Below are 57,671 nucleotides of genomic sequence, written 5' to 3' on the forward strand. Positions count from 1 at the left end.
CGGTTCTATCCACGACTTCGGCTCTTCTATCCACGATTCTGCCGGTACTATCCACGACTTCGAGGGCTCTATCCACGATTTTGGCGGTTCTATCCGTCGATTGGCCTGTTCTTTCCGTCACTCTGACTCTTCTATCCGTCGGTTGACCAGTTCTTTCCGTCGCTTTGGCCTTTTTATCCGTCGCTCTCATTTCTTTCCGTCACTTTACCGGGTCTTTCCGTCGCTCTGCCCCTGTTTTCCGCCACTTTACTACTTTCCGTCGCTTGGCCGGTTCTATCCACGACTTCGGCTCTTCTATCCACGATTCTGCCGGTACTATCCACGACTTCGAGGGCTCTATCCACGATTTTGGCGGTTCTATCCGTCGATTGGCCTGTTCTTTCCGTCGCTCTGAGTTCCTCCCGTCGAATTGCCACTGCTTGCCCTTCGCTCTGACTACTATCCCTCGATTTTCCAGTTATTTCCGGCGCCCCAGCTCTTTTTCCGGCGCTTCGCAGTTTGTTCGCTTTAAAAAAACAGCAACCAAAACGGCTGCTGCATCAGTTTAAACGGCAATTGGTGCTTTAATTGTTGGGTGTGGATCATAGCCCTCAATAGAAAGATCTTCGAGCTCTATGTCAAAAATTGACGTTTTATTTGGATTGATTTTTAAGGCTGGTAGGTCCTTAGGCTCGCGTGAAAGCTGTTCTTTTACTTGCTCCACGTGATTTGAATATATATGAGCATCCCCTATGCTATGAATAAATTCGCCAACTTCTAAACCACATTCATGTGCAATTAAATGCGTTAGTAATGCATATGAGGCAATGTTAAATGGACAGCCTAATAATGTATCAAGGCTTCTTTGCATTAGCTGACAGCTTAATTTACCATTTGCGACATAAAATTGGAACATCACGTGACATGGAGGTAATGCGGCTTTACTGCCCTTTGCTCCAGCATTGATAACATCCTCTGGATTCCATGCATTGACAATAATGCGTCGAGAATCCGGATTGTGTTTGATTTGATCGATTACATCTTGCAATTGATCGATGCTTTCCCCTGTTGATGTTGTCCAATTACGCCACTGTTTGCCATAAACATTCCCAAGCTCTCCGTATTTACGTGCAAATTCATCGTCTGATAAAACACGCTCACAAAATGAAGCTAACTCTTTTTTGTAGTCAGCATTGAATGTCTCGTCCTCTAAGCAACGACGACCAAAGTCTGTCATATCAGGACCTGAATATTCATCAGACTCAACCCATTTTTTAAAAGCCCATTCATCCCAAATATGATTGTTGTTTTGCAGTAGATAACGAATATTTGTATCCCCTTTAATGAACCAAAGTAGCTCACTTGCTACAAGTTTGAATGGTACACGTTTAGTTGTTAAAAGAGGGAAGCCTTTGCTTAAATCAAATCGCATTTGATAGCCAAATACACTATATGTACCTGTTCCTGTACGATCTTCCTTTTTAACGCCATTCTCTAATATATGTTGTAGTAAATTTAAGTACGCGATTTCTGGATGCGCCATGTCAATCAACAGCTCCTTCAAGTATGCTGTTGACCATTATAACATCTAACAACTACATTTGGACTCCCCAAAAATAAAAACAATATTTACATATCTGAACTAAAGGAATTGTTTTCTAGCTCTTTTGAAACTTCACTTTCAATTGTGACAAAATACGTTGGTAACAAAATAATATTAAATAAAATAGGAACAATTATAAGTAGAAGATCCATCCCTGGTGAAAAATAGAGACTAAAAGCAGTCAGTAACCCTGACATGACTAAAAATACAATTTGAACACCGATAATCATTAATGGAATGATTTGGTACATATAGTTAAGCTTTCGGAACTGATGTATGTTTTCTGGATTTTCTATAATTCTCTTTTTTAAGCGTCTTGATAAAATTATACAGGCGATAAGTTGTGCAATAATAAAGATAAAATAAATAACACTATGTAGAACCAATTGCCCTTTCATAACCGTGCCATTAAAATGTCCTACCCTTTGCTGTAGTAGCTCGTTAACCTCTCCCTCATAAACATATTCCTGTTTACTAAAATAAGTGGGCGGTTCCACAAAGCCGAGCGTTGCCCAATCCTTTGAGTTGGCTTCCCAGTCGATTAATTTGCTTGCCAAAATGCGTAATTGAATGGCATCATTTTCACCAAACATTCCTACTAAAAAAGTATATGGTATCGATACCTTCATTTGCCCATTTTGTTTTTCATTAATTAAATCTTTAATGGAAAAAGTATATGCAACATCTGTCTGGTGAGCTTCATAACGAGCATCCCCGACCTTCCAATGACTTTCTAAGGAAGATTCAATATTATTCTTCATCTCAACAAACGGCGTATTATTATGTAAATGCTTTGGAATCTTATAGACAAAACGATTGTCACCCCCAATAATGCAAATATCTACTTTCACCGTATCATTCTCAAAGTCCTTAGCGATTGTTGTCTTCGGGTACGACATTATGACAACTAGAAAAAAAAGGATTAGTAGCAACCCTTTCTTTTTCATGCAACGCTCCCCCTTTTCGTCACATATGCTAGATTTACACTATCATAGGCCACACCGAAAAAACTACTTCGTTATTCCGAAAAAACAATAGTGGTTTTCCGAAACACTTTATTTCGGTATTCCAAAACTACCAAAAATTATGGATAATATAATGGTACTTAAGATTGAAATGGGGCAATATTATCATGAAATATTTGAGAGAAAACGATGAGTAAGTGGATTTATAGTATTTTCATAACCTACCTACTCCTCGGTATTTATGTCCTTGTAGTGGCAACGCAAATACCTTATATTGGTATTTCGCTAGATACAAATAGGGAACAACCAGTCATGACTGAGTTTTATTATCCACATTGGGCACAGCAAAATAACATCGAAAAAGGTGATCTTCTACTGACAATCGATGGCAAGCCGACAGAAGATGTTCGTTCTATCCAACTCAATTCTTTCGTTAGAAGCGCTAAGGAACTAACGTTTATGAAGGCTGATGGGGATGTTCATTCTGTTTCAGTTAAGCATAAAGATATTCCGGAAGAATTTTATTTACAAATTATTTTTCCACTTTTTTATTTTGTTTTATCTTTTGGCGTTGCTATCTATTTATGGCGAAGAAACAAAGATAATCTACTAACTAGTCTACTATTATTATTTTTATTAACCTGTTCAATGACTTATATAAGTACAGGAGCCTCGATTAGAGGAAATCTAATTGGAGGATTTGTAATAAGTATTGGTATAGTTTTATGCATGGTGCTTTTTATTCACTTTTTACAATTTTATTTCCGCTACCTATGTATTGAGTGGCTGTACCTGAATACGAAATGGCTTTATTTAACACTACTATTTATTCCATGCTGTGACTTCATAGAAAAAATTAATTCTGATTTCTGGACGATCACATCATTAATTAAATTAGGAATGTTTGCCGTACTCGTGCTCTTTGCTATCTTTATATTACTATCGAGTTATTTACGAACTAAACTGGCAAAAATCCGTCTGATCACCATTGCGTTTATTACACCTTTCTTGCCGTTTTTACTGCTTTTCGTCATGCCTGAAATATTTGGTCTGAACACTATTTTACATGCTGAAGTAGCTGCATTATTTTTATTGTTTATTCCTTTTTCTTTTATTTTCATTCAAGTGAATGAACGATTATTCGATATTGAATATCAATTATCACGTTTACGTTATTATTCAACACTTGCCTTTTTTTGTGCATTAATATTAACTACAGGCATTACCCTGCTGTTTATAGACAAATTATCGATTGTTGAAATTACAAGTATCTTTATAATTGTATTCCTAGTCATCATTGCTAGCTTCTATATAAAAGAGCAGCTAGATTTTAAATATCGAAAAATTATTTTTTCATCTACTGGTAATTATGTACATAATTTATATGCTGCCGTTAATCGTATGGGTAAAGTAAAAAATCAGCAAGAATTACTGGATCAATTCAAGTATGAGATAACAGAAAAGCTTGGTACTACTGCTTTTACAATTATATCAATAGCGGAAGATGTACCATTCACTCATAGCGAGGTCAGTATAGGGAATGAAATGACTCATCTGTTATTACATGACACAGGTGAAGAAAAAATCATATTAAAGATTAGACATGTATTACAAAATGAAGAGCTTCTTTGGTTAGAGTTACTTGCCCTCTATGTTTCAATGTTTATAGATAATTTAAAGCTCATTGAAGATTTAATATGTGAAATAAGGCATATGCAGGATAACAATGAAACACAGCTTCCTTGGCTCGACAAATTATTATGGAATATCATTGAAAAGGAAAAAAGTATTTTAGCACAGGAATTACATGACACCATTTTGCAGGAGCAACTTCATTTAGCGAGAGAGTTAGATGTTATTTCTAGCTCGCCTATTATTAAAAAAGAAAAGGTATTAGATATTCGAGAGCAATTGCTAAATGCATCGAAGGATTTACGTGAGTATTGTGAGAATCTAAGCCCTCCATTGCTTGACACATTTGGGCTTCAAATCGCCTTAAAAAAACTGATTCAAAAGGTGAAAATACGTGCCGACTTTTTGTTAATAACCCAAATAGAACGTGTCCATTTTCAGGATGCGACCTTACATTTAGTCGTCTATCGCCTTGTGCAGGAGCTATTAAATAATGCAATTAAGCATGCTGAAGCAACTGAGGTTTTACTAAAACTACAAGTGATAAATGGCGGTTTTATCCTCCAATACGATGATAATGGTATTGGCTGCGATATTGAAGATTTAATGCAATCTTCAACTTCTATGGGCATTAACGGTATTCGAGAACGTGTCCGTGCTTTTAATGGAGACATAACTATAACCTCCAGTCACAATGAAGGAATGCAAATATTTATTCAAATACTAGAGGACGTGGAATCATATGATTGATATTCTTATTGTAGATGACCATCCTGTCGTTTTAGATGGTACAAAGACGCTATTACAGGATTTACCAAATGTCCAGATAGACACAGAGCAGGATAGTGCCGCTGTTCTATCTAGAATGGATGCTCAAGCATTTCGATTATTTTTAATCGATATAAATATGAAGCCAATCAATGGCATACAGCTTTCAGAAATGATAAAGAAAAAGCAACCAGAGGCACTGATTTTACTATATACAGGCTATGAGCTTTCCGATTACTACGAACTTCTGATCGAAAAAAAAGTCGATGGACTATTATCAAAGCTTGCCACAAAACAGCAAGTTATTCAAACCATTGAAGCCGCATTAAGAGGCGATATCCTACTAGCAGCTGATTTTTTAGATTTTGTACAGCAGCGCACCAATCTACAAAATGTACAGCAAGAGATTTTACTAAGCGCCAAGGAGCAAGAGATATTACAGCTTGTCGCACAAGGCTGTACAAATAAAGCCATTGCTTCAGCCATAGGGGTCACACAGCGCACCGTTGAAAACTATTTATCCAAACTTTTTGTCAAACTAAACGTAGAATCACGTGCAGAGGCAGTAATTGTCGCTAAAGAGAAGGCATGGATTAACTAATTATATTGTAAATAGATTTATTGTAAAATTTTTCTTACTAAAAGCGGAATATACTGGATAAATGTCTGGAACTGTTATATAATAAAGACACAATAATTACATTACTTCATCTTAGTCGTTAAAATCACGTATTCAAAAGTAATACGCGCTTTTGAATATGTGATTTTTTTGCAAGCATCGAAGCAATATGATTGTTTAATTTTTTTGGGAGGTTGTTCACATGACACAAGGTACAGTAAAATGGTTTAACGCAGAAAAAGGTTTTGGTTTTATCGAAGTAGAAGGTGGAAATGATGTATTCGTACACTTCTCTGCTATTCAAACAGATGGCTTTAAAACTTTAGATGAAGGCCAAAAAGTAGAATTTGGCGTTGAAGAAGGTAACCGCGGACCACAAGCAACTAATGTTGTAAAGCTTTAATTTTTAGCTTTAGAATAAACAGTGCAAAATTCAAGAGACATCCAAATTTATGGATGTCTCTTTTTCACGGTTTGTACAACTTCTGATTTTGAAAGATAGCATATCATATTCAAAGTTCCAATATAAAAAGGATAAAACAAGAGCATTGCAAAAAGAATCAACCCTTGTACGGGCGCTGGCATATCTCCCTGATAAGTGATCGGATACACATTTGCAAATATAAAAATGAATAGCGCTGTATAGGGCAGCCAAAAAATCGTTGTCCAATAGACTAATAAACGATGCGCTATCCATTTTGTCAGCTTATATAGTACAATAGTTGCTACAACAAAACCAACTCCATGCACAAGTAATACTATAATATCGAAATATTGACCTTCCCACCTCGTGAGTCTCACAAGGCGATAATAATTTACTTGTATTTCAAGAGAAATAAAGAACATTAACCCATATAACATGCTCACTACATTCAACTTAAAAAAATAATTCATTCAAAACATCCTTATGCGTAAGAATGTAATCCAGCAATCACTAGATTTACAAAAACCTGATTAAACACGATAATGCCAAAACCAATAATCGCTAACCAAGCTGTCCTTTCCCCTTCCCAGCCTTTGGAAAGTCGGAAATGAAGGAAAGCAGCATAAAATAAAAATGTTATAAGTGCCCACACTTCTTTAGGGTCCCAGCCCCAATATCTACTCCAAGCAATCTGTGCCCAAATCATGGCAAACAAAAGTCCACCTAAAGCAAACAACGGAAAACCTATAACAACAGCTCGATATGTAATTTCATCCATTAATGCTGGTTGTACACGGTTTGTTAATGGCTTTAATGAAACAATTAACGGTCTTCTCGTAATGAGGAAAATCACCGCATATAAAATCGTTCCAACGAAAAATGCCCATACGATTGAATTCAATTTCTTCGCATCAATCTTATTTGTAATCTGCAAAACGCCAACCTGATCCCCACTAGATGTTACTGCATCTTTATTGACAATCAGCGGTGTCATCGTATAAATTGCTGTTTCTACCTTATCTTGCTTATTTTCAAATTGAACCTCGACTTTATCTGTTGCTAAGTTAAAATATGTTGCCACGCCGATAAAGCCAATCACGACAACTAAACAATACATAACAAATTCCAAGGCAAATGTACTAATCGAAAATTTAGAAACATCTAATGTTCTTAACAAATAAATAATACCAGTTGCGAACGAAATCGATAAAATAGCACTAGAAAATGCAACTGTCATAACATGAATCGTTAACCAATTGCTTTGCAAAGAAGGAACAAGTGGTGAAACCGTTTTTGTAAAAACGCTTCCATAACCGAGAATAATTAATGACACAGGGATAGTAAACAAGCCTACAACAATTTGCTTATATAAAAAATGAATGATCAAATAGCTACCAGTAAGCATGATGCCAAAGAACGTCATAAACTCATACATATTACTTACAGGTGCATGATCAACAGCAATCCACCTTAAAATGAAATAAACTAGCTGTAAAGTAAAAGCAATATATGTAAGTAGAAGCCCGACTTTTCCAAACATTTTTCCTTTTGATTTCACGGCAAGCCCAATCGGTATTATGGCGATTAGTAATAAAATAAATGCAAAAAACAATGAATTACTAGCTGTACTTAATAATGTTTCTTTACTCAATGCAAAATCCTCCAAAGTATTATTTAGGAAACTGTATAAATGTTTCCAATAAAAATAACGATATTTACCAAAACAAGTGCCGTCATACCACTTTAAATAATTTTTTTCTGAATTGTTACAATTCTATAGCTAAACGAGGTTAGGCAAATAGCGTAGTAACTAGACTTTCTCATTTCAAAAAAATAAACCATCTAAAATGGATGGTGAATTACAAAAGTTGGCATGACTATACCTACATCTTACTAAAATTTGAAATAAAAGTCTATTTCTTTCTAGGTGTCTATGTGACAATAAATATGCGCAAATGTTACATAACGTTATGTATGACAAATGGAGGTTAACGATGAAACAAAATATTTATGACCATCCGGAGTTTTTCCATCAATATCAAAGGTTACGTCAAGCACCAAATAACTATAATAACTTGCTTGAACAACCAGCGTTAAAATCCTTGCTTCCTAATTTAAGTAATTTAAGGATGCTTGATATCGGTTGTGGAATGGGAGAATTCGCGTACTTTTGTATAGAAAATAACGCTCAGCATGTAACGGCTATTGATGTTTCAAAAAATATGCTGGAAATTGCTCAACGTGAACATGCCCATCCGCATATAGACTACTACTTGCAAGCAATAGAGGATTACGATGCAGCTCCTGACAGCTTTGACTGTATAACAAGCTCTCTTTCATTGCATTATATAAAGGATTTTAATGCTGTGATTGGTAAAATTGCTAGAATGCTTCGCCCTGGTAGCATTTTTGTTTTTTCTGTAGAGCATCCGATTGTTACAGCTCGTGAAACAATGGAGGATAATTGGATTTATGACGACAGCGGGATTATGAGCAATTACGCAATTGACAATTACCATGATGAGGGCTTGCGTGAGCGAACTTGGTTTGTTGATGGTGTTGTTAAATATCACCGTAGCATCTCTACAATCATCAATACATTAATCGCACACGACTTAACGATAGAAAAAATGCTAGAACCGCTCCCTAATTCACAGGCCATTGAAAAACTGCCCTCTTTAGAAAAAGAGCATCGTCGCCCTTCATTTTTATTAATACGAGCTAGAAAATAACGTTTCAAAGTTCCAAGTCTCGCAGGCTGTAATTCTACTGCGAGACTTAGCTATTATCTACTTAAATTTCACATATATAATTTCTGGGTCACCTTCATCTAAGTTTTCAATAAACCCACTTTTTATAAATCCCGCCGTTTCAAATACTTTATGCATACTAGTATTTGATTGATTAGTAGAAGAAAAGATTTTTGGAGTGGTAGCCATTTCTATAAAAAAAGCTAATAATTCTGAGGCAACTCCCCTTCTCCTTTCAGTTGGCTTAACAACAACTAATGAGATAAAGCTATTTTCAAAAAAGTCATTCGTAAAAATAAGAAAACCAGCAATCCCTTTTTCACTTTGCTGAATGATACAACGCTTTTCGTTAATTGCAGTACGCAAATATTCCCGTCTCGAAAAATCCCCAATTACTTCTTGATCAATCCCACATATTTCATCTAAATGCTCCATATGTGCTTCCAGCAATTGTGTCATTCTGTTCACCTCATTCTTTCATGGTTGTACGACGAAATGTTATTTCTGAAGTACAGCATTTCTAATCAAGTTTTTCTTTATCAATTTTACTAATGTAATAATTCATCACCCTAATCTCACCCCTGAATCCATTTGCCAACCTTCCTTCATCGACAAATCCACATTTTATATAAAGTGACTGTGCGGCAGTATTCGGTATATTACCCGCTAACACAAGCTCATTAATATTCGGAAAATGCTCCAAAACAAAGTCCAGCAAAAGGCGGAATGCCGCTTTTGCATAGCCTTTTCCTTGTTCATAAAAGTCTGTCGAAAAGGCACGGAATCAATTATGCCTCGGCATAATTGCGTCTGGAATCGGCTTTGTGCTTAGGCCTGCAAGATGCAGGTCAGTTAGCCGTTATCGCATGGATGTGATAACGGCTAACATCCTTTATGAACTCCTTTCCGATTCCATGACATCCGCCGGAGGCATTGGGCCAACAGATGTTTTTTGCGCGAAAGCGTAGCGTCAGCAGCACGATGTTGGTTACTCAGTCGTTGCCACAGGACGTGGCGTTCTTAGACTGAGTTCCTTTATTTCAGCGGATGTTTGGACACCCGCTGAAATAAGTTAAAATCGACTGTTCATTAGAGGAATATGGCTTAACGCCCTCATTTTCATGCAATACAAAAAAGTTACGAGCTTATCTTCGTCTAATACAAGAACGGCATGACGATCTTTGTCCTGGTTTACTAGTTCAATGCTCGCTTTCGGAGACATCGTATAACGAAGCTGCTCCTCTGTTATAGTATATCGGTCAATTAAGTAATCATCATTTTCTTCATAAAATTTTAATCTCATCGAAGCACTCCCTCTCATCTTTAGTACTCTTAATCTTCCTATTCAATCTCTACTTGATAAAATATGGATTGAAGGTACGCATTTAATCTCCCTTCTTTCTGCTTTAGTTTGATCTTGGACATATTTCATCTTCTTGAAAATTTATTGAATAAATTACAAATATAATGTATTCTAACATGATTTAGAAATTTAATTTAGGATAGGTGGTAATTTTGGAACTATTAGAGAGAGCTTCAAAACGAAAAGTAACTGTCATGCGTATTCTAGAAGAATTAGAACTGATAGAAAAATGAAATACAATTGGACAAGCTTATGTTGTCGGGGCAACAGCGTATGATTTATTAGTGGATCAAGATATCGATATCGAAACATTTTGTGTTCGCCCTAATGCAGCGGAAGCTATGTCGATATTATCGGATTTAACTAGCAATCCGAAGGTTTTAGAATTAAAGTATCGAAATTATTTGGAAACACCATTTAATGGTTATTATTTTAAAATACAATATGAGCAAATGCCATCAGAAATTTGGAATATTGATATGTGGCTGTTTTCTGAAACACGGAATGGCCCTCTATCAAGAGATTTAGTATCGATAATGAACGATTCTTTAACAATTGAGAGTCGAAAGTATATTTTAAATATTAAAGAAGAGCTTAAGAAATCCCTAGTACTTCCTTCGATTTATGTATATAGAGCAGTGTTAGACCACGCGATTCAATGCATAGAGGATTTTCTAAATTGGATGGAGCAACAAGATGTAGACAACCAGACAAATTGGCGTCCTTCAAAAAACAATAAATAAAATTCGGGCTTTTCTTTTAATGCCTTTCATAAAGGTCATCACCATAACGTATAGTTGATTTTCGTTCCGACTGGACGCTTTCCTGGAGGCGTCCGATGATCGTCATTCAAACAATAACTTATATTTTCCTATTCGATACCTGGTTAAAAAAAATAGTTTCTACTAATTACCAAAAATGCTATTATAAAGTTATCTAATTTAAAGGAGTTGTGCATATGAGTGCGGAAAGTGCAGTAGATGTTTTGTTTATACAACAAATAATCCAAGGGGTGTAGACTCTAACTGCAGCCCTTGAACAAGGGAGAAAAAAATGGAAAATTATTTCGAAGAATTTCTTACAGGTCAAGCTATTACTTTACAACAAATGACTTCCTCCGACTTAGAGGCATTTGTAAAAATCGAAAGTGAAAAAAAATCGTTGCTCCTTGCCAATGACGAAATCCCCTTTCCAAATACCTTTGAGGATCATTCTTCATTCTTTCAAAGTATTAGTGGCAAAAAAGAGGAGTATATCTTCGGTATATTTGAAAAGTCGACTAATGAGCTTATCGGCTCCTGTGGTGTCTATGGAATCAACTGGCAAAATAGTACTTGCTTTGTAGGCATATCGATTGGTGAACAATGGCATGGTAACGGATTGGGTTCGGATGCAATGAAAACCCTCATACATTTTATTTTTAATTATATTGCTATTAATAAAGTAAAGCTTCAGGTTTTTAGCTTTAACAAAGGAGCTATTCGTTCCTATGAAAAATGTGGATTTACAAAAGAAGGTATTCTACGAAATGAGATTTTCCGCTTCGGCCAATTTCATGATGTAGTTTTATTTGGTCTATTACGAGAAGAATGGACTCAAATAGGATAAGTAATTTTCCACAGGTGGAAATACGTTGGATTTCTCGACAAATTGACCTAAGGGGCTGCCAGTAGACAGCCCTTTTTTCTATTCTTATGAAGCGATGATTTTAGGAATAAATACAAAAAGACCAGGATCTCAGCAATGAAGTGAGTCCTGGTCTTTTGCGAAAGTGAATCTTACTAATTTTTGCTTAGTTTTAGATTCTATTAATATGTACGATTTAGTCCAAAAAAAGTTACAGAAATTATTAAAAAAAATTAAATAATTTTTAAAAGGACTTAAAAGTAATTCCTAAACTTATGTTTTATGGGCATTTTTTAAGTGCCTCAGATGAAGTTACAAATCAATTACTCCTCAGCATACTTGCGTCTGGAATCAGCTTTGTACTTGCTTTGCAGGCATTTCATTTGGCGAATAATTGCCGGGCAAAGACCTTGGAACGAAGCAATGAAAACTCTTACTCACTTTAATTTTATTTATGTTTTTATTAATGGCTGTTTTCTCAAAGATTGTTGCTTATGGATTGTCATCTTATTCAACTAAAGCACCCCGTTCGTTTAAGTACATTATTTCACAATCTCCATAGTCGTTTTAACGGAAATATCGTACCGCCTAAATTATATGACTTTAGAGTCAATATGAAATTTAATTTGAATTTTTTCAATATATAGATATAGAGAGAATGTTTTGTTTAAAAATATCTTATTTATATAAACTGTTTTAATGTACTTAGTAGTCTTACACAAATAAATAATAAATTAAATATTAAGAATTGGCTGGAATTGTGACTCCATATATATTAATGCTCCTTAATCCACTGCACATTCTAAAATGAATTCAACTAATTAACTCACGCTGTTCGTTTTCTGGAACACCTTTTGAATTTTCGGATAATGTAACAACCCAATCAGCACAATCTTTTACATTTCAATGCACTTCACTTAAACGCTCATTCATACGAGAAAGCGTGTCCCCATCTTTTTCGCATAAATCATAATTCAAATGTGACTTGTCAGTATCAATTTCTTTATTGGAATGATTTAATGTTTTTCGGTCTAGATGGTTCGATAATCCTTTACATCTAATTTCACAAAATCAGGAAAATATTTATAATGAATTTTATGTTAAAATATTAATTAAGGGAGGAATATATATTATGTCGATTATACTATTTGATGGAGAATGTAACTTATGTAATCAAAGTGTTGTATTTGTTATAAAAAAAGATACAGAAAATCATTTTAAATTTGCATCACGTCAAAGTAAAATAGGAAATCAATTGTTAGATCAATATAAAATAGATAAAAATATAGATAGTATAATAGTCATTGATAATGACACTGTTTATTTAGAATCTGATGCAATATTACATATTTGTAAATATATAAAAAGATGGCGAATTCTGTGTATTTTTTCGATATTCCCAAAACTAATTAGGGATGTTTTTTACAAAAGATTTGCAAAAAACAGATATAAATGGTTTGGAAAAAAAGAACAATGTATGATTCCTACTCCAGAGATTAAAAAGAGGTTCTTAGAATAATTAAAAGGGATTTTAACATTCTTATTTCGTTTAGGCGAAAAAGAAAGACAAACAGTAAGTGTCAATGGTAAGCGGACTGGAATGGATCAGCGGTTTGTGCTGATCCATGAAAGGAGCATTAAGTAATTGACACGTACAGCTGAATGGGTTTGGCGTTGCATATTCACTAATATTTATCGATATCTATCTTGAACTATTCTACTTGGTTAGTAAATAACATCTTCACTTGTTGGAGAAATGCCCCTGTTCTAATTTCTTTCCAAAGAAGACTGTGGAAACCCATCTTAAAGTAAAGCACCCCGTTTGTTAAATAAGGAAAAGGAAAAGACAGCTAATTACCCTAAGTACCGAATAAATATAAGTAATTCTTTTATTGGCAAACCCCTAATGGATTACCATCTGGGTCATAGAAAGTAAAATATTTAGTGTCTCCTTCTCCATCTATGGGATTTACCTTAACATTCTGTTCAAGTAAAAATCTATGAGTTTCTTCAATATTCTGAGGAATAAAATTATAATATTTCCCCACACCAAAATTATTTTTTGGAAATTTCATTGGTTGATGATTCAAGGTTTTTACAAGGCATACTACTGTTTGGGACTGTTCTGCAATCTTCATTACAGCTTCTTCTTCTTCAATGTAAATTAATTTAAACCCAAGTATATCTTCATACCAATTTGCTGACAATTCAGGGTCTTTTACTGGAATAAAAACTCCTTCCATCCCCCTCAAAAGTGGTTTGGTCATTTCCTTTAACTCCTTTTAAAAAATTTTTTTACAATATTAATTCGATTTAATCCTACGAAACCCTTTAATTAATCCTAATTTAACCAAACCACCTTGTTGGTTGAATAAGAAAAAGAGGGGATTCTGTGGAATCCTATCTTGAAGTAAGGCACCTCGTTAGTTTAATAAATCAAAATGAGATGTATCATTAAATTTATTTACAACATTTTGCTGAAAACTATTTTGACTTAGAATTGTAACCCCACCTACTGATGAAGAAAAATAAGCGTTAACAATCATTTCTGGCTCAAATTTCATCCACCAAGCAAGTATATAACCTAAAGTTCCTCCGTGAGTGACAATCATTAGATTTTTGGTCTTTTCAGATTCATATATCCTATCCATACAACTACAAACTCGACTATAAAATTCTCGCCAACTTTCACCATCTTGAAATTCCTGATAATCTAAATCAAATCCATTTCTTGTTCTTGGATTTCTATTTTCTCTTGCCCAATCCTTTGTCTTTCCTGCCGCAACACCAGTATTTATTTCACGCAGACTTTTATCTTTAATAACATCTAAACCTAATTCTCTACCTACTATTTCTGCTGTTTGTAACGCTCTGAGTAAGTCAGAAGAATACAGAACATAATCATCTTTACTATCTACCAATTCTTTTAATTTTCTGCCTAATGTTTTTGCTTGTTTTCTACCAAATTCAGTTAAAGGAGTATCAGTCCATCCACCTGACATATTATTAATATGATGCTCCGACTGACAATGCTGTATCAAGATAATTTTGCCCATTCAATTGACCACCTTTGTGAAATTTTTACTGCCTTCAATGTTATTTTACTTCAACTAAACTCCCCCGTTAGCTCAACAAGAAAAAAGATGCTGCCGCCGCAACACCTTGTTTAACTCTTGCACCCGTTTGTGGAACAAGAAATGTAAGTTGTCTCACTATCTCATTTAATATTAGTTTTCCAGCCTTTTTGTAGTTGTTTTCGGATGTAAACAATTTGTCCAATATGGTAAGCGTTATGCGTAGACATATTTCCCAGTACCCCCCACCACTTTGCAGTCTCTGGGAAACCATTCACTTCACTTTCAACCTTTTCTTCAGTTATTAGATCTTGCCACTGAAGCAGAACCTTTAGGAGGCACTCTTTTAAGTCAGCAAATCTTTTATTTTCCGGAACAATAAAGCTTTTATTATTATCACCTATTGGCGCAACAGCATTCACATGAGATTTTTGGTACCTCTTTTGCCATGTCTCATTCCAGTAAAGTAGATGTTGCACAATTTCAGCGATACTGTTACTTTCATCGTTTGGTTTCCAAAACGCTTCTTCCTCTGACAAGTTTGCTACTGATTCCGAAAACGGAACGTAAAAGCTAGGGTCGTTCGCATTTGCTAACAACTGATCGACTAAAACATCTTTAGCATGGGACATTTCAATCACACTCCCTTTTAATTATATCTTTTCTATTTCAATGCTTTTTTGAATTCTCCTTCTTTATTCCGATAAATGGCCCTTTTCATGAAGAAAAGCACAATTCTTGCTGTAGAATTGCGCCCGATTGTTGAACAAGTCTAAATACGATTATTAAACTGAGCTGCGTCGTTAACTCTATAACTTCAACAAATAAATCTTTAATCTTTTTTTAAAATCCAGCACCAGAATAATTACGCATGTATAAAACCCCCATCTCGTTATCACGAATAATCCTAAAAGTTTCTAGACTTTCCTGAATATAAATATCTTCAAATCGTTTGCTACCCATTTGTCTACTCTCCCTTAACCTGATAATTACTAAATTGATTCATTAACTCCAGTTCTTGATAGCCTCTTTAATTTCAACATATTTATGCCACTCTTTATAATGCTGTTTCTCAAAAGTAAATTCGATTATCAAAGCAAACTACAATTATTAAACTAAACTGTACCGTTATTTCAATGACTTCAACAAAAATTCTCTAATCCTTTAGTACAACAAGAAAAAACGAATCGAACTTCACCCCAATTGTTAGACACATCTTACAATTGGAGGTACAGTTCATCAGTAGAAATGGCGATCTTTTTCATTTCAAAAGTGAAAAAATTTAAATTTTAGAAGTCAGGCATTGCATGTAGATGCCACACATGATAAACTACATTACTTAGAGAAGGTGCCTCACATGCATGTTTAGGAATTATAAAATATGGAGGTTCTTATGCCAATAGTAAAATTGACACTTAACGACGAGTACTATGAAAAATTAAAAAAAATGGCTCAGGCCGAGCAAAAGAGTATCCAAGACTATATCAGACATACTATATTTCAGATTGATACCATCTTCACCCCAGAAGAAGCTGTAAAGAGAATTCGTGAAGAAAATTTTGAAATTGAAGATGAATTTGAGTTACCTGACGTCTATGGTGAGGACTGGACTATCGAAAGAGGCCCTGCAGGTGTATTTGGTAAGAAATTCTTTAATTACGTCAATGCACATCCTGACCTAGGTATTAAGTTTAAGGATATGGGGAAATACGGACGTAGAGCTGTTTATAGAATCGTAAAAAAAGACGACTAACCACATTCAAAAAAGTGACAGGAGGTATGCAAATGAGTAATAAACAAATTAGAAGAGCGATTAAAAATTATATTATGCACTATGGCAAGCAAGACACGCGCGTTGTTATCGATACGTTTTCAAAAGCGTTTCATACAACAAAACAACGTATTTCAGGAAATATCAGTTGCATGAAATGCATCGATGGTTCCATTAACATCATAAGTAATAGACCACATAGTATAATGTACTAATCATTTCCACCCTGGCCGGCAGATCCTCTGCCTGTCTTTTTTTATACCAAGGCACAATCTCTTCCCTATATAAAACAAAGGCCGTTTTCGTATAGATTGTTACTTACTTTAAAATACTGATCATTTTAGAATATAATTCAGTAGTTAGAAACACTTAAAACTTTATAAACAGGTTAATTGTGGAGTGTTGTTTAACTTGTGGTCAACAATCGGGCCATATTGTGGAATAAAAGCCTTTTATGCAATATTACCAAACGAGGGTTTGGGTGCGTTATGACCTCGTACCTCATCTAGTTTGTTGTGAAAAATATATTTTAAATAGATCTTAAATCTGAATCTTTCCTGACACTACCCCATAAAAAATGTTGTTCAATTATATGGCCCGATTGTTGAACAACACTATTCAACTAAACTGCCTCGTTAGTTGAATAACAACAATCTTTTCGAAAACAGCCTTATTAATAAACTTCAGGTTTTTGCTTTATTAAAGGTGCTATTCGTTCCTATGAAAAATGTGGCTTTAACGAAATAAGATTTTCCACTTCGGCCAATTTCTCGATAAAATGAACCAAGGGGCTGCCAGTAGACAGCCCCTTCCTCTATTCTTGCCAAATTCTTTGAACATCTCGTAACACCAAATGCTGAAATGTTAGTTGATATACATCTGGCATTGAAAGTTTTTCCAAAATGAGTAATCATACCTTGCATCAATATATTTAAACATTAAGGCCATTACATTGCCGTGTGTACCAATCACTATATTGTCATTTGGATGTGCAAGTATAATTTTATGCAAGGTAGTAATAGCTCGTTCCATTGCGATTTCATTTGATTCTCCACCCTCAAATGCGAAATTCGGATGACTCCATACTTGTTGAATCGCAGCGTCAAAATCAAGTATAGTTTCAGTAGATAATATTCTTTCTTTCAAAGAATCAATCGTATTTATCTGTAATGTATGTTCTTGTGCAATACCTTCCACCGTCTGAACGGCTCTATTATATGGACTTGAATATATAGTATGGATTATTTTATTTTTAAATAATTTTGTTACACGATCCCTATCCTCAAACCCTTTGTCAGAAAGCGGACGATTGTACTCATCCGCTGTAAAGTGAGAATGAGCGTGTCTTACAAAATATATTACGGTCATTAATATCGCCTCTACTATTCTTCAGATTTTGCCTTCTTTTCTTTCATATAATTGTATAAATCAACCTTCCACATACCATCCTCTTTTAATATGGGATATACCCTAAGATAGTGTGCGCTTCCAAAAATTATCTCCAAATGAACAATTGCTATACTTTCGGTGCTAGAATCTTTATCCAAAGAAATTCTATCATAGTATCTGTACATTAAATAATTCTGTATATCTTCATCTAATAAATAATCTATATACTCTGCTATAAAGGTTTGTTTATCTGGAAGCTCATTGTTATTGTAGGTAATTGCATATAGTTTATCGAAATTATTCTCAAATATTAAATTCATCATAATTAACACCATTTCCTCTGGTGTAAAAGTCTTTAAACTATTAATATTCCCATTGCTTAAGAATTCTTCATATAATTTTCTTTTTTCCTCGGTCAGTTCCTCTAAATATGTAAAATCATAATTTCTATCAATGACGGGAGTTGTCGATTTAGACTCTTCCACATGTTGAATGGTATGGCTAGAAACTGCAGTAGATTCTCCTGATTTTGTTTTCACTTCTGTACATGCTATTAATATTAAACTAGAAACGACAAAAACGCTTAATATTGGTAACTTTAACTTCAACACTGTATACCTCCCCCCTATCATTTAATAGACTCACAAACTAATTTATCCATCATTCTATATATTTCGAAAATTCTCAACATTATCAACCAGAAAGAAATCTCCTCAATAACAAACAACAAAAAAGCATATTTGATAAATTGCGACAAGAAAATAAAGTCCATTAAAATTCCAGTCGATACATGCATAAATATTTATAGTAAAAAAGTTGCTAATCTATTAAATATCTCCCTAATCATTTTATGAAATCAAGTCAAAAAAAAACCCTTAAATTCTAACGTATAGGGTTATATAACATATTAATAATACACTATTAGTAATATAAGTAGGTCGAAATATCCAACTTGGCTATTCTTTGTTTTTTTCCATCATATAAGAATATATATTTTTATCTATGACTAAATTACGAATTTCTCAACCTATACACAATGTGACATATTTTTTATTTTAGGTGAGATACAATGAAAAAGTTGAATCGAGGTCAAGGTATTTCAAGAATATGAAGAAAAAATATAGGGGGAAAAGATTTTGGTTAATATATCGTTTAAACAATTCTTGAAGATGGAGATTGAAAATAAAAGGAAAGATATGTATAAGAAGGCAATGGATTTAGGTTTCACCCATCCTAGCGTGGTAGATTGTAGTCAAGAATTAGATGACTTACTAAATAAATATTCAAAAGCGATCAATAAAGCTAGCTAAAACTATTTTCGATGATCCGTCTAGTTTTATACTGTATATAAGGTTCTGGTTATAAAAATCACACCATTTCCTTTTGCTGTTGTAAAGATACGTATAAATAACATAAAAATGGGATATCTTCTTTATGACAGGAAAAAGGAGGTCGAAAAATGCAGGTATTTTTTTTATCATTGGTCGTTTCAAGCTTTTTACTACAGCAACCTCAAGATTCAGTAGAAAATACAGCACCGGTTCTTTGCATACCTTCTGGAACTACATCTTATAAATATCCTAATAATCAATATCAGACATTTCGTACTGAGAATGATTTCTATCATCAATTAGATAGGGCAATCTATGAGGAATATAACGATGCTACCTTAAACATTCGTCAAAAAATAGCCTTTAAGGAAGTAGCGAAGGCTGAAGAAACATTTCATCTAAAAACTAATTTTATACGTGAAAAAATAGACCTCTCTCAACATACTTTTATTCATCCCAATCGACAAGTATATTTTTTAGCATCCTTTAAGCAAAATAATCAGGAGACCTATCATAAATACCTGGTTATTGACGCAGAGACCCAAACTATCCTTTTAGGAAATAGTAATTATCAAAGTAATACTATCAATTAAATCTATTTTGTTAGTTGTTTAATTTATTGTATGCTTGAAAATTGAATTATAGTAGCAAAATCGTTGAAAAAATCAACATTTTTTTAGTAAATTTTGCAAAAACATATATCACTACATTTATATCAATCATTTTTTCAGCTCGCCACTAGAGGGAAATGACTTCCTTCTAGCGGCGAGCTGAATTGTTTAATCCCCTTTATAAGATTAAGTTTTTTGTTGTATTTCTTGCTTTATTTCCTCTATAAACTGTTGCAACGGTTTTTCAATTAATGCTTGTTGACCATATTTACGAACAGTGACATGTAGATTATCCCTTTCTTTATCACCAAGCACTAAAATATAAGGTATTTTTTTCATTTGAGCTTCACGAATTTTTTTACCTAGCTTTTCTTGTCGATTGTCAATACTTACACGGATTTGTTCCTTTTGTAAAGCATCAACTACTTGCTGTACATATCCTTGATGGTTATCTGCAACCCCAATTACTTTAACTTGCTGAGGTGCAAGCCACGTTGGGAACGCCCCTCCAAAATGCTCAATCAATATACCTAAGAAGCGATCAATAGAACCGAATACTGCTCGATGAATAACGACAGGTCTTACTTTTTCATTCTGTTCATTGATATACGTTAAATCAAATTTCTCAGGAAGTTGAAAATCGAGCTGCACTGTTGCACATTGATGACTGCGATGAATGGCATCTTTAATATGAATATCAATTTTTGGGCCATAAAATGCGCCGTCACCTTCATTAATTGTAAAAGGAAAACCTAGATTAGTTAGTACGTTTTCTAACGCTTCTTCTGCTTGATTCCAAAGTTCAATATCACCCATATAATCAACTGGACGTGTTGATAATTCAATATCGTATTGGAAGCCAAAAACCTTGTATACCTCATCAATTATTTTCAGTGCTAGTGCAATTTCATCTTCAATTTGCTGAGGCGTAACAAAAATATGCGCATCATCCTGACAAAAAGTACGAACTCGTAATAGGCCATTTAATGCGCCACTAAATTCATGTCGATGAACTTGACCAAACTCAGCCATACGAATCGGTAAATCTCTATACGAATGTAAATCATTTTTAAAAATCAACATATGTCCAGGGCAATTCATCGGCTTTAATGCGAAGCTTTGGTCGTCTACTTGTGTAAAGTACATATTTTCCTTATAGTGATCCCAATGTCCCGACTGCTCCCATAAACGCTGGTTCATCATCAATGGAGTCCGTACTTCTTGATAATCAAATTTTGCTTGTAAATGTCGTAAATATGACTCCAATTCGTTGCGAATAATTTGGCCATTTGCTAAATAAAATGGCATCCCTGGTGCTTCTTCTGAAAACATAAATAACTCTAGTTCTTTTCCAAGCTTTCGGTGATTTCGCTTCTCCGCTTCTTCTAAGAAAACAAAGTATTCCTCAAGTTCTTTATTTGAGGCAAATGCTACCCCATATATACGCTGTAGCATTTGATTATTGCTATCTCCACGCCAGTAAGCTCCGGACACATTCATTAATTTAAAATGTTGTAATTTACCTGTAGAAGGTACATGAGGTCCACGACATAGATCATAAAAGTCCCCTTGTTCATAAACCGTCACAACTTCATGTTCAGGAATATCCTCTAATAACTCTAGCTTTAGAGCATCATGAGCAAATAGCTGTTGTGCCTCTGTTCTTGTCACTTCTTTGCGCTGTATTTGTATATTTTCATGCACAATTTGCTTCATCATTTTTTCAATTTGTTGTAAATCACTAGGCACTAAGGAATGCGCAATATCGATATCATAATAAAACCCATTTTCTATTACTGGCCCAACCCCAAATTTAGCATCAGGGTATAAACGCTTAATTGCTTGGGCTAACAAATGAGCTGTTGAATGACGAATCACCTGAATTCCTTCTTTTGAGTTAGCATCATACAGGGAAATTTGTGTATCTTCCAAAATCGGGCGCGTCAAATCAATGATGGTTCCGTTGACACTCCCTACGATTGCTTTTTTGCGTAAAGCTGGGCTAATCGCTTGTGCAATATCGGTTAGTGTAACACCTTTTGAAAATGCTTGTTGTTTACCATCTGGAAATTGAATGTTAATAAATTGATTTGACATGTCCTCTACTCCTTTTTTTAAAAAATTAGGTAATTGGAGATAAAAAAAAACACATATTCGCCCCATAAAGGGACGAGTATGTGTTGATTACCCGTGGTTCCACCCAAATTCCCACTAGATGCACTAGTGGCTCATTGCTCTGCAGTAACGTTGCATAAACGGTGCAAGTTTCCAAGCACTGCTCGAAGGTAGTAAGATTTGCTAGCTGCATTAGGAAGCTTTCAGCCATGGCCTCCCTCTCTGTAAATCGCTTATACAAACTCGTGTCCTTGTCATCGCCAATTTCATTGCTTTGTGAAATTGTTATTTACTGTAACAAATGCTCCAATACTTGTCAATGTTCGAAAATTATTTTTTATGAAACAATTTTGATTCCTCTCCCAAATTTGTCCTTCCTGCATATTCTACTTTTTGCAGGAAAGTTGCAATATAATCGCAATCCCTTAGCTAGTTTTCATCCACTTCGTACTTCTAAAGTCTCATAGTTAGAATGCCATTTAATGTGAATAATTGGGGCAGCATCTTTTTTAAAAATTTTTGCACTTTCTTTTTTCTTTAAGACAAACCGCTTATTCATATTCACACGGACGTCATCGAATGTTATTGATTCATTGGACCCTTCTATCGTTATTTGTAAATCACCTAAATCTTTCTCTTCTCCTAGATAAAATAGTTGTAAGCCCTCCTCGGTATTACTATGATATACAGCCTTCCAATGCTCACTTTTCGCTATGTAATGTACCTCTCCTTGTTGATTCGTACTACACGCAACTAATACAAACATCATCAAAATTAGGAAGCATAATTTTTTCATTAGATATCGATTTTCCTTCCCTTGAAAGTTATCATGTTAATATCCTCTTTAATCTATCCTTCTTAATTCCTAGAAAAAGCTGTTCTCCTTAAGTCATAAATTGTGTAAACCAAGCAACATATTTTGCTCCAGGTATAAATAATAGCTGTGCTAAGCAAGTACCTAGTAGCCTTGAACCCATCATCATGACAGAAGCTCGTTTAAGACTTAAGTAGCTACCTCTTTGATTGATGACATCATCTGCCAAAATAGAAATTTTAGGGTCAATAAATATAATTAGTAACATCGTTGCTACTCCATTTATAAGTCCTGATGCCATTACAGCAGTTGTTGATCTTTCAGGAACTAACAGAGCTGCGTAAAGTGCAGACAGAACACCAATTGTATAGATGGCCGTTATCACGATATTAACGATAAATAATTTTATGGGGATATCACGCCAGCTAATCCCCTTTAAGTATGAAAAGCTTGGCATGTGAATATGTTTTATTCCCCGTTTGAAATACTCAATACTAAATCCTTTTTTGAATAATGCTGGTATAGAACCTTTTTCCTCAGATAAATGAATAATGGCTCTTGAAAATATCGCCACAAATGTCGGCAATAGTAGAATGCCTACGATTGTACCTAATGAAGCGGCGCCAATAAGTACTCGGAACTGCTGCTCCACAAATTCCAGAGTGTTTTCTTTTGGTGCTGTGTCAGTCAAACTACCGGTAAAGGGCTGCTGCATCATATTTGCCAGCCTTGAAACCATGACCATCACATTAAACAAGGATAGTGCAGAGGCTAATAATTTTACACGCGCACCCGATAATCGAACTGCATACGCAAGTGTTTCTATCGAATGAATGATGAGAATAAATAAAGCTATCATTATTAATTTATCTGTTAAAATATCCAAATTCTTTTACCTTCTTTTCGATTGTTAATTAGTAATCGTTTGATTCATGCTCATACATATACTACCCATCCTTCGTGAGGAATTATTACCCATAAAAACAGGGGTGTAATTTCTTTAGTTCCTACGTTAAAAGGATTTTTCCCATATAGATTTGATATATTTTCGACCTTCTGGGCATCTTGATTATTTCTCCTTTATTCTCCTTTTCCCAAGGTTGACCTATTTAGTTACGAGTACAGCAAAGACACTTCATCCTTTTAATATTCTACGAAATTTACTTGAATAGGTTCCTTTATTTTCCTACCAATAAGAAAAGCTATTCATTAGGTACTTTCATCCTAACGAATAGCTTTTTTATTATTTAATGATTAATTGCAAAGTCATTATTCCAGCTAGTTGAGTCAGATAGCTGATAGGTGACCATATTGGCGGTTACTGCTAGAATCACACCTGCTCTAGATTTATCTGTAGAAATAGGATCCTCTAATACTAATACAACATACCCTTCCCCCTGTCCCAGAGGGTCTATAGCATTTGTAGCGTTGATTTCGAATGTTGTATACGTTTTTTCATTTGTTACAGGGAGTAATCTTTCATTCTGATAGGCTCCATATTCCTTTAAATTATAGCAAACAGGCATCCATCCCTTTGACCAATCAATACTGCCCATTATTTCTTTTTTTCGATGTGCAAGTTTGCCAATTGAAAATGTAAAATATATCTTCATAATAGCTTGATCTAATTCATTTTTCCCTTCACATACAGCTGTTACCTCCAGCTTAATATCCTCGTTCGAATGCTTCCTAATTACCACTAAAGTTACAGTGAAAATAAAGATAACAAGTACTATGCCGATAATGACAAATCCCATTTAGTCCCTCCTAACATCATAATGACTGTTACTATTAGAATACCATGTTTTAGTAGTGATGGTATTTTTTCACCAAACAATCTTATGAAATGACATAGGCATAAATGATAAGACAAAAAAAGAGTATGTTGAATAAGTAATTTATCTGTACCGAAACCTAATCGTTAGGTTCGGGACTTCTATCCCGAGTAGTGTAAACTAAAAATCAGTGGGGAAAGAAAACCCCCACTGATTAACGTTTCACTTTATTTAGTAGATTGTAATTCAGCTGTTAAAGTAAATGGCATTTTTAAATAATCGTACTTAATCGTTATTTTTTTAATATTAGGTTCTTCAACCTTTACTGCATAATGCTGAGGCTGCTTTCCAATGGCCTTGCGATCTATGTATTGACTAGGAAAAACAGTTACTTGCCTTAACTTATAATATGTAATATTTGGATTACCCACTAGCTTCGTTTCTGCTTCAAACGGTTCGGACTTACTCACGACGAGCTCGACATTTTCAGGCACTTTATCATTGATGAGTATTTGCTGAAGCTTTATATCACGTAGTCCTTTATTCTCTATTTCTACGATTTTTGTAGTTGAATCATCTGTAGGATTCGTATAGCTATTCATGACAAGTGGTGGATTGCTTTTTAAATAAATGATAAAGCCCCCTCCCACTACGAGAACACTAAATAATAAAACAAATAGTAATTTTTTCATTTCTTTCCTCACTTTCTTGCTACCATCAAGTATAACGAGAAAACCTAGGTGATGAAACCTTAAAATATACTATGGGGATTTTTCTTCACCAATCAACTTCTTTAGGCTACCCTTTAATACACAGAAAAACAATCTGGCTCATTATAAGCCAGATTGTTTTTCTAATCGTATTTCATCTCGTATCGGAATCCCGTCATTACCGATTAAAGGAATTTCAGGTTTATACGCTCTTGCTTGCTCGACCGCGTTTTGTATGATTTCGGCTAAGAGATAGCCTCTTTTTTGATAAAATTTTAACGCGTGTAAATTATCATTTGTCGTAATGAGGGTAATTATTGTACAGCCTTGTTCGAATGCATGTTGTTCAACAGCTTGTACAAGTAATGAACCAATGCCCTTTCCCTCTACTATACTATCAAGGGAAATCATTTCGCATTCTTCAGCACGAATGATATACGTTATGAGACCTAAGATCGAGTTTTGGTCATCTACATAAGCGAAGCCATCTAACTTACTACAGTCATATATATCCCACTAGAAATGACCATTTCTGTAGTTCCCCAATGCTCCTTAAAAAACTGTAACACATCATCTTGAGGTAATTGTTGAATAGGAATTACTGTCATCTATCATTCTCCTAAATTGAAAAATTAAACATACTAGCAATAGCTTTTTGCACACCTAGAAATACTGCCCATGAAACGGCACCTAGTCCAATGGCTAAAACGATATGGATTGATGATTTCATTGCCATATAAATAACAAACAGCATAAACATTGTAGCTGGTAACCCAACTATTACACCAACCGTAAATCGTTGAATATGTTCACTCGACTCACTTTGCACAGTAAGCCAGATGATACTTAAAATACTGACAAGTGGTAGTGCTGCAATAATGCCACCATAGGAAGGAAATCTTCTAGCAACCTCAGTAACAATACCAATAACGACTGCCGAGCAAAGAATTTTTACTAATGTGTACATTATTTAGACACCTCACTTAATAAACGAAAAGCCTGTAAAATCGTTTGTTGTTGCTCTTCGGAAAGCTGGTTTAGCGCATGTTGCAGCTTTTCATCATCTAATTCTGTGTTTTTCTTTAAAATGTGAAACCCTTCAGCTGTAAGATGGAGATTTACTTTGCGCTGATCTTCGATGGCCCGCTCCTTTTTTACCCAGCCATTACGCTCCAGCTTTTTTATATGCTCAGACGCTGTATTCTGAGAAATATTCAGTAACTCTGCAATATCACGTACAGTTACTTCATCTTCTTTTTGAATCATCTGTAATATACGTACGCTTTGATGCGAAATTGTATCTTCATGCTTAGTATGTAGATGGTAGAAAATCGTTGTAAAATAGTTATTTAAATCTTTAATCATCAATTTTACTCCTTTAATATGTCGTTTGAATCGATTATATCGTAATAAACGACGTATTTAAAGAGGTATCTAAAATTCTATATTTTCTGTTTTTTAACGCGCGAATAATTTTGTAACCATCCGAAGGTAATCCAGCATAAGGCTTTAGCCATTTTGGATAGATGATCGGAATAACTGTAAAAAGAAAAAGGGTTCCATTCACATAAAAAAGTCCATTAAGAAAATTCAGAAGTGCATCATTAGTGAACGTATTCATAGCAAAATAAGAAATGACTGCTAGACTAAGTGACATAACGGGACCCCCGAGGAAAAATAATATTGTCTGGACTTTTGTTAAAGAACTCTCCTTTTCCAAATAACAATAGCCATACCATAATATCTCCAACAAATATGGAAATGCATTCTTCCAATTCGAAAGTGTTCTTTACTTCGAAAGATTGCTCGTCCCTAAATAAACATAGACTTTTTCTATAGAAAATAAAATAACACTTTAAGGCTCTATTTCGCAAAGTATTATTACACTATTCTGAATAAAAAGCCGAGGGTTATTTATGTTATATTTTCTTTATTTTATCGTGGACGGCACTATAATGGTAATAGCATTACTGTTAAGCCAATCAAAATATCTGTTTTTATCTGGCATCATTACGGCATTACCTATTCTGACGCTCATTCATATGGGCATGCAGATGAAAAATATGAAGGAAGATACTTTCCATAGCGTTTTACAAAATACAGTGTTTGGGGCTGTAGGTATGTTACTTTTACGGTTCTCGCATTTTTATTAACAACCTGGTTTAAACCAAGCATTTCCGTAATTAGCTCTCTTGCAGTTTATGCAGTTTTTATGTTATCAGGTAAATATATTATGTCGATGTTTACATAAAGCGAGGGACTGTCAGTAGACAGCCCCTTACTAATTTTATCGGAAATTCCCCAGATACTTATAGAATTTTCACAAACACACCCTGTTGAAATTTTTCTTCAGCAGCTGCATTCATTTTTCTAATATCTTCCTACGCAAAATTCGAAAGTACAAAAACCCCACCACAATGCGAGATTGGATAAAATTCTAATTGGCATACTCCTTTTAACAAGGAGCTAATTTCCTCATGGACAAAGTAAATTTCATCATCATCCCAATAACTAATACTGTCATGACGACATTTTTCAAGCTGCGCTCTTGTTTCAAACGCAATATCACCGATAAAAATTTTGCCTGCAGGCGATAGTTGCTGTAATAATGCTGTAATGTATTGCACCTTCATTTCATCGGTAAAATGATGAAGTGCATAGGTGCTAATAATAGCGTCATATTTTTGATGAAGAAGCTCTGCTGGTAGCCCTTTTGACAAATCCCACTCCATTAAGTTCGCATCAGGCATTTTTTCTTTGGCAATTTCGATCATTTTCGAGGAAAAATCGAGTCCATTCATAATATGGCCATTGTCATAAAGTTTTGCCGTTAACACCCCTGTGCCAAATCCAATGTCTAATACAGTTGATTTTGGAATGTACATGACCTCGTTAAAAATCGTATTTAATACTGCTTTATATCCTGCAAATGGATATTGATTACTTTCTTCACTTAGCTGGACCGTTTTATCATAACCATCAGCCCATAAATTAAATCCTTGTTGATTTAGCATAATAGTTCCTCCTAGGTTTTCAATCGATTACTAGTTTGGAAGGTCTATTAGTACTAAACATCCCGTGTTAGTTACTAACAATCCCTCTCCAAACAATTAAATTTTCATTTCCGATAACCTGTTTCATAAAAATTCCCCCTTTCAAAAATTCAAGCTCATCGCCATATCTTGGGGTTGATTTCTGCTCCGACTGGGCACTTTCCTGCTGACGCCCAGCCTCTACTTCAATCAACCTATATACATGACACGCGATTTATCAAAATGTCATCCACAACTTTTGGTGATGAACAAATATTAAACTATTATACCAAATATTACATATCTCAGTGAGCAAATTTTCAAACTTTATAAAATTCCTAAAAAATGTTATAATAAGGATAGTTTTCTTTTCAAGGAGGAATCGAAATGGACGCATTCTTTTGTAATGCTTGCTCTAGACTAAACACTTTACAGGTCAAAGAGGTCTAGAAAAGTTAACGTATTTAACATAATTGAATGATCTCTTTAGGCCATAAACCTTAATAAAAAGCCTACAATACAGGAGTGAATTCAAATGGAAAAACAAACAATTCAGCCGTTTTTAACGGTCGCAAACTATAATTTACTTGATCAGCAAATGAAAAAAATCATACAAACACTTGCAACGACCAAGGATAAAAACGTAATCCTAGCCGTACACGGAATTGTTGAAAGCGAAATTACAGCGAAATTAGTGCTTTCAACTTCGGAAGCTCAACTAATTGAACAACTTTTTAATGTGTCAGATCGTGCACAGGGTGAAGCGTATATTGAGCAATTAAAGCCGTACGTCATCCCATTCAACGCTGTAACTGCAAGCACATTGAAGAGCCTATTTAAAAAGGAAAAAAAGCTCAAGCTACCAAAACTTGAAGAAATGGACTTTCAGGAAATTTGTTATTTAGCTTGGGATGATCCTGGTACACATCGAAAATATGTTGTGTTGGAACAAGATGAAAAGTTAAAAGCGATTAAGGGAACTTACTCTAACAATACAATTAAAGGAATATGCGCACTATGTAACCGCCATTCTGATGTTGGCTTATTTACTACGTCTGTAAAAGGGCAAGTCGTTGGAACGTTCACGAATTATAGTAATTACATTTGCGCAGATAGCCAAACATGCAATCGACATGTAACAGATATAGAAAAAACAATAGCGTTTTTCGAACGTATCACTCGATAAAATGAAGCCTTCTCCATTACGGGGAAGGCTTTTTAGATAGTTTTTATCAATTAATACAGAAACTAATTTTGATCCATTTTTATTCGACGATGCAATGATGACAAAGCAAAACATTTGAACAAAAGTTAAATCAAAGCATAACTTTCATATCACCATAATGGAATACCATGGAAGGATCAGCAACAGCAAGGCCTGGATTCGTTGGACTAGTAAGGCCTGATCCCCCAACCACTTCGATTTCAAGTTTTCCACGTAATGGGCGTTCTCCGACTAAATAATCGCCTGTAGATTTAACATGAAGGATTCCATTCACAATAGAACTAATATCAAATTCCAATCGAGTACAACTCCTTGGAGGTATAACAGTTGTCGGGAGACCTTCAAGAAAAGGTTTTTCATTCTCATTAATTATAAAAGGAAGTGATATTCCTTCATTTGAAAGCTGTAAAGAAGGACAATATTCAATCACAACATTTGCTTCTAGTGGTTTGCTTGTAGGGTTTTTAATTACAATCACAAGTCTATTATTAGGCTGTCCAACTGCAGCATCCAATGGAACAAGAAATGGTCCTGTAGTAATCGTATACTTTCTAGTTTGAGATGTTGATGTTTGATTTGACAAAGATTCACCTCCTAATAAAAAATATTACTTTCTGTATATCTTATTAAAATAAAAAAATAATTGTATAGACGGTTGTAGAAAGAATTCCACTTTAATGAGAACAATATTATTCATATAAACAAAACTATTGTAAAAGATGGAGTACACTGGATGGAGTCGAAAAATAATGAAATTGAGGGTACATTTTTGAGGTACCTGTTTTTTCTCCCCTCTCCCATTAGATTGGTATTTAAAGACAATAAATTAACATTCTTCTTCGTACGTTGATATATCAATGTTTTTCAATAAAAAAACACTCGTATTTTAAACGAGTGTTTCGTGACTATTTGGATAAATCTTTCGGTGACGTATTCTTATTTCAATAAATTTAGTGTGATGCATACTCTATCTAACCACGCCTATAAACGTTGATACATTAATGCGCAAATGTAGTTAACATAATTTCAAGCTATACAAAGCAAGGTAACTTTAATTTGGAGCCAACTAAGGCTAAAAAATGTATATGTTTTAGTTTAATGTATCTGTATTAGTTTAAAAGTCATCAAATTTTTTTCTTACTATCTTTCGAAACTTAAAGACAAATTGATTAGTATATACCTCATTCTTGGCAAGACGTTTATATGCATCTAAGATATTAGACATATGAGTATAAATATAGATACCGACTGCAATCAGCCCAATACAAATCGGATAATACGGTGTTAGAAAACCAGCGGAAATAATTTTTTTCCTTTCTAATCCAATTGGTAAGAACCCTAATGCAAATAATCCGAATCCCGCAATCATAATAATTGCGTATTTTTTCTTCATACGTTCATATCTAGTGTTAAGTTCCTGGAGATATTTTTCATCCAACAATAAAGGTTCTTGTTTAAGCACTTTATATTTATCTTCTTCGCAAAAAGATGTTGACGCAAGTAACCCTATTCCTATAGTTGCAAGAATAATCGTTGGTATTAAATAAGTTGATGGGTCTTGTTTAAAAATAAAATAAGGGATAAAAGCTAATGTAACAAAAAATAAACCCATTGAGAGATATTTAGCAGATTTACGAACAGAGAGTAAAAATCCTTCTCCCATTTCTTTGCTAACATAATATCCTGACTTTATATCATTGCTAGGTTCGACAGAGTCCTTTAACAGATAATCCATCGAAACACCAAAAATATTTCCTATCATAAGAAGTCTTTCAGTTTCAGGATACCCTTGACCATTTTCCCACTTGCTAATGGCTTGTCTCGTCGTGTTTAATTTTTCGGCTAAAGCTTCTTGAGAAAGCCCATTTTCCTTTCTCAATTTAAATAGTTTTTCACCAAATATCACTTGCTTTGAACTCCCTCCATTTATTTTTACTATAAACCTTCTTATTTTATTAGAAACGTTAAGAATATGACTTTTCAGCGCCCACTTTGTAAATTAAGTGATTAATAATAACGACTACAGATAAGATCTCTTCATACATTGTACATTTACTAGGCTTCGTATAAGTAACAAATGATAAAACACCACTACCTTAAAGCAGCTGAAGGTTTATATAGAAGTAGTAAAAATACTTCAACAACTGTTGCAAAGGAAAACTTTATGCTTTTTCACCAAATATAGATACTTTATTTCCCCTTTCGTAATTCCATATTATTCCTTTACAACACAATAACATGGGTATCTATTTGTTTCAATCCATTATATTAAAGTTTAAAAAATCATCATTACCAGTGATCTTTTTAGATATATCATATAAAGAGATAATTATTAATTGGAGTGCCGCGAAGATTGCAACTATATTAAAAAATGGATTTTCATAAAAACTTAACCATTCGGTAAAAAGTTCTGTCTGTAATATCCTATTTCCGAAATCGCCAAAATTAAAGTTAGTATCCACAAATGTACTATCGAAAATTAAAAAGATGAAATTAAGAATTAAGAAGCCACCCAGATTAATTATCCATTTCTTTAATAACATCATCTTGATGTCTTCCTCTCTTAATAAAATTGATTTATTTCAAAATTAAAATCAAAGGAAGAAAACACATTTAAAAAATCATGGCATTATATCATAGTTTATATAGCCTCCTAATACTCCACCAAGAATTCCCCAAAAAACTAAACTGATAGAATGCCAGAAGATGACCCTTCTTTTATTTGCGCCAGCAGCTAATGAGGTGAAGGCAGCAATATGGGCTGAAGCAACTAATGGAGCGACAAGTGCAAGGCCTGGGACACCATATTTATCGTACCTTTCTCTCGCTTTAGTTGCGCGATTATAAATAAATCCTTCTTTATTGGAATAACATTTTTTCGTAAGCAAAGCATTAAAAGGTAAAATAACGAACATGATCGAAATCCAGTTTCCAATCATACTAATAATTACTGCTAAAATAATCGGAATCCCGATAAGAGAACCGACCACAGCTCCACCAGGAGATTCTACAAACGGAATGAAAGATATAACGAAAACACCTAAATACTGTAAAAGTAAATCTAATTCAGATAATTGACCTACAAACTCCTGTACCATTTGACGAAACATGTAGTACCTCTCCTTTAACATCCCTCTTACTTTTCCAAAGTATGTTCATTATTTTTTTTAATTCGAGACATGCCATATATAATAGCAATAAAGACAAATCCCACGAATACGAATATATTTGTTATTGGCTCATTAACTCTTGGGATTGAGTCCAGAAAAATCTTTAAAAAAATTAATATCCCGATGGTAAAAATAATCCCAATAATAGATACTTGTTTCATTGTTTCTCCTCTCTACTTACTTTCTGGTAAATATGATTTTTTTGAAATTTCGATTAATTACGAATCCCCTTTCTTAATTTCTATATAAATCTTAGAAAAACATTGCTCTTACTTCTACAATGTTGCAGTTGCACTTTGTCAACATACGGTTGCAATCATGTTAAACAGTGTGTTTTGTATAGAAATTCCTCAAAACTGAAATTAAATGAATAATACGATTAAAGAAAAGAACAATTAAAATAATCCTGATTTCAATTTAGATTTTTTCGTAAAAAATAGGAGATTTAGTCGCGAAATAAAAAAGCCCAAGCTCAAATTAATTGAGTACCTGGGCTTTGCTATTAATTGCTGCGCTGTTCAATGATAATTTTTAGTCCTTCGAAATCACCGCTTGTCATAGTCCCATTGTCGAATTTATCTAACCACGATTTATCAATCAACATTTTATCTACTGATTGTTTAAGATATTCACGTACTGCAGCCTTTGGGGCATCATTTGTAAATTTCATAAGATCATCATCCTGTTCTGTTTGTGGTGTTTGTTCATTTATTCCATTTAGAATATCTTGCTTAAATTGAGCTTCTGAAATGCCCATACTCAAAAAATAAGCATACGGATCTCTATGTGTTGTACCGCCTAAATTATCAGTAATCCAACGGTGTGACTTGATGCCATTACCAATACTATCTAATACAACAGGGATGCCAGCATCATTAGCAAGCTTTCGTAAAAGCCAAATGTACGATGCATAATCTTTTTTAAACTGCTCTTTGTCATTTGTACGCGCTAGCTCTACTTGAGCATAGCTAAGTGGATTACCTTTAGGACCACAACCGTATTGCACTTTATTGACCGGTGCGACTTGTACAATGCGACCCCCATTACCTACCCAATGAGATGTAAATGCATTTGCTTTATTAAGATTCATATATTTTATTTCATTTTCTAACGCGTCAGGGCCGAAATTGTTCTCGTTACTTGATTCATGGGCAATTACATATTTTATTGCCGTTAATGCCATATTCGGTAAACCTGACATTAAACGTTGTTCAATAGTATAAGTCATTTCATATCACCCTTTGTTTGTCATATTTTATCGCTTGTTTGCTATCATTAGTGCCTAACATTGTCGGGTCAAGCACCACTACGAAAGCAAATGCAGTGTAAATTACTCTGTTATTTGCTTATTATAAATTGTTGTGTCGTATTAGAATAAAGGGTAAATCGGTAGAACTAATGGCAGTAATAGCGCAAATGCTGCCACTAAATTGCACCAAATACGTCTAAAATAGTTTCAATTGCACCAAAAAGCAATGACAGTTCAATACTTCATAGATCACCTACTTCCACAAAAATATAAGAGCTCTCCTTACATATCTACGGAGAAATAAAAAAAAACGCTTAGCTTTTGCCTGCGTTTCTTCTTAATTTTCTGTATTTGTTTCTTCATCGATTTCAGGATATTGGTAGCATGAACTATTAATTAAAATTTCGTCATGTTACCAATACAAATGTTTCAGAAAATGTGTAAATATAATAACTTAGTAAATTAGCATAAACGTTTTTTTCAAACAAAAAACACACGCATTTTTGATATGCTCCCCATTAGGTAGACAGATTATATCTTGAAGAATAAAGAATATTTTCTTTTAGCCATACTTGTTTTTTATTCGTTCGATGCTCTAGACCCTTCATTGTCCAATAAATTCACGTTAAATTTTGTGCTTTTTACTCTTCAAATTCATCTTTTTTGATTAAAACCATATCTTCGGGTATTGGTATTGAAAGAGTTACATTTAATTGTTGTTTATTCATCTAAATCTCCTTGGGTACATGTGTTACAAACCCTGTAGGTGTAATATTGCCATTTGAATTGAAAGTAACTTGACCATTATTCGGTATACTTAGTTGTAGAGTTGTATCATAAATATAAGCAGACCCTGGAAGCCCCGTATTTTAATATATAATAGAAGAAAACCACTCATTATTTTTCAAATGAGTGGCTTTTTAACAGGTTATTCATTTTATAAAACAGCATACTTATGTACATCTAATATAAATACGTTCTGAAAATTAATCGTCCGCATCAAATTATTTCTACACCGTACAATTTTGGTGTTTATTGCTTGTTGAGTATACCAATTTTTAGAGTATATTCCCCACCATCTTTATAAGTGTTTACTCCAACTCTTATTTGGTAACTATGTCCTCTTTTAACTAAAAATTTATAACCATTTAGATCTGCAAATTCAGAAAATAAAACTTGTGATGAATTGGTTACATCTCTTATTGTAATTTTAAAAATATCACCATCCGCATCAATATCCTTAAAATCAACTTTCATTGTTTTGTCTGCAGTTCCACTAAAAGTATAATAATGTCCATTTATTGCTTCTTCTTCAGTTTCAAATTTACCAACTAAATTATTAGTGTTAAGTTTAAAACCCTCTATTTCTGCAGCGAATGCTTGGCCATTAGAGAATAAAATGCCTGTTGCTAAAATACCACTAGCTATTTTTTTGAACATAAAAATACTCCTTTTTTGGTATGATCAAACAATTCTATCATATTTAAATTGTTTATAAAACTGTTCTATTGCCGAGAGTGTACCGGTTCATATCCGCGTAAACCCTGGTTATTATATTTTGTTGGTAAATATTATGACCAGATTGTTAATTTTTGTTGTTACTAATTGATTCATGCTATACTAAAAAGTCAAATAACCCTCCGAATTAGTTTGGAAGGTTTTTGTTGAAATTGAAAATGCTGTCCACTTCAGTGATCCACGGTCATTTATCATAATCCCGCCCTCTCTAAGAACACTCATTCTCCTTTTAGCAATAAAAAAATGCCCAGACTCAAATTTAATTGAGTACCTGGGCATTAAGTAATCTAAATAGTCGTCTTCAACCGAAAATATTTTCTTAAAGACTAATTTAATTACAGTTCTGGACGATATTAGGATAAGTATGGTAAATACTAAAAAATCAATTAACTAGGAAGGGGGAAATCTTTTATGATTACTACAAGGAATTCGACATATACTCAATATTTAATGTCACGTAGATCCTATAAAGGACTCACTCGACAAAACAGCAACGAGAATAACCGCACTTCTAAAGAGAGTCAAGAAAGAATTAACAATGTTAATAACATTATCGAAAAAAGTAAAACCTCTAAACTCTCTGCTAAGCAGATTGAAACACTAAAAAGTGCTGTTAAAGATGGATTATTAGGCTCTAGTACTAATAAATTAGGGCTAGGGGGAATGCACAACCTCCAAAAATTTTCATCAAACTCTAAGTATAATTCAACACTAAAAGCTTATCGAAATTCAATCTAATACTATTAATTTAAAAGCACCCTCTACTTTTTTGAGGGTGCTTTTAAATACATTCATACTAAATACTATTCCTTTGGCTGCCGTCGTCCCAAAATGTTGTGTGTACATTTCTGTATTTTGCCATTTACCTTAGCCTTCCCTTATTTTTCAATATTCAAATTTTTAATCATAGACTTATTAACAAAACCCATATTGTAAAGCGTCAACCACCACAATATTTTATCTGCCCTACCAAAAGCTATTTGGAAAAGTATTTACTCAGGTTAGGAAATAAAAAAAATTTCCCGGGTAAGCGCAAGAAATGACAAGTTTAGTCTTACATTCCAGCAACAAGCGACTGATTTTATCATTATCCTCCGCATTTTTTAAAATCCAAGCAGGCAATAAAATTCTGGTTTGTACATCATTCATTCAATTGCACCACCTAATCTAGTAGATACTCAATTTCAAATGTGCCTCCTAACTTCTTTGAAGCCCGGCAGTATTCAAACTTATCACATCGATGTGGCTTTTCCATCCTTGTTTTGCTTCTATAATGCTTGAACATATTCCTTTTCAAAGTCAAAATTTTGGGTACACCCTTTTCTCTACCCTTCCCCATTTTAATGGTAAACAAATTTACAATATACTACAAATGTTGATATATCAATGTTTTCGAACAAAAAACACCCGCATTTTAAGCGAGTGTTTCGTAACTTTTAGGATAACCATTTCGGAGGTGTGTTTTTCTCCCAATAAATTATTGATGTTGCACACTATGGTATAAATGAAGTGGTGAACATTGATATATCAACGTTGAATTAGGTTTTATGTATTTTACTAGTACGCAAAATAATGAATGAAAAAGTATTAACTTGGGGCTGATTGGGGCTAAAAGTGAGGCTGATGAATTTAAAATGGCGGTTAGTGTGTAGGGCTAGATAATGGCGAGCGTGTGTACAGGAATGTGCGAGTAAAAAGATTGGGCTAATAATGGCTCCAATCTTTTTTCGTTATTACCCACACATAGTAAAGAAAGGCTCTTCGGGCGTTAGATATTTGATTACTTAATTTGAGCAATCAAAATAAGGCACCCACACTATCGATTATAAATGCCTTCAAGATATATTGAGCTTTAACTTACTGGCTTACCATGTCTTCATACATCACCTCGCTTATACTCCTCGCCAGCACAGAGCGTTTGTTTATGTTACTCTTTGTAACTAATATTCTGTTTTTCAATAAAAAAATGACTCATCAAAAAAATAATTGAATAATACATGAAAAATCAACACTGACAAAAATAGTAATAATTGATATATTTACGTTATAAAGTAAAGCTATGTTGTAAAAAGCTTACCAATACTTATTTATAATAAAATTCATACTACTAAGGATTTCTATGGATCAAGCAAATAACTTATCTCAGTTCCTGAATATTTTAGAGAGATATAACAACTATCGAGAAAAATATTACAGGGGACAACTAGATATGAGACTATAAATTCTAGTATTTCTAGAAACTTAGGTCTTATTTCTAATGAATTTAGGCTTTATAGTGAGTCGCAAGTTTTAAAAGAAGATGAATTTAAAGATATAACAACACCTATAGACTACCTAGCAAAAATGCAACATTATGGAATTCCTACTCGATTAATTGATTTAACAGTTGATCCACTAATTGCATTATTCTTCTCGGTCCAAAATATCGATGTTGAGTCTGATAGTCTTGTTTATGTCTTTATTAAAAAAGGGCTTTCAAAAGATAGTAAACACGTTCGTCTTTTGAGTTTGTTGCCTAAATTAGAAAATTATGATATTCCATTCGTTCAAAAACAATATTTTGCTATATACAATGAAACAATTTCTCAAGAAGAAATAATAGACTACTCTACAAAACCAGCATTCATAAAATATGAGGAGAAGATTAGCTACCAAAATAATCGTATAAGAAATCAAAAAGGAACATTTGTTATTTGTAATAATACCTTAAACAACGGTTTGATAGAGCATCAGATTGAACCACTCATTGATACACCTACTGTAACAATTAGAATTCCTCATGAATATAAAAATTTAATTAAACAAGAACTAGATGAAAAATATAGTATAAATGATACTTATATTTATCCTGAACTTCCATCTGTAGCAACGTATTTGATTGAAAAATATAAAGATAGTAATTTCTCTTATGAGAATAAATATACCATTGTTAATATTGAAGACATTTCAAAATTAACAGCAAAAAGGATTTCCGTTGTTGTTGTTCTAGAAAAAAGATTAAATATTCAACAAATAAAAGATATAGGCAGAAAAGTTATCAATAAATATGTAAAAGAAATTTATCTATATATGCTTTTATGCTCACCCTTGCAACTAATTTATGAGCTTTACCTCTGTGGTAAGATTGTATTCGATTCTATTAAGAAGTTGCTCACACATTTGAGGTCATCTCCTAGATATTCAGCGATTATTTGTTAGTTAAATCTATCACAGGTAAGTTAAGTTCTTTTAAAAAAGGTGAGCATTTTATTGGTTTTTTATTTATTGTTTTAGGGTAAGTAATATATAGATTATTTCGTGCTCTCGTAACAGCAACATACATTAATCTACGTTCTTCTTCTATAGTTGAAACTGGCTCTGCCTTTTCTTTTGTTAAATTAACATTAATATTTCGAACAGAAACTGATTTACTTGATGGTATTCCACTATCATAAGCTCCTATAATAAACACATTAGAAAAAGCTAGACCTTTACTAGAATGAATAGTTAAAAGATATAATGCGTTATATTTACCATCATGATATTTTTTTACATTATTATCCATTTCCACTTGCCGTTTTAAAAGTTCTAAATAATATTTATGTAACTCATTCCATTTATTCAAATCCTTACATACTGAAAGTATTTCTTCCTTCTGAATAATATCCATAGCATTTTTTATTTTCGGGAACTCAAAAATTAATTCTAAAAGTTTAATGATATTTGTTTCACTGTAATACCAAATTCTCTTTATAAGTTCAACGCAATTTTTGATAGAATCTTCATCAATTTTACTTTTCGAGTTACTTCTTATAAAACTTATGAAGGTTTCAATAGAAGTAGTGGACTGTTCATTTCTGGTATATTGTCTTATTTTATTTAATGGTACATAATGGTTAGATGCTATAAAAGTAAAGATATTAGTCCATTTGTTATCCTTCTGTAACTCCAAACATAATTTAAAAAAAGGACCAAAAAAAGGATAATTGAAAATACCCAATAAATCATCTGTTTTTTCAATCACAAAAGGAATGTTCTGTTTAGTTAACACATTAACAAATTCTGTTAATTGGTTCTTTGAGCGATACAAAATAACACTCTTAGTATAATTCACTTTTTCTATTTCGTTACCATATTTAAAAGGCTCCTCTTTCTCCCCAATTTCTTTACACTTATTTATAATTATTTCAGCTTCATGTGTTTGATTTTTTGTATATAACGTATATACTTCTCCTTTTTTCTTATGGAAAGGGATCATTGATTTATCAATACGGTCATGTTTGTTGAAAGCAATGACCCTATTACCCGCTCTAACAATTTCTGCAATAGAACGATAGTTTGTCATAAGTTCAATTGTGTGAGTGTTGTATTGGTTAGAAAAATTTTTAATATAAGATGGATCAGATGCTCTAAATGCATAAATAGATTGATCATCATCACCAACTATTATTATCTTTGTATTATTATTTGTGCTAATAGAATTTATTTTTTCCTTCGGACAGAGTAGTTCCAGAATCTTCATTTGAAGTGGATTTGTATCTTGAAATTCATCAACAAATATATATCTGTACATATTTTGTGCTATTCGTCTTGCTTCTCCACTCATTCGTAATACATTGTAAAGGTTAAGTAATAAATCATCGAAAACGACGATTTGTTCTTTTTTTCTTCTTACGTCAAATTCTTCTAACATCTGATAAAATGTTTCACTAAGGCAGGCACCATCTACAACAAATTTTTCATCGTAATTCCGGTTAATAAAAGTCTTTATCTCCTCATTTGAGTATCCCATACTTGTCCAATACTGCAGTCGTTCTGTTATCGTTTTTTCTCCTTCCTTGTCAAAATCATATAAATTATACTTCTTTATTAAACTCCTCAATAAGGAATTATATGCTAGTAGCCCCTTTTCTGGATTAGTACCTTGTATACCTATATGTCTAAGTTCAGGTTCTTTTTTTATAATATTTTTATATATACTACTGAATACATTATGAAAGGTACCTACATGAATATTTGATTTTTCTACTCCCAAAAATTTGTTAACTCTTTCCATCATTTCATTTTTGGCTTTTCTTGTAAATGTAATCATTGCTATTTCTTTTTCATCTATATTTTTTACAAATTTTAAATAAGCTGCTTTAGCACATATAGTTTCCGTTTTTCCACTTCCAGCACCAGCTATTATTCTTAGGTTCTTTTCCATATTATATTGAATTGCAGCTATTTGTTGTTCATTAAATGAGTTACCTGTAATCCCTATTATGTAGTCAAAGAAGCTTCTATCCTCATCATAAATACAAACTTGATCAGAGGGTTTTAAACAAATGATGGCCGGAGTGCCATAAAACTCTTTATACCTTTCTAGCTCCAATTCAGTTTTCTTTACATAATCATTATTCTTTTCTATCAGCTCTTTATAAGCTTGTTTATACTTTTCTAATTCTAAGTAAGTGTTTTTTAATTCCAATTCATACTTTTTTAGCTTACTTTTCAAAACTTCAGAACTTTGTTTATACTCACATATTTCATTAATTTGATATTCTATTTCTTTTTCATATTCTGAATTTTTTCTTAAGACATTTGTATAATTATTCTTTATCTCTTCCAATTCAAATTTTAACTCTTCAATTTCAAGTTTTAGTGTTTTATTACCAAATAAATTACTTAGCATTATTATTCCCTTTCATAGTTATTAATTCAAATCTTCAATTAAACTTCAATCATTAGTTTAATACATAGGACTTGTATTAAAATATAATCCAAATATAAACTTTAATTACATATTCTGTATTTAAAGTTGAAATAGAAAACCTATTGAATATAGATTTATATTTAAGAACCTTAATTAATTTAACAAAAGTATCACAACGAGGCCGCTTTTCGTTAAAGGCACTTTAATAAAAGCTTCAGTAGCATTTCCAAACTCAAAAAAGTTTTCTGTGAAAGACTGTTGTTTCAGTATTTACTTATGCTTTCACAGGGGTATCACCCCATTATGCTAGATGCTTTGTAAAATAAAAAACACTATCGTATGATAGTGTCATATATAATTTAAATTTCATAAATCACCACAGCTGAATGACACTCATTTCGATCTTCTCCGTGGTTGTAAGTACTATATTTAATATCAATTAACTTAAAAGAATCTTTCATGCTAATTTCTAAGAATTCATTTAACTTATCTTCTAATTCTTTAGCTCTAAATTCGTCGAACAATTTAACTTGAATCATACAAACACCTCCTCCTCACTAATTTTAATCCAAAATACTACAATTTTGTAATAGTATTTTGACACAATTATTTTGCTCATAAAAACAACACCTAAGAAACAAAGGGGAGGAAAACAACATTGCTCGATACTCTCTTTTCAAGGCGAAATAAAAAAACATCCCAAAGAATGTCTAAATATTCTCTCAATCTCGTTCTGCTAAAAATAATAAACTTTCATATAATTTCATTGCATTTTTCGAAGAATATTGTCTTAAAGCAACCCAAATGGATGATAATACAACCAGTGAAATAAAGTAATACCAATAGTATTTATTTGTAACATTATGATTAATATTAATAACTAAGGTTATTCCAGTTGATACTAGGAAGCTCATTAGTACTGAGCCCACCTCATGCTATAAATATCTATATCGCTCTTTATATCCTTCATTTTCTGTTTTAGAAAGGTACATATCTAAAATAACTTCCTTTTCAAAATAAGAACCCCAATTCTTTTTGTTCGTTACCCAAAAAGTAAAATGATGAAGTTGATTAAAAAAATAACCAAGTGGTATACCAATCAATGTAATAGCTGCTCCTAATGCTAAATCATTAACTTTTCCCAATGACTTTAATACATCATCGTTAAATACAAAAAATAGATACGGTAAAACTGTCATTAAGAAAATCCATCCTGGAATGCCCCATCTAATCAAATATTTAGTATCAAAATTCATACTCTCACCTCCATTTAACCAACTATAAAATAGAAAACGCAATATATGTAATATAAATTTGATACAAAAAAGCCTTACTTTGTGTGTAAGGCTCCTCTAATTGCCATATATTAAAGCTTTATGATAAACTGTTTCTGCACTTCAAAGGGCATGAACCAATTAGCTGTAGCGTCTCATCACGCTGCGGCTTTTTCTTTTACCTCTAAATTGAAACCAATAACTTTCTCTATGATTCTTACATGGTGTTCTCGAACCACCTGAATACGCTCACCAAGCATCATAATTTGACTACCCAAGGCTGGTAAAAGGACTTTTAAAACGCTCTGGAGATCATTGAGGAATAACCACACAAAAAGGCATCTACTCTCTTGGAGCGGATGCTTTTTTGTATTGAAGCGATCATTAAATTATTAAAACCTCATCCGGAGCCACTAACGACCTCGAAATTTTCGGAGCAGTGAAACATAGCTGTGAGAACGTTCAGCCGTCTGACTTTTTTCATCCCTTTACACCAGGAATGTTGTCAGCGTCTTCATTACTTCGTGTTAGTCAGCTATCCGTTCAGGCTTTAATCCTCCATGCGCTCGTCTATATAGGCTTTTACGCTAACATTTGTTAACATTCGGCTTCCTGCTCTCGCTGTCGCTTCCTTCTTAACATTCAGTTATGCCATTAAATAAGCTTCTGTGGCATTCCCTAGTTCGATGTAGTATTCAACAAGCGTTTGTTGCTTTACAGTTAACTTTTTTCAATCAATGGCATCACCTATTATGTTAGTTGCTTTGTTAAAAAAACCGTCATATTGACGGCTTGCTAAGTTAGTTATTAAGTGTTAAATATATCCCTGTTCTATCATTTAAAACTGATACTTTTCCCTCATTTTCCAACTTACCTATAACCTTCAATATATCAGATTCTGATATTTTCATATTATTTTTTTCGTTGAATTTAGTTACTATTGTCTTTAAACGTATATACGTTCCTTTTTTATAGTTTTCAATTAAAAAATCATAAAAAGTATTTGGATTAAAAACTTTTATTTCAAAAGACAGATTACTATTAGAATATTTCTTTTGTGATTCCTCTATTTTCTGAACAAGGTTATTAAAGTTTTCAGAATTTATCTGGCCATTTTGCGTTTGTTTACTCACGTTATTTACTTCAATTGCTACACTTTCTATTAAAGACTTAATTTCGTCTAATTCAGTAGACTTAGTGGCTATCTCTTGAGATTTCTCTTCATTTAATTCATCAAGATATTTTAAACTATTTGTTAAAGCATCAATCTTTCCTATCATTTCTTTATTATGACTATTGGTATCTGATGATTGTATAAAAGAAAAAATGATAGCGATTATTGCTAAGAAGATGGAAAGTAATGTGCCTCCTAAAGACAATTGATTAGTCAAACTTTCTGGATCATTCGTTTTCCATACGCTAACAACTGTTAGTAACAACACAATCATTAAAATCCAGTAGGTCATGTCCTTTTTAGTTGGGAATTTTGTTTTATCATTTTCCATGTATGTACCACCTCTCTGTAAATAATACACGATAAAAACAAACTATTCCTTATGTATTTCACTCTCAAAAGCAAGCACCGATTGTTCTGCGTAAAGGGGAAACTACACGATGCTCACTTTTTAGGGTAAAAGAAAAACACCCCACAGGATGTTCTTAATCTTTTCTTTTATTTGGATATGTCCACTTTGAGCCTTTAACATCAAACTCAAATAAAATTTCTTTTTCCTTTTTATCATTTATCACATAATGACACTCTTTTAAATTTCCAAAATCCATTATGTATTCTAATCTTTCGTTCATAAGTGTTGAATATTCAACAACAACTTTATTTAAGTTTATTATATTGCCCATCCCAATTGATGGTTGTGCAATAGGAATAAAGAGTTCAATTTGTTTTTCCAACACTCCCGTATTAACTACTATGTCCGGTAATTGACTACCTTCGTTATCTTCAGAACTAATGCAGATATTACAGTCTAATATTACATCCGAATTTCCATAGTGCGAAATTTTCATATAAGAAGTTGAAGTATAAACATAATCATCTTTCGGTACTATTTTTAATAATTCTTCATAGCCCACTGTTCTAATCAATCTACTATTTTCATGAGTTTTTACATTCTTTAATCCTATGGGTCCTTGGAAATCATTAAGAACAATAAATGATCTGTTATTCTTCATTTCTTTCTCATAATCACTTTTTTTCTGATTGTGATTGTTCAGTAACGCTATTGATATCGCTCCAATTAACCCTAAAAAACTACCTAAAAACCCCAACCAAGGATTAGCTTCCATTGAAACTCCCGGAGCTGACCAAGATAATAATCCGTAGTTAATTATTACTGGCACTAAAAGTAGTGAAGCGTATAAAATTATTATATTTTTATTCATAAAAACCCCTCCACACTAATCATAAACCATGAGGTTGAAAATATGTAATAACATTTTGATACAAAGTCAAGTGTCGCCAACTTTGGCAAGACCTCAAAGGTTTTGAGGAATATCCCTTGTCCTTTCAAGTGGTTGCATTTTCGAAACACTTCACAAAGTTTCCCGAAAAGTTGGGAAGATGAATTCATCTCGTTAGACAAAAAACTTTCTGCCACTTGTGGCAAATTAAAAGCACCTACCGTCCACTGATTGTAGATGCTTCTTTACTGCCATTTTGTTTATAATCCCCACTGATCCTTTAGCTTGGTGAGGAATTTCATTTTCTCTCCGCTTTCCAGCAGCATCATAATACTTATGTCGAAACATCCATAACTTTTCTTTATTCACATTGAAATAGTGATATATTTCAGGTTCTTTTGCTGATTTATATAGTTTCACCTTGTCCATTCCTTTCATGCTTGGCGGCGTGTGTACAGGAATAGGTGAGTTGAATTACTCCAAAATATACGTTACACAAAGGGTTTAAAAGGATTGTAAAACGTGCCGGATTAAAAGAGTGTACAATTCATTCTCTTCGGCACTCACATGCAACAATTTTAATGATTAATGGTGTCCCAGTTAAAGCGATTGCTGAACGATTAGGTAACACACCAGAAATGATTCATACAACATATAGCCATTTATTGAGAGAAATGGAAGATAAAATTATCGACACATTTGACCGTGCTATCGAAATTGGGGCTAAAAGTAGGGCTAATCTCTAAGATTTAGCCCCTAAACCCTTATATATCATGATAACCATTTCGGAGGTGTGTTTTTCTCCCAGAGTTCAAGTGATTTTATAATGTGTATTTTCCTATAGATAGATTGCTATAACATCAACGATTCATAGTCTTTCGTATTTTCTGGTTTTAGTATTATCGTGTATTTTTGTATACTCTTTTGGGGTACTTCTGGGGTACCAATCATTTTATGTACTTCTATATAACGAACTTATACCAAATCATTTAGTTCTTTATAAATAATTTAGCTATCAACTACTCCTTGGCGATAGCTGTATTCAAAAAAAATGACTCTTCTATAAACGAGGGCACTGAAAAACTTACGTTTTCATAAAAACGAACCTTTTTCAGATAAAAATAAGGCACTTCTTGTTCAGTTTTGAACAGGAAGTGCCTTATTTCTGTCTCTATTCCTTATTCATTTTCGTTTAGTAGCTTTAATATCCGTTTCAAATTGACGGCGAATATCGTTGTAGCACCTTGAATTTCCATGCCAAATAGACCCGCAGTCGATGCCGTATCGTACCCGTGTCCGTTTTTTAATTCACTATTCTTCGCTTCTACTTTGTAGCGATTTGCGGCTAATTGCTTAAAAGCTTCCGTATTTTGAAATGCCTCTTGTTCGGCATGTGCATCCGACTTAATTGTGACAGAATACGTTTTACTTTTTGCGCCTTCTTTATAACAGCCCTCTCTCATTGGACATACTTTACATTTTTCAATATCAAAATAATATGTCTGACTTTGACTCATACTCGTTCCTTTTTTACCCGTACGTGCTTTTCTTGTCGCGAGATGACCGGCCTTACAAACAAACATTCCAGCATCTTTATTAAACTCAAACTTGTCTTCTTCTTTTCGTGGTCCTTGTGTAAGAATAGGGTTCAACTTTGCCACAAGTGCGATTTTCTCTTCTTTAGTATATTCGATGTTTGCCTTTTCAGAGTAAGCTGCGTCTCCAATAACTGTATTAATTTTCATACCTGCTTGTGTGCTTTTTTCAATTAACTCTTGAAGATATTTCCCATCGTTTTTTTCACCTGTTGTAATGACAGCCGCTGTAATAATACGTTCATCACTCAACGCGATATGTGTCTTGTACCCGAAGAAAGAAGATTCCGACGTCTTATGCCCTTTTCGCGCATCCGCATCAGAAGAGTAATTTAGATGTTCTTGAAAATCTTCTGCGACTTCTTTTAAAACATTCAGCTTTTCCTTGACAGCTGGCATTTGTGCAATTTGTGGTTCCTTTTCAATGACTGAAATAACTTCCTTACAGTAAGCTAATTCATCCTTTACTTCGTTAGAAGTGGTCTTTGCGGGGAATTTGTCTTTCATCGATTCGTCAATTTTGTAGACAGCTTTTCGAGCGTGTTTTGATTTCTCTTGTAAAAATTCTTTAGGTGTTTTTTGGTTGTAACGTGCTTTTGTATGTGTGGCATCCACAATAATCGTTTGACTGTTGATGATTTTTTTCTCCAATGCGATCTCAACTGTTTTCCCAATGAGCATGTCTAATAAGCTTACGTCTTGGAGACGAAGCCGACGAAATTTTGTAAGCGAACTTGAATCAATGACTGGATCTTCTGGCGCCATATCCAAGAAATATTTGAATGACATATCGTACTTTGAACGCTCTACAAGATCGACGTCTGATACATCATAAATCGCTTTTAATAATAAGTACTTAAACATGCGAATTGGAGGAATGGCATTACGTCCATTGTCTAAACAATATTTTGTTTTTAACTCTTCTAAAATGAATGAAAAATCAACAAGTTCATTGATTTGGCGAAGTATATTATCTTTTGGTACAACAATATCGTAGATCGCCATATATGGACTTAAATTAAGGGTTTCTTGATTTGAAATCATCGGGGGCACCACCTGCACATTAATTCTTTCATTATAAAGGAAAGCGAGTCTAAAATAATAGTGTGATACATTGCGTTGTTTGGAGAAGCATCGCTTGACTCCTGCGGGAAAGCGAGACAGACGAGACCCCGCACGAAGCGAAGCGTAGGAGGAGGCTCGGCGCTCGCCCGCGGAAAGCGAGCGGAATGCTTCGGAAAACAACAGTAGAGTCACAGTGCCAAATGAAAAAGCGAGGTATTCAACGATTTAATCGTTGAATACCTCGCAATGTAAGAAGATATGGACTTTTTCAGTGACCTCCTATAAACAAAGCACTTTCTAATTCGTTTAATTATTTCCTTTGTTTATCATTTGATAATGTTCCTCTTAACCTATCCATTAAAGTAACTGCTTTTGCATTTGCAATTTGGTATTCAGGATCATTAATACATTTTTTGTACGCTATTTGATGAATTTGTTCATCTAAAATTTCATCGAATGCATTTTTAATTTTGTTTTTCCATTATTTGCTCCCCACAAATTAAGATTTTATCGTTCTTATCCCATTTTAGTTTGGTTGTATTACGTATTATTCCGCTGGCTATCTCTTGAACATCATCTTTATCACCCACAGTCTCAACCCCGAAATTAAACGTGGTACTAGCTTTATTAATATGTTTCTTATCAACAATCGTAACAGCGTTCACTGTCCCACTTCCTAAATCAATAACTCGGATTACTCCATCACTTGGCTGTGCCCAAAATGCTCCACTACCTAAATCATAAAAATGTAGGGGAATGTCGAAAGGATTAAATTGATTTTAAAAATTGAATGTGATACCGTAAAGTTAAACAACGTTTAAAACATTGTTTAATTAATAAATTCTAGAGGAGGAGATAAGTTGAGGGAAAATGAAAACATATCAACGAAAGAAAAGATTTTAAACACAACATTGGAGTTAATTAAAGACGAAGGTTTCGAAAGTGTAACAATAAGAAAAATTGCGGCATTGTCAGATACAAATATCGCGCTTGTAAATTACCATTTTGGCTCAAAAGAAAAGTTGATTAGTGAGACGATTAAAGTCTTATTAATTAGCTTTCAAGGCACTTTTTCTATTTTAGATGATATTACAGTGCCAGCGAAAGAAAGATTAAAAATGTTTTTATTTGATTATGTACTAGTAATCCAGCAATACCCTGAGTTAGTTAGGAAAATTATTGCAAAGGGAACTACGGTATTTACATCTCAATACGATTATGGAGATTTTTTGAAGAGGCTCGGCTTTAATAAAGTGAAAGATATTTTGAGTGAAATAACAAATGAATCGGATCAGGAAATTTTAATGATGATGACAGTGCAAATATTCGGATCCATTTTTCTTCCAGCATTAATGATGCCAATTCTTGAATCAGGGGCAGATATAAGAATACTGCCTGTAGAAAAACAAATTGATTTCCTATTTGAACGATATTTTTATAAAAATTGAGATATTGGGTGATAGAGATGATTAGTTTCTTTAGAAAGCACTGGTGTGATGTAGGGTTAGTTGTTGCTATTGTTGTCGTAGGTTGTTTAGTCGCGAATTTTGGAGAAATGAGTGAAATAAAAGTACTGTTAGCGTTAAGTTTTGTAGCCATTTTAGTGCATCAATTTGAAGAGTATCGTTGGCCAGGTTATTTCGCTGGTCTGTTTAATGTAGTTATATTTAAAAGTGATATACCAGATCGCTATCCATTAAATACGCAATCTGCTATGGTAATAAATATTTTGATTGCGTATGTTTTTTATTTACTTCCGGTTTTCTTTCCAAATATTATATGGCTTGGGTTGGCACCTATTTTAATGGGATTTTTTCAATTCATATGGCATGGTATTTTTGCGAATATAAAAGCTAAAACAATATACAACCCAGGATTAGCTGCAGTTGTATTACTACATGTTCCGATTGGTTATGCATATATGAGATATGTTCTTTTACACAATCTAGCTTCAAATTTGGATTGGGTATTAGGGCTAATCTATTTTCTAGTAGCTACCTATTTTTTGATTATAAAAGGAAATATGTTACTGAAAAATAAGGAGACAAATCATTACTTTTCTAAAAAGCAATTAGGTCCGTACAATGATGCATTAAAGTGATTCAGAAGGAATTTTGGATGCTAAAGAGAGTACAGGTGAATTACAAAGTGAATAAACACAAAATGCCCAGGCTCAAAATTAATTGAGTATCTGGGCATACAAAAAACTGTTTTTTTAATGTTATTAATATTCACTAACTTCATACATTAATATTTTATCATGTGCAAAATAGTCTTTTCTTGTTTTAAAGGGGCCTTTATTTTTATTTGTTCTATTAATAGAATAAGATTTTTCTCCGTTAGTTGAATCATACCAGTTTATAAAACTATTCACTTCTTCAAGACTTAAATCGTATTCTTTCTCTACCCCAGTAACTAATGTAATAACTAAAATAGCTCTATTTTGTTCTGGTGTAGGCTCTGGTTTAGTTTCAGGGTTTGGTTTTTCTGCAGTATCATATCCCCAAAGCTCTAATTCGTGAATTGTAAGATTTACTTGATTTGAAACACTTCCATTATTTTTAGTAACATTAATTCTAAAATGTTTAAATGATTGATTATTAGTTATTGTGAATGCATTTTCTCCATTTTTCCAAGCCGTATAATTACTTACTTTATCAAGTTCTACCCAGTTCACACCATCATTTGACCCTTCAAAAGTCCAAGAATTAGGTAAATTAGACGTATATCCAGGATTATTACTTTGATGATCACCATAGTATAAAACATATTTATTTAGAACCTTTGGTTCATTAAATTCATATGCAAGCCAACCTGTTGTTGCGGATGTTCCCCATGCATAAAAAGCTCCACTTTTTGAATAATGAGGTACTCCATCAAATGCAAGATAAGGTTCGAAAAACACTCCACTACTTGTCGCCTTACCACTTGGAGCATTATTCGATGTCATTTTCGGAATTAAACTTGTAGAATTACTTGTTTCTGCATGTGCATCTCCAATTGTAGAGAAAATAAAAAATGGAATACTGAATAAAAACATTAATAAAATCTTTTTCAAAATTACTCACTCCTTTATATTTGAATTTTAGTTAAATTTAACAAGAAAATATATAATAAGATTTCGTGTGAATAAACATTTGTACAATTACATTGCCTTATAGATTGTGTGTATATACTTAACCAAGCAATCTAATTAAACTTAAAAAGACCTACTTAACAAAATAAGCTTTGCTGATCCTCGTTTCTATTTACTACGTCTTTGTTGAATCGTAATATACAATCCTACTAAACGATCAGTTGTCATCGCTCCACTTTGTACAACCTTCAAGTGTGAATTCTGAGTAATATCATCCTGTGAACGAGCATTAATTGAAGTGAAGGCTGCTATATTAGATGGAAATGTTAGTTTTGTTGAAAAAGATAATTTAATAGTCGCTCAATTAAATGAATTTTTTGTTGAAGCTAATAAAACAAATTGGAAACCAACTTCTGAAAGAAACCATAATTATGTTATGAATCAATATGTTATAAATTCAATTGGACATATCAAAATAAAAAACGTGAATAATATTGTTGTTCAAAAAGATTTAATAGATCCATTGATAGTGAAAGGTTTTAAGGAAGGAACAATCATGTCTATTTTTAGACGTATGAACGCCATTTTCACATTCGCAATTAAAAACGAAATTTTAGACAGAAAAAAATTTTCTTCCCCTAATCTAAGTAGAGCTACTGAAAGTATTAAAAGAAATGCACTTTCCATAGATGAAATAACAAAAGTCTTAGAAATTGCACGCACTAAATACAAGATTACTCATTATGCTTGTTTGAGCCTCTTATTTTTAACAGGAATGCGCGTTGGTGAATTAAGGGCTTTGCAGTGGGAAACAGATATTGATTTCGAAAACAATGTAATTCATATAAATAAAACTAAGGATCGTTACGGGTCCAGGACACCAAAGACTAAAAACAGTTATCGAAAATTCCCTATGAATGCAAACATCAAAAGTATATTGTTAGATTATAAAAAGTGGTATGACGATGTAATGGAAACTTATAAATTTCGGAATCCAGATGGATATGTATTTATAACGTATGCTGGTGATCCGATTGGCGAACGCTATTTGAAACGCATTATTGATTTAATATGCGAGCGGGAAAAGATAACACACTTCACGCCTCACTATTTACGTCACACATTTGTGGCTATCCAGTTATCTAATAAAATCCCTGTATCTACAGTTGCAGCTCTAGTTGGTGACACTCCAAAAACAATTTATAAAGTTTATGCACATTCATTCGAAAAAGATGAAGTGCACGCATCTAATCTTATGGATAAGATTATCAATCTAAGTTCATTTAAAGAATCTGAGGAAATCAAAAAATGATGAATTTGGGGTACATTTTGGGGTACATGCTTTATTCTCCCCTTCCCTATTTGAGTGACATCTAAATACAACGACTTAGCAATCCACTACAAACGTTGATATATCAATGTTATCGAACAAAAAAACACTCGCATTTTAAGCGAGTGTTCCGTGTCTTTTAGGATAACCATTTTGGAGGTGTGTTTTTCTCCCAATAAATATCCCCTAAATTATTGTGTGCCATAAAGTCGTCCTCGGCACTGTGGTAGTGGAAGTTGTAATAATAGCCATCCTGTGGTCTTTTTTCTGTACGGACATGGAAGCGAATTAAATCCATGCCTGAATCATTGCTAGTAATATTGAAAATTTTTTCGCCATAGTTACCACTTGGCTTTTCGGAAATTGTTAACGATGCTAATGACGTATCGTCTAAGCCTGCTACTGTCATCGCAATGGCTTCCTCCATTTTCGGGAAGATAATGGAGTCAAACTCATCGCTAATTTTCGGGCCGATTTTTGTGCCGAATTTTGTGTAGGATTGCACTTTCGCCGCATCAACGAGCAATGCACTATAGTCAACCGGGTCTTCTTGTATTTCTGTTTGTTCTATCGGAAGAGCAGCCGCTTCAGCAGTACTTGTCCCAGCTGACGGTCCGATAGAAGCGCGATTTGATGGATTATGATCAAATGCTTCCCATATCTCATGTGTTGGCGTAATTAATCCAAATGTTAAAAACGCAACCATAATAACGATACTTTTTTGAACCCATTTCTTCATTAATTAACACCTTCTCTTTATGTACAAATTGGTAACTCTATTTCTAATATATACGCATTAGCCTTTAAAAGGTTTCATATTTCTATAAATCATTGTACAATATTTATGTATAAAGTAAAAACTTCACATCCTGTGAAAACGCTTGTATGACTATCGTCCTGTCGCCCCAAACTAATAGGGGATTAACTGGCAGTATGCGTGATAAATGTGTCGTTTTTTAAAAGGAGGTACAAAACATGGAAATAGCAATGGGTATTGGTCTTTTATTAATGTTAGGTTACTTATCATCTTTATGCTTCACGGACTAAATTAGTCAAATTGCTAACAAAAACAATTCATATGTTTATTGCCGTATTATCAAGCTTTAGCTATTATTTCTGAATTTTATTTAATGCAATATGATGTAAAATAATGCTTCAAATTGGGGCTTGTGAAGCTCAGTTATAGGGCCACATTACGCTAATTGGAGCTAATAAAATACGGCGAAGCGTGTGTAAAGAAGATTGAGGCTAATCCGCTTCAATCTTTTTTGTTTTCCGATCTAAAAGCAAAAAGGCAGTTGAAAATCAGATTCAACCGATCTTTCAACTGCCAAGTGCCCATAAAATATTACAAGGTTGTTTTCCGATTACATATTGTTACGGAAAACTGCCTTTTTTATTTGTTCTGCTCCTCTAAAAACTTGAGATTATCAAAGACTAGTAGGAGGAGTAAGTCCGAAAAGAACTGGAGTTATTACATTACTACCAGCTCCAAGGCGAACTTGTTGAACTTGCAGTACTTTTACAGTTAATTCAAGCACGATTTTTTCACGTAATGTGCTGAAAGTACTTTCAGGCGATGCCATAACCGGTGAAAAATCAAGTTCAAAGAAGTTTGCAGCGACTAACTCGCCAAATGGTTGTTCATTGTATTTAACTAGATTTTGGAAGAAAACCTTATCTAATCTAGCATCCATTTGAGTTCTTTCATTAAGGAAGTTCGCTTCGGCAAACTCAGAAATCCCAAAGATTGGAGTAGGGCCTCCTGGTGTTTGCGGGAAAGTTAGATCTGTAAAACCAGAAAACGGTATATCGGCAATTCTATCTTGAAGTGCCCCATTACATGCCGCTGAAGCATATTCTAAATTTTTGCGAATATGCCCTGCTACAAATAATTTAGCTCTTGTTACCATAAAAAAGTCAGTGTTATCAATACGTGCAAAGCTAACTGGTACTAGTTTAACTTGATTTAGGAATACATTTTTCTTTACTCTTTTGATTTCAGTTGCTGCAGGATTAAGTGTAATATCTGACTCCACAACTATTTGAAGTGTTGGTTCTGCAAGTACAACTGGAATTTTGATAGTTGGAGTAACCGGTGTAGCGACTAGTGGAGTAACCTCACTAGTAAATGGTATTTGTTCAGTTGATGTTACTGGACAAGGTATTGAATTTTGATTTTGATTTTCACATTGACCACCCAAAAAATTCCCTCTTTTCATTTTTTTATTAGAGAGCGCTCTCTATAACGTTAGAATATGTAGCGATTAAATCTATGTATGGACGTGTATACTAGTTTTATTCTGATTTTATAAAAGGAATTTTTGAACTAAAAAATAAGAATGAGCATCAAAATGCTAGATACTCACCATTTTAAGCACCTGATTTTAATTGTTTAGTTACCTTTTTAGACTAGAGAATTTCAAGAAAATAATAGTTCATTTTTTGAGTATCCTCCAACGATCCCGCAAAAAGTGTGTTAGTAAATAATAAACCATTTGTTTAAAGACGGCACTTCTCCCTGTCCCACCTTTTCCTGAATTGATAGTAAATTAAAAACTGCTTAGACAATCGCCAGGATAATCCTTCTTTTGCCTACAAAACAAGAAATGTATCATGGAATTGTCTATACTAGTTTTGAAGAAAAAAAACAAGCGATTGATAACTAGACCCACTACTACAATAACGAATGAATAAAAGTATCTAAGATGTAGTCTATTCACCTATCGTGATAGTTTGGCTGCATAAAGAAAAAAACAGAATGGAGAAATCCATTCTGTTTTTGGGGTTCAAAGTTTAAACTGACACCTTTAGTTTAAACTTATTTGAGTAATAGCCTCTGCAAAAAACTGAGTTGTTCGGTTTAATTGTAATTAAGAATGCATTAATGATATCTGAGGCGGAAACCAATGAGTTTATCCAACTTACAAATAACATGATTGATTTGATATTTCCTGATACATAGAACGACATAATGCCAGGGACTACCGATAATACAATAAAAGGCAAGCTCATAAAGACCAAAAATCTCGTTTTGGATAGGATTGCATTTGTGTTTAGCCAAAAAAATATTCCTCTAAATGTAAAGCTAATATCACCTTTTTTGTTTATGACAACAATATGTAGACATTCGTGAACGATGAAAACAAAAATACTTATTATTATAAGAGTAAATATATTTAAATGAGTGTATCCCCTTCCAAAGAAATTTGGTATCAGAAAAATGATAATCTGAAGTAGATATACAAACTTCATATAATGTTTTCTGTACCAATTATTCTGTATGAAAGGAGACCATTTTGACAAATCCATGCTTTTTGATGGTAAATGTCGAAACCAAATTATCATAAGCGTTCCCCCTCCCACATCATTTAATCCACTAACATTGATGTAAAACTTCACAAAATTCACTATGCTTATTTTAACATAAAATTCCATAAAAATATTCAAAATATTAAAATAAATATTTCTCGACTCAAAATTGTGCTGCCAAATACAGTTGCACAATTTTGCTCTCAGTTAGAACTTGAACTTCTGACTCACTTTCAATTACTGTGTCATATAATTCTTAAGCGTGATTGTAAAGATTACAAGAACTAGACGGTATAGGAAAAAGCAGATGAATTTTACAAAACAAAAAAGACTGTAGATTAAATCTATGATTAGAATCTACAGTCTGGAACACTTTTCATATTCTTTTATAAGTATTCAAGTAGGATTCTTGCTACTAAAGTACGCGGTAAAATTGTTAATATACCACTCTCTTTTCTAACAAACTGCCTATGTTCTTCATTGTATCCCATACAATCTAAAATAATTATATCCACTCGGTAATCTTTAAGATATCGAGCTGCTTCTTCAAAGTTGCCATAATCATAAGGTGAGGCAACAGCAACTGTGATATCCTCCGAAACACCTTCCCACTTTTTCAGCACACTACTCCTCTGTTCTTCTAGCGGGATAATTAAACCTATCTTCGGTTGATCGGACATCGCACTAATAGCTTGTGTTACGATTCTATTTGGATAAAAAATGGGCTTTTCACATGTTAAAGTCGGCAAATCTTCTGTGCATAATACGATGACCATATCAACCTCTTGTTGCAATTTTGATAATTCATTTTGTAATAATGGAAGCAGTTTTCTTCTACACATTGTTATCGATCTGCCATCACGCAATCGCGAAACACATATGTTCTTTTCTTTTCTCGCAATAACTGTTAATAATTGTGCTTCGTTTAAGGAATCCAATGCTCCTCTTTCCACAATTTCTAAATCTTTATCAAAAATTTCTTCAAATGTTGGTATAATGTCTGAACGAGGCGACTGTCCGATAGTCAATAAACCGACTTTATTCATTCGTTGTCACCTCTACTCTTGGATATTCAAATACATCTAAAATCAATAATGTCTGCTTTAACGCCATAATTATTCCTCCACAACTTTTCCCTTTTATTTTAGCTCGACAGCTTTTAGGCAGTATCATTTCTATAAAAAGTAAAAATATTCAGAAATAAACGGATTTAAAAAGGCAATTTTTACAACTAATCAATCTCGATATTATACATGTCACATACTAATATCTAAACATCAAATATTAGCAAACGGCACTGCTTTTGAACATGATATTAACGTGTTACCAATGAACACGACCAATGGCAACGATTTCGTTCACATCAGCAAGTCAATTTAGGCATTTATAAGTTCAAATATTAATAAATATTGTTACATAAGTTCAAATATATTGAAACATTCATTTGAATAAATAGATAAAAAGAACTACGCCAAATGAGGAAATTAGAAATTAATTACATAAAAAAAGAGTAGACAAAGTCGGTCTACTGTCAGAGGCTCTTCTATATGTCTTTCCGATGGTATTTTCAGTCACTTCGGCTCCTTCCATCATTCTGATAATTCTTTTTGGTCGCTTGACTTTTTTCCGTAAATTGGACAAGGGGCAGCCTCGCTTTTGCGAAGCCACCCCTTTAGTATTTAATAGGTAACATTTTCGTAAATTGTAAAGTCTCAACCCAATCATCTGGGGAATAAATATTATATTGAAACATGTAGTTTCATCACCGCGGTAAAATTCCACTGTGTGCCTTCTAACTTAAGCAACGCAAACCCAACCTTCTTTTGCGTCCTTGCAGCCCCAAAGCATGCGCCAGTGTGAATAAGTATCTTCAAAAACAAAAAGCAGAATTCCAGATTACGTAAATATGCCACCTAAAATAGCACGATTCATATTATACTACAAAAAAATTAAAAAGTAAACATTTTATTTTAAGTTTCACCGTGTTTCATATTACCATATTTAGAATTATGGATAAAAAAAAGGGGCAAGTTCAAATGAACAAGCCTCCTGAAAACATTCAATATTTACTTCAGACAATATCCAGAACACCATAATGAAACTTCGCAGTTGTTCTTGTTAATTGTATAAATTGATATTTGGCAAACCATTCTGAGCGAAAATGTGCCTTTAACACTACCCGTTTTCTCGCCACTCGTTTTGCCTCACTTACCCATTCATCCGTTAATGTCACATGTTCCCCAGCTAGGCGCAATGCTTCAAAATTATTGGCTTCTTCAATAATCTCTTCAAACATCGGATCCATGTACACGATATCAAACGTATTGTCAGGCAAAGTTTTCAAATAGCTAACCGCCTCAGCCTGCACCACTTTAATATGGCGCATACATGCAGTTAGCGGTAGCTCTGTCGTATCG

At 33.5% G+C, this 57,671-nt stretch carries 65 protein-coding genes and 5 pseudogenes (1 of these 70 running past the window's edge); 19 read left to right on the top strand and 51 right to left on the bottom strand.

What is annotated here, in order from left to right:
- From ACZ11_RS26290 to ACZ11_RS09450, 4 genes are all read right to left on the bottom strand, one after another.
- A partial coding sequence (locus tag ACZ11_RS26290) for a hypothetical protein (RefSeq protein WP_049665553.1) occupies window positions 1-190 on the bottom strand: 190 nt, incomplete at its 3' end.
- Entirely contained in the window at window positions 174-416 is a 243-nt protein-coding gene (locus ACZ11_RS09440) for a hypothetical protein (protein WP_049665555.1), read from the bottom strand. The genes ACZ11_RS09440 and ACZ11_RS26290, both read right to left, overlap by 17 nt.
- A gap of 128 nt (window positions 417-544) precedes the next feature.
- Entirely contained in the window at window positions 545-1,522 is a 978-nt protein-coding gene (locus tag ACZ11_RS09445) for a thymidylate synthase (RefSeq protein ID WP_049665556.1), read from the bottom strand.
- Window positions 1,523-1,608: 86 nt separating this feature from the next.
- On the bottom strand, window positions 1,609-2,529 hold the full coding sequence (locus ACZ11_RS09450; RefSeq protein WP_049665557.1) for a hypothetical protein: 921 nt from the start codon (window positions 2,527-2,529) through the stop codon (window positions 1,609-1,611).
- Between the two features lie 207 nt (window positions 2,530-2,736).
- Here ACZ11_RS09450 and ACZ11_RS09455 point away from each other — a divergent pair, with 207 nt between their 5' ends.
- From ACZ11_RS09455 to ACZ11_RS09465, 3 genes are all read left to right on the top strand, one after another.
- The gene (locus tag ACZ11_RS09455) at window positions 2,737-4,929 is read left to right on the top strand and encodes an ATP-binding protein (protein WP_049665559.1); all 2,193 of its coding nucleotides are present in this window, start codon (window positions 2,737-2,739) and stop codon (window positions 4,927-4,929) included.
- Window positions 4,922-5,548 carry a response regulator transcription factor gene (locus ACZ11_RS09460; RefSeq protein ID WP_049665560.1) on the top strand — a complete coding sequence of 209 codons (627 nt, stop codon included), beginning with the start codon at window positions 4,922-4,924 and terminating at the stop codon, window positions 5,546-5,548. The genes ACZ11_RS09455 and ACZ11_RS09460 overlap by 8 nt, the downstream gene beginning before the upstream one ends.
- Window positions 5,549-5,768: 220 nt before the next feature.
- Window positions 5,769-5,969, top strand: a complete 201-nt coding sequence (locus tag ACZ11_RS09465) for a cold-shock protein (protein WP_049665562.1) — start codon at window positions 5,769-5,771, stop codon at window positions 5,967-5,969.
- A gap of 47 nt (window positions 5,970-6,016) precedes the next feature.
- On the opposite strand, the gene ACZ11_RS09470 is transcribed toward ACZ11_RS09465, so the two are convergent.
- Complete coding sequence (locus ACZ11_RS09470) at window positions 6,017-6,460, bottom strand: hypothetical protein (protein ID WP_236690823.1); 444 nt, start codon at window positions 6,458-6,460, stop codon at window positions 6,017-6,019.
- Window positions 6,461-6,471: 11 nt separating this feature from the next.
- The gene (ccsB, locus tag ACZ11_RS09475) at window positions 6,472-7,641 is read right to left on the bottom strand and encodes a c-type cytochrome biogenesis protein CcsB (protein WP_049665564.1); all 1,170 of its coding nucleotides are present in this window, start codon (window positions 7,639-7,641) and stop codon (window positions 6,472-6,474) included.
- A 343-nt stretch (window positions 7,642-7,984) separates the two neighbouring features.
- Between ccsB and ACZ11_RS09480 the strand changes: the two genes are divergently transcribed.
- The gene (locus tag ACZ11_RS09480; RefSeq protein WP_049665566.1) at window positions 7,985-8,722 is read left to right on the top strand and encodes a class I SAM-dependent methyltransferase; all 738 of its coding nucleotides are present in this window, start codon (window positions 7,985-7,987) and stop codon (window positions 8,720-8,722) included.
- A 57-nt stretch (window positions 8,723-8,779) separates the two neighbouring features.
- Here the strand turns inward: ACZ11_RS09480 and ACZ11_RS09485 are convergent, their stop codons facing one another.
- The 3 genes and pseudogenes from ACZ11_RS09485 to ACZ11_RS09495 form a co-directional block, all read right to left on the bottom strand.
- Window positions 8,780-9,199, bottom strand: a complete 420-nt coding sequence (locus ACZ11_RS09485; RefSeq protein ID WP_049665567.1) for a GNAT family N-acetyltransferase — start codon at window positions 9,197-9,199, stop codon at window positions 8,780-8,782.
- A 61-nt stretch (window positions 9,200-9,260) separates the two neighbouring features.
- Window positions 9,261-9,482: pseudogene (locus ACZ11_RS09490) on the bottom strand (GNAT family N-acetyltransferase); the annotation flags it as partial.
- A gap of 330 nt (window positions 9,483-9,812) precedes the next feature.
- Window positions 9,813-10,043 (bottom strand): hypothetical protein, encoded by a 231-nt coding sequence (locus ACZ11_RS09495; protein WP_053093219.1) that lies wholly within the window; start codon window positions 10,041-10,043, stop codon window positions 9,813-9,815.
- A 344-nt stretch (window positions 10,044-10,387) separates the two neighbouring features.
- Here ACZ11_RS09495 and ACZ11_RS09500 point away from each other — a divergent pair, with 344 nt between their 5' ends.
- Both ACZ11_RS09500 and ACZ11_RS09505 read left to right on the top strand, forming a co-directional pair.
- Window positions 10,388-10,846 carry a hypothetical protein gene (locus ACZ11_RS09500; RefSeq protein ID WP_049665568.1) on the top strand — a complete coding sequence of 153 codons (459 nt, stop codon included), beginning with the start codon at window positions 10,388-10,390 and terminating at the stop codon, window positions 10,844-10,846.
- Window positions 10,847-11,156: 310 nt separating this feature from the next.
- Complete coding sequence (locus tag ACZ11_RS09505) at window positions 11,157-11,711, top strand: GNAT family N-acetyltransferase (protein WP_049665570.1); 555 nt, start codon at window positions 11,157-11,159, stop codon at window positions 11,709-11,711.
- Between the two features lie 921 nt (window positions 11,712-12,632).
- On the opposite strand, the gene ACZ11_RS27240 is transcribed toward ACZ11_RS09505, so the two are convergent.
- Window positions 12,633-12,791 carry a plasmid recombination protein gene (locus ACZ11_RS27240; RefSeq protein ID WP_269079323.1) on the bottom strand — a complete coding sequence of 53 codons (159 nt, stop codon included), beginning with the start codon at window positions 12,789-12,791 and terminating at the stop codon, window positions 12,633-12,635.
- Window positions 12,792-12,858: 67 nt separating this feature from the next.
- Here ACZ11_RS27240 and ACZ11_RS09510 point away from each other — a divergent pair, with 67 nt between their 5' ends.
- Window positions 12,859-13,248: a thiol-disulfide oxidoreductase DCC family protein gene (locus ACZ11_RS09510; RefSeq protein ID WP_049665571.1), complete on the top strand. Its 390-nt coding sequence runs from the start codon at window positions 12,859-12,861 to the stop codon at window positions 13,246-13,248.
- Window positions 13,249-13,618: 370 nt separating this feature from the next.
- Here ACZ11_RS09510 and ACZ11_RS09515 read toward each other — a convergent pair whose 3' ends face one another.
- The 4 genes from ACZ11_RS09515 to ACZ11_RS26975 form a co-directional block, all read right to left on the bottom strand.
- Window positions 13,619-13,996: a VOC family protein gene (locus tag ACZ11_RS09515; protein ID WP_049665572.1), complete on the bottom strand. Its 378-nt coding sequence runs from the start codon at window positions 13,994-13,996 to the stop codon at window positions 13,619-13,621.
- Between the two features lie 156 nt (window positions 13,997-14,152).
- A complete protein-coding gene (locus ACZ11_RS09520) occupies window positions 14,153-14,785 on the bottom strand; it encodes a histidine phosphatase family protein (protein ID WP_049665573.1) in 633 nt (210 codons plus the stop codon).
- Between the two features lie 161 nt (window positions 14,786-14,946).
- Window positions 14,947-15,435 (bottom strand): DinB family protein, encoded by a 489-nt coding sequence (locus ACZ11_RS09525; RefSeq protein ID WP_049665575.1) that lies wholly within the window; start codon window positions 15,433-15,435, stop codon window positions 14,947-14,949.
- 211 nt (window positions 15,436-15,646) lie between these two features.
- The gene (locus ACZ11_RS26975) at window positions 15,647-15,766 is read right to left on the bottom strand and encodes a DUF6440 family protein (protein ID WP_236690825.1); all 120 of its coding nucleotides are present in this window, start codon (window positions 15,764-15,766) and stop codon (window positions 15,647-15,649) included.
- A 430-nt stretch (window positions 15,767-16,196) separates the two neighbouring features.
- Between ACZ11_RS26975 and ACZ11_RS09530 the strand changes: the two genes are divergently transcribed.
- Together ACZ11_RS09530 and ACZ11_RS09535 are read left to right on the top strand one after the other, a co-directional pair.
- Window positions 16,197-16,556, top strand: coding sequence for a DUF1413 domain-containing protein (locus ACZ11_RS09530; protein ID WP_049665576.1), 360 nt, complete (start codon window positions 16,197-16,199; stop codon window positions 16,554-16,556).
- A gap of 32 nt (window positions 16,557-16,588) precedes the next feature.
- A complete protein-coding gene (locus tag ACZ11_RS09535) occupies window positions 16,589-16,789 on the top strand; it encodes a hypothetical protein (protein WP_049665578.1) in 201 nt (66 codons plus the stop codon).
- A 599-nt stretch (window positions 16,790-17,388) separates the two neighbouring features.
- Here the strand turns inward: ACZ11_RS09535 and ACZ11_RS09540 are convergent.
- Together ACZ11_RS09540 and ACZ11_RS09545 are read right to left on the bottom strand one after the other, a co-directional pair.
- Window positions 17,389-17,942: pseudogene (locus tag ACZ11_RS09540) on the bottom strand (histidine phosphatase family protein).
- A gap of 14 nt (window positions 17,943-17,956) precedes the next feature.
- Window positions 17,957-18,574 carry a hypothetical protein gene (locus tag ACZ11_RS09545; protein WP_134008574.1) on the bottom strand — a complete coding sequence of 206 codons (618 nt, stop codon included), beginning with the start codon at window positions 18,572-18,574 and terminating at the stop codon, window positions 17,957-17,959.
- Between the two features lie 558 nt (window positions 18,575-19,132).
- Here ACZ11_RS09545 and ACZ11_RS25160 point away from each other — a divergent pair.
- Window positions 19,133-19,273, top strand: coding sequence for an aspartyl-phosphate phosphatase Spo0E family protein (locus ACZ11_RS25160; RefSeq protein ID WP_199777829.1), 141 nt, complete (start codon window positions 19,133-19,135; stop codon window positions 19,271-19,273).
- 149 nt (window positions 19,274-19,422) lie between these two features.
- Window positions 19,423-19,887 carry a hypothetical protein gene (locus tag ACZ11_RS09550; RefSeq protein ID WP_049665581.1) on the top strand — a complete coding sequence of 155 codons (465 nt, stop codon included), beginning with the start codon at window positions 19,423-19,425 and terminating at the stop codon, window positions 19,885-19,887.
- 204 nt (window positions 19,888-20,091) lie between these two features.
- Here the strand turns inward: ACZ11_RS09550 and thrS are convergent, their stop codons facing one another.
- From thrS to ACZ11_RS09595, 9 genes and pseudogenes are all read right to left on the bottom strand, one after another.
- Complete coding sequence (gene thrS / locus ACZ11_RS09555) at window positions 20,092-22,002, bottom strand: threonine--tRNA ligase (RefSeq protein ID WP_049665583.1); 1,911 nt, start codon at window positions 22,000-22,002, stop codon at window positions 20,092-20,094.
- A 454-nt stretch (window positions 22,003-22,456) separates the two neighbouring features.
- On the bottom strand, window positions 22,457-22,816 hold the full coding sequence (locus ACZ11_RS09560) for a hypothetical protein (RefSeq protein ID WP_049665584.1): 360 nt from the start codon (window positions 22,814-22,816) through the stop codon (window positions 22,457-22,459).
- Window positions 22,817-22,904: 88 nt separating this feature from the next.
- The gene (locus ACZ11_RS09565; RefSeq protein ID WP_049667141.1) at window positions 22,905-23,693 is read right to left on the bottom strand and encodes a lipid II flippase Amj family protein; all 789 of its coding nucleotides are present in this window, start codon (window positions 23,691-23,693) and stop codon (window positions 22,905-22,907) included.
- Between the two features lie 388 nt (window positions 23,694-24,081).
- Window positions 24,082-24,591, bottom strand: a complete 510-nt coding sequence (locus ACZ11_RS09570; RefSeq protein WP_049665585.1) for a hypothetical protein — start codon at window positions 24,589-24,591, stop codon at window positions 24,082-24,084.
- 245 nt (window positions 24,592-24,836) lie between these two features.
- A complete protein-coding gene (locus ACZ11_RS09575) occupies window positions 24,837-25,301 on the bottom strand; it encodes a hypothetical protein (RefSeq protein ID WP_049665586.1) in 465 nt (154 codons plus the stop codon).
- 141 nt (window positions 25,302-25,442) lie between these two features.
- A pseudogene (locus ACZ11_RS09580) lies at window positions 25,443-25,927 on the bottom strand (GNAT family N-acetyltransferase).
- An 11-nt stretch (window positions 25,928-25,938) separates the two neighbouring features.
- Complete coding sequence (locus ACZ11_RS09585; protein WP_049665588.1) at window positions 25,939-26,286, bottom strand: DUF3147 family protein; 348 nt, start codon at window positions 26,284-26,286, stop codon at window positions 25,939-25,941.
- Window positions 26,286-26,684 carry a MarR family winged helix-turn-helix transcriptional regulator gene (locus ACZ11_RS09590; protein ID WP_049665589.1) on the bottom strand — a complete coding sequence of 133 codons (399 nt, stop codon included), beginning with the start codon at window positions 26,682-26,684 and terminating at the stop codon, window positions 26,286-26,288. Before ACZ11_RS09590 ends, ACZ11_RS09585 begins: the two co-directional genes overlap by 1 nt.
- A 34-nt stretch (window positions 26,685-26,718) precedes the next feature.
- Window positions 26,719-26,976 (bottom strand): zinc metalloprotease, encoded by a 258-nt coding sequence (locus ACZ11_RS09595; RefSeq protein ID WP_049665590.1) that lies wholly within the window; start codon window positions 26,974-26,976, stop codon window positions 26,719-26,721.
- A gap of 259 nt (window positions 26,977-27,235) precedes the next feature.
- On the opposite strand from ACZ11_RS09595, the gene ACZ11_RS09600 reads away from it, so the two are divergent.
- Entirely contained in the window at window positions 27,236-27,472 is a 237-nt protein-coding gene (locus tag ACZ11_RS09600; protein WP_236690826.1) for a hypothetical protein, read from the top strand.
- 228 nt (window positions 27,473-27,700) lie between these two features.
- On the opposite strand, the gene ACZ11_RS09605 is transcribed toward ACZ11_RS09600, so the two are convergent.
- On the bottom strand, window positions 27,701-28,333 hold the full coding sequence (locus tag ACZ11_RS09605) for a class I SAM-dependent methyltransferase (protein WP_236690827.1): 633 nt from the start codon (window positions 28,331-28,333) through the stop codon (window positions 27,701-27,703).
- A 553-nt stretch (window positions 28,334-28,886) separates the two neighbouring features.
- Here ACZ11_RS09605 and ACZ11_RS09610 point away from each other — a divergent pair.
- The gene (locus tag ACZ11_RS09610) at window positions 28,887-29,537 is read left to right on the top strand and encodes a FusB/FusC family EF-G-binding protein (RefSeq protein ID WP_049665593.1); all 651 of its coding nucleotides are present in this window, start codon (window positions 28,887-28,889) and stop codon (window positions 29,535-29,537) included.
- A gap of 130 nt (window positions 29,538-29,667) precedes the next feature.
- Here ACZ11_RS09610 and ACZ11_RS09615 read toward each other — a convergent pair whose 3' ends face one another.
- From ACZ11_RS09615 to ACZ11_RS09645, 9 genes are all read right to left on the bottom strand, one after another.
- Window positions 29,668-30,159: a hypothetical protein gene (locus ACZ11_RS09615; RefSeq protein ID WP_049665595.1), complete on the bottom strand. Its 492-nt coding sequence runs from the start codon at window positions 30,157-30,159 to the stop codon at window positions 29,668-29,670.
- A gap of 531 nt (window positions 30,160-30,690) precedes the next feature.
- A complete protein-coding gene (locus tag ACZ11_RS09620) occupies window positions 30,691-31,482 on the bottom strand; it encodes a helix-turn-helix domain-containing protein (protein WP_049665596.1) in 792 nt (263 codons plus the stop codon).
- Window positions 31,483-31,831: 349 nt separating this feature from the next.
- Complete coding sequence (locus ACZ11_RS09625) at window positions 31,832-32,122, bottom strand: YfzA family protein (RefSeq protein WP_049665598.1); 291 nt, start codon at window positions 32,120-32,122, stop codon at window positions 31,832-31,834.
- A 75-nt stretch (window positions 32,123-32,197) separates the two neighbouring features.
- Window positions 32,198-32,686 (bottom strand): small multi-drug export protein, encoded by a 489-nt coding sequence (locus ACZ11_RS09630; RefSeq protein ID WP_049665599.1) that lies wholly within the window; start codon window positions 32,684-32,686, stop codon window positions 32,198-32,200.
- A 26-nt stretch (window positions 32,687-32,712) separates the two neighbouring features.
- The gene (locus ACZ11_RS09635; protein WP_049665601.1) at window positions 32,713-32,907 is read right to left on the bottom strand and encodes a hypothetical protein; all 195 of its coding nucleotides are present in this window, start codon (window positions 32,905-32,907) and stop codon (window positions 32,713-32,715) included.
- A gap of 341 nt (window positions 32,908-33,248) precedes the next feature.
- The gene (locus ACZ11_RS09640; RefSeq protein ID WP_049665602.1) at window positions 33,249-33,974 is read right to left on the bottom strand and encodes a peptidoglycan recognition protein family protein; all 726 of its coding nucleotides are present in this window, start codon (window positions 33,972-33,974) and stop codon (window positions 33,249-33,251) included.
- 1 nt (window position 33,975) lies between these two features.
- Window positions 33,976-34,077, bottom strand: a complete 102-nt coding sequence (locus ACZ11_RS27515) for a phage holin (RefSeq protein WP_134008577.1) — start codon at window positions 34,075-34,077, stop codon at window positions 33,976-33,978.
- Between the two features lie 436 nt (window positions 34,078-34,513).
- Complete coding sequence (locus ACZ11_RS27245) at window positions 34,514-34,603, bottom strand: hypothetical protein (protein WP_269079317.1); 90 nt, start codon at window positions 34,601-34,603, stop codon at window positions 34,514-34,516.
- 424 nt (window positions 34,604-35,027) lie between these two features.
- Window positions 35,028-35,435, bottom strand: a complete 408-nt coding sequence (locus ACZ11_RS09645) for a hypothetical protein (RefSeq protein ID WP_049665604.1) — start codon at window positions 35,433-35,435, stop codon at window positions 35,028-35,030.
- A gap of 489 nt (window positions 35,436-35,924) precedes the next feature.
- Here ACZ11_RS09645 and ACZ11_RS09650 point away from each other — a divergent pair, with 489 nt between their 5' ends.
- The gene (locus ACZ11_RS09650) at window positions 35,925-36,251 is read left to right on the top strand and encodes a hypothetical protein (protein ID WP_049665605.1); all 327 of its coding nucleotides are present in this window, start codon (window positions 35,925-35,927) and stop codon (window positions 36,249-36,251) included.
- 258 nt (window positions 36,252-36,509) lie between these two features.
- On the opposite strand, the gene ACZ11_RS26295 is transcribed toward ACZ11_RS09650, so the two are convergent.
- Window positions 36,510-36,662, bottom strand: a complete 153-nt coding sequence (locus ACZ11_RS26295) for a hypothetical protein (RefSeq protein WP_161804455.1) — start codon at window positions 36,660-36,662, stop codon at window positions 36,510-36,512.
- Between the two features lie 1,101 nt (window positions 36,663-37,763).
- Here ACZ11_RS26295 and ACZ11_RS09655 point away from each other — a divergent pair.
- Window positions 37,764-38,711, top strand: a complete 948-nt coding sequence (locus tag ACZ11_RS09655; protein ID WP_269079324.1) for an FRG domain-containing protein — start codon at window positions 37,764-37,766, stop codon at window positions 38,709-38,711.
- Here the strand turns inward: ACZ11_RS09655 and ACZ11_RS09660 are convergent.
- From ACZ11_RS09660 to ACZ11_RS25750, 7 genes and pseudogenes are all read right to left on the bottom strand, one after another.
- Window positions 38,701-41,166: an ATP-dependent helicase gene (locus ACZ11_RS09660; protein WP_049665607.1), complete on the bottom strand. Its 2,466-nt coding sequence runs from the start codon at window positions 41,164-41,166 to the stop codon at window positions 38,701-38,703. The genes ACZ11_RS09655 and ACZ11_RS09660 overlap by 11 nt on opposite strands.
- A 380-nt stretch (window positions 41,167-41,546) precedes the next feature.
- Entirely contained in the window at window positions 41,547-41,726 is a 180-nt protein-coding gene (locus ACZ11_RS09665; protein ID WP_049665609.1) for a sporulation protein Cse60, read from the bottom strand.
- A gap of 396 nt (window positions 41,727-42,122) precedes the next feature.
- On the bottom strand, window positions 42,123-42,443 hold the full coding sequence (locus ACZ11_RS09675; RefSeq protein ID WP_049665614.1) for a BA5345 family protein: 321 nt from the start codon (window positions 42,441-42,443) through the stop codon (window positions 42,123-42,125).
- 664 nt (window positions 42,444-43,107) lie between these two features.
- Window positions 43,108-43,176, bottom strand: a pseudogene (locus tag ACZ11_RS27520) (hypothetical protein); the annotation flags it as partial.
- Window positions 43,177-43,261: 85 nt separating this feature from the next.
- Window positions 43,262-43,966 (bottom strand): hypothetical protein, encoded by a 705-nt coding sequence (locus ACZ11_RS09680; RefSeq protein ID WP_049665616.1) that lies wholly within the window; start codon window positions 43,964-43,966, stop codon window positions 43,262-43,264.
- A gap of 154 nt (window positions 43,967-44,120) precedes the next feature.
- On the bottom strand, window positions 44,121-44,858 hold the full coding sequence (locus ACZ11_RS09685) for a hypothetical protein (protein WP_049665618.1): 738 nt from the start codon (window positions 44,856-44,858) through the stop codon (window positions 44,121-44,123).
- 315 nt (window positions 44,859-45,173) lie between these two features.
- Window positions 45,174-45,296: pseudogene (locus tag ACZ11_RS25750) on the bottom strand (site-specific integrase); the annotation flags it as partial.
- A 53-nt stretch (window positions 45,297-45,349) separates the two neighbouring features.
- Here ACZ11_RS25750 and ACZ11_RS09700 point away from each other — a divergent pair.
- Window positions 45,350-45,622: a tyrosine-type recombinase/integrase gene (locus ACZ11_RS09700; protein ID WP_049665624.1), complete on the top strand. Its 273-nt coding sequence runs from the start codon at window positions 45,350-45,352 to the stop codon at window positions 45,620-45,622.
- A gap of 432 nt (window positions 45,623-46,054) precedes the next feature.
- Here the strand turns inward: ACZ11_RS09700 and ACZ11_RS09705 are convergent, their stop codons facing one another.
- On the bottom strand, window positions 46,055-47,515 hold the full coding sequence (locus tag ACZ11_RS09705) for an IS1182 family transposase (protein ID WP_049665626.1): 1,461 nt from the start codon (window positions 47,513-47,515) through the stop codon (window positions 46,055-46,057).
- 485 nt (window positions 47,516-48,000) lie between these two features.
- Window positions 48,001-48,201, bottom strand: a complete 201-nt coding sequence (locus ACZ11_RS09710; RefSeq protein WP_049665628.1) for a hypothetical protein — start codon at window positions 48,199-48,201, stop codon at window positions 48,001-48,003.
- Window positions 48,202-48,396: 195 nt separating this feature from the next.
- Here ACZ11_RS09710 and ACZ11_RS09715 point away from each other — a divergent pair, with 195 nt between their 5' ends.
- Together ACZ11_RS09715 and ACZ11_RS09720 are read left to right on the top strand one after the other, a co-directional pair.
- Window positions 48,397-48,984, top strand: a complete 588-nt coding sequence (locus ACZ11_RS09715) for a TetR/AcrR family transcriptional regulator (RefSeq protein WP_049665629.1) — start codon at window positions 48,397-48,399, stop codon at window positions 48,982-48,984.
- 8 nt (window positions 48,985-48,992) lie between these two features.
- Window positions 48,993-49,637 (top strand): HXXEE domain-containing protein, encoded by a 645-nt coding sequence (locus ACZ11_RS09720; protein WP_082172737.1) that lies wholly within the window; start codon window positions 48,993-48,995, stop codon window positions 49,635-49,637.
- A 123-nt stretch (window positions 49,638-49,760) separates the two neighbouring features.
- Here ACZ11_RS09720 and ACZ11_RS09725 read toward each other — a convergent pair whose 3' ends face one another.
- On the bottom strand, window positions 49,761-50,594 hold the full coding sequence (locus tag ACZ11_RS09725) for a discoidin domain-containing protein (protein ID WP_049665631.1): 834 nt from the start codon (window positions 50,592-50,594) through the stop codon (window positions 49,761-49,763).
- Between the two features lie 316 nt (window positions 50,595-50,910).
- Between ACZ11_RS09725 and ACZ11_RS09730 the strand changes: the two genes are divergently transcribed.
- On the top strand, window positions 50,911-51,924 hold the full coding sequence (locus tag ACZ11_RS09730; RefSeq protein WP_049665633.1) for a tyrosine-type recombinase/integrase: 1,014 nt from the start codon (window positions 50,911-50,913) through the stop codon (window positions 51,922-51,924).
- Between the two features lie 157 nt (window positions 51,925-52,081).
- Here the strand turns inward: ACZ11_RS09730 and ACZ11_RS09735 are convergent, their stop codons facing one another.
- From ACZ11_RS09735 to ACZ11_RS09755, 5 genes are all read right to left on the bottom strand, one after another.
- Window positions 52,082-52,681: a YpjP family protein gene (locus tag ACZ11_RS09735; protein ID WP_049665634.1), complete on the bottom strand. Its 600-nt coding sequence runs from the start codon at window positions 52,679-52,681 to the stop codon at window positions 52,082-52,084.
- A gap of 691 nt (window positions 52,682-53,372) precedes the next feature.
- Window positions 53,373-54,146 (bottom strand): CsxC family protein, encoded by a 774-nt coding sequence (locus tag ACZ11_RS09740; protein ID WP_236690828.1) that lies wholly within the window; start codon window positions 54,144-54,146, stop codon window positions 53,373-53,375.
- Window positions 54,147-54,738: 592 nt separating this feature from the next.
- Complete coding sequence (locus ACZ11_RS09745) at window positions 54,739-55,254, bottom strand: DUF3267 domain-containing protein (RefSeq protein ID WP_049667142.1); 516 nt, start codon at window positions 55,252-55,254, stop codon at window positions 54,739-54,741.
- 386 nt (window positions 55,255-55,640) lie between these two features.
- Window positions 55,641-56,300 (bottom strand): AroM family protein, encoded by a 660-nt coding sequence (locus tag ACZ11_RS09750; protein WP_049665638.1) that lies wholly within the window; start codon window positions 56,298-56,300, stop codon window positions 55,641-55,643.
- A gap of 1,025 nt (window positions 56,301-57,325) precedes the next feature.
- Window positions 57,326-57,671 carry the 3' portion of a class I SAM-dependent methyltransferase gene (locus ACZ11_RS09755; RefSeq protein WP_049665640.1) on the bottom strand. 446 nt of this gene lie beyond the right edge of the window, so 346 of the gene's 792 nt are visible here — the last part of the coding sequence; its start codon lies beyond the right edge, outside the window; its stop codon occupies window positions 57,326-57,328.

The sequence above is a fragment of the Lysinibacillus xylanilyticus genome (assembly GCF_001183605.1).
In the GTDB taxonomy this organism is placed as follows: Bacteria; Bacillota; Bacilli; order Bacillales_A; family Planococcaceae; genus Lysinibacillus; species Lysinibacillus xylanilyticus.

Coding starts and splice junctions, on each gene's coding strand:
- ACZ11_RS09445 (WP_049665556.1), bottom strand. CDS start 1,522: ATGGCGCATCCAGAAATCGCGTACTTAAATTTACTACAACATATATTA.
- ACZ11_RS09450 (WP_049665557.1), bottom strand. CDS start 2,529: ATGAAAAAGAAAGGGTTGCTACTAATCCTTTTTTTTCTAGTTGTCATA.
- ACZ11_RS09455 (WP_049665559.1), top strand. CDS start 2,737: ATGAGTAAGTGGATTTATAGTATTTTCATAACCTACCTACTCCTCGGT.
- ACZ11_RS09460 (WP_049665560.1), top strand. CDS start 4,922: ATGATTGATATTCTTATTGTAGATGACCATCCTGTCGTTTTAGATGGT.
- ACZ11_RS09465 (WP_049665562.1), top strand. CDS start 5,769: ATGACACAAGGTACAGTAAAATGGTTTAACGCAGAAAAAGGTTTTGGT.
- ACZ11_RS09470 (WP_236690823.1), bottom strand. CDS start 6,460: ATGAATTATTTTTTTAAGTTGAATGTAGTGAGCATGTTATATGGGTTA.
- ACZ11_RS09480 (WP_049665566.1), top strand. CDS start 7,985: ATGAAACAAAATATTTATGACCATCCGGAGTTTTTCCATCAATATCAA.
- ACZ11_RS09485 (WP_049665567.1), bottom strand. CDS start 9,199: ATGACACAATTGCTGGAAGCACATATGGAGCATTTAGATGAAATATGT.
- ACZ11_RS09495 (WP_053093219.1), bottom strand. CDS start 10,043: ATGAGATTAAAATTTTATGAAGAAAATGATGATTACTTAATTGACCGA.
- ACZ11_RS09505 (WP_049665570.1), top strand. CDS start 11,157: ATGGAAAATTATTTCGAAGAATTTCTTACAGGTCAAGCTATTACTTTA.
- ACZ11_RS09515 (WP_049665572.1), bottom strand. CDS start 13,996: ATGACCAAACCACTTTTGAGGGGGATGGAAGGAGTTTTTATTCCAGTA.
- ACZ11_RS09520 (WP_049665573.1), bottom strand. CDS start 14,785: ATGGGCAAAATTATCTTGATACAGCATTGTCAGTCGGAGCATCATATT.
- ACZ11_RS09525 (WP_049665575.1), bottom strand. CDS start 15,435: ATGTCCCATGCTAAAGATGTTTTAGTCGATCAGTTGTTAGCAAATGCG.
- ACZ11_RS26975 (WP_236690825.1), bottom strand. CDS start 15,766: ATGGGTAGCAAACGATTTGAAGATATTTATATTCAGGAAAGTCTAGAA.
- ACZ11_RS09530 (WP_049665576.1), top strand. CDS start 16,197: ATGCCAATAGTAAAATTGACACTTAACGACGAGTACTATGAAAAATTA.
- ACZ11_RS09535 (WP_049665578.1), top strand. CDS start 16,589: ATGAGTAATAAACAAATTAGAAGAGCGATTAAAAATTATATTATGCAC.
- ACZ11_RS25160 (WP_199777829.1), top strand. CDS start 19,133: ATGGAGATTGAAAATAAAAGGAAAGATATGTATAAGAAGGCAATGGAT.
- ACZ11_RS09550 (WP_049665581.1), top strand. CDS start 19,423: ATGCAGGTATTTTTTTTATCATTGGTCGTTTCAAGCTTTTTACTACAG.
- thrS (WP_049665583.1), bottom strand. CDS start 22,002: ATGTCAAATCAATTTATTAACATTCAATTTCCAGATGGTAAACAACAA.
- ACZ11_RS09560 (WP_049665584.1), bottom strand. CDS start 22,816: ATGAAAAAATTATGCTTCCTAATTTTGATGATGTTTGTATTAGTTGCG.
- ACZ11_RS09565 (WP_049667141.1), bottom strand. CDS start 23,693: ATGATAGCTTTATTTATTCTCATCATTCATTCGATAGAAACACTTGCG.
- ACZ11_RS09570 (WP_049665585.1), bottom strand. CDS start 24,591: ATGGGATTTGTCATTATCGGCATAGTACTTGTTATCTTTATTTTCACT.
- ACZ11_RS09575 (WP_049665586.1), bottom strand. CDS start 25,301: ATGAAAAAATTACTATTTGTTTTATTATTTAGTGTTCTCGTAGTGGGA.
- ACZ11_RS09585 (WP_049665588.1), bottom strand. CDS start 26,286: ATGTACACATTAGTAAAAATTCTTTGCTCGGCAGTCGTTATTGGTATT.
- ACZ11_RS09590 (WP_049665589.1), bottom strand. CDS start 26,684: ATGATTAAAGATTTAAATAACTATTTTACAACGATTTTCTACCATCTA.
- ACZ11_RS09595 (WP_049665590.1), bottom strand. CDS start 26,976: ATGTCACTTAGTCTAGCAGTCATTTCTTATTTTGCTATGAATACGTTC.
- ACZ11_RS09600 (WP_236690826.1), top strand. CDS start 27,236: ATGTTATATTTTCTTTATTTTATCGTGGACGGCACTATAATGGTAATA.
- ACZ11_RS09605 (WP_236690827.1), bottom strand. CDS start 28,333: ATGCTAAATCAACAAGGATTTAATTTATGGGCTGATGGTTATGATAAA.
- ACZ11_RS09610 (WP_049665593.1), top strand. CDS start 28,887: ATGGAAAAACAAACAATTCAGCCGTTTTTAACGGTCGCAAACTATAAT.
- ACZ11_RS09625 (WP_049665598.1), bottom strand. CDS start 32,122: ATGATGTTATTAAAGAAATGGATAATTAATCTGGGTGGCTTCTTAATT.
- ACZ11_RS09630 (WP_049665599.1), bottom strand. CDS start 32,686: ATGTTTCGTCAAATGGTACAGGAGTTTGTAGGTCAATTATCTGAATTA.
- ACZ11_RS09635 (WP_049665601.1), bottom strand. CDS start 32,907: ATGAAACAAGTATCTATTATTGGGATTATTTTTACCATCGGGATATTA.
- ACZ11_RS09640 (WP_049665602.1), bottom strand. CDS start 33,974: ATGACTTATACTATTGAACAACGTTTAATGTCAGGTTTACCGAATATG.
- ACZ11_RS27245 (WP_269079317.1), bottom strand. CDS start 34,603: ATGAAGGGTCTAGAGCATCGAACGAATAAAAAACAAGTATGGCTAAAA.
- ACZ11_RS09645 (WP_049665604.1), bottom strand. CDS start 35,435: ATGTTCAAAAAAATAGCTAGTGGTATTTTAGCAACAGGCATTTTATTC.
- ACZ11_RS09650 (WP_049665605.1), top strand. CDS start 35,925: ATGATTACTACAAGGAATTCGACATATACTCAATATTTAATGTCACGT.
- ACZ11_RS26295 (WP_161804455.1), bottom strand. CDS start 36,662: ATGAATGATGTACAAACCAGAATTTTATTGCCTGCTTGGATTTTAAAA.
- ACZ11_RS09660 (WP_049665607.1), bottom strand. CDS start 41,166: ATGCTAAGTAATTTATTTGGTAATAAAACACTAAAACTTGAAATTGAA.
- ACZ11_RS09665 (WP_049665609.1), bottom strand. CDS start 41,726: ATGATTCAAGTTAAATTGTTCGACGAATTTAGAGCTAAAGAATTAGAA.
- ACZ11_RS09675 (WP_049665614.1), bottom strand. CDS start 42,443: ATGAATTTTGATACTAAATATTTGATTAGATGGGGCATTCCAGGATGG.
- ACZ11_RS09680 (WP_049665616.1), bottom strand. CDS start 43,966: ATGGAAAATGATAAAACAAAATTCCCAACTAAAAAGGACATGACCTAC.
- ACZ11_RS09685 (WP_049665618.1), bottom strand. CDS start 44,858: ATGAATAAAAATATAATAATTTTATACGCTTCACTACTTTTAGTGCCA.
- ACZ11_RS09705 (WP_049665626.1), bottom strand. CDS start 47,515: ATGATTTCAAATCAAGAAACCCTTAATTTAAGTCCATATATGGCGATC.
- ACZ11_RS09735 (WP_049665634.1), bottom strand. CDS start 52,681: ATGAAGAAATGGGTTCAAAAAAGTATCGTTATTATGGTTGCGTTTTTA.
- ACZ11_RS09745 (WP_049667142.1), bottom strand. CDS start 55,254: ATGGATTTGTCAAAATGGTCTCCTTTCATACAGAATAATTGGTACAGA.
- ACZ11_RS09750 (WP_049665638.1), bottom strand. CDS start 56,300: ATGAATAAAGTCGGTTTATTGACTATCGGACAGTCGCCTCGTTCAGAC.